This window comes from Arthrobacter sp. AK01, from assembly GCF_021109375.1.
In the GTDB taxonomy this organism is placed as follows: domain Bacteria; phylum Actinomycetota; class Actinomycetes; order Actinomycetales; family Micrococcaceae; genus Arthrobacter.
Window position 1 is genome coordinate 1 of record NZ_JAJOHP010000013.1, and the last position, 57671, is coordinate 57671.

The window sequence follows — 57671 nt, forward strand, 5'->3', positions numbered from 1 at the left end:
GACGTCAATGCCGGTGGAGACCTGGTCGGAGTAGTCGCCCTTGAGCAGCTGCGGGATGCCACAGGCGAACTCGATGACCTCCAGGCCACGGCCGATCTCACCCTTCGCGTCCGAAAGGACCTTGCCGTGCTCGGCGGTGATCAGCTCGGCGAGTTCGTCCACGTGCGCTGCGACGAGTTCACGGAACTTGAACAACACCGCGGTGCGCTTGGCCAGGGAAATATCGCCCCAGGAATCAGCTGCTGCGCGGGCCGCCGCGACAGTTGCGTTCAGGTCTGCCTCGTTGGCCAGGCGCAGCTCTGCCGAAACCCGCCCCGTCGCCGGGTTGTACACCGGTTGCGTACGGTCCCCCTCGCCCGTGGTCTCAGTGCCGTTAATGAAGTGGTGAATGGTGGCCAGTGTGGTCGTCGTCGTCATTGTGCGGACTTCCTTTTAGTCTTTGGGATTTCAGCCGAGCAGCTTGCGCTGGCGGTTCTTGTGGTCGGTGTACGTCTTGTAGGCCTGCTGGGTGGATTCGAGGTCTGAAACCTGCGAGACGGGAACGTCCCACCAGGACTCCGAGCTCGGGGCGTCCAACAGAGGATCGGACTCGACGTGAATGACAATCGGCCCACTCTCCGGGGCTGCCTTGGCTTCCTTGATGGCAGCGCCGAGTGCCTCGATGACGTTCTCCCCCGGTTCGATCCGGATGACCTTGGCGCCCAGGGATTCTGCATTGGTGGCGAGGTCGATGGGCAGGTTCTCACCGGCGTCGAAGCTGTGCTGTTCCTTGTCCAGGACGCGGTACTGCGTGCCGAAGCGCTGCGAGCCAAGGGACTCGGACAGCGAACCGATGGAGGCGTATCCGTGGTTCTGGATCAGGACCACGATCAGTTTGATGCGTTCGGCGACGGCGGTGACCAGTTCGGTGTGCATCATCAGGTAGGAGCCGTCTCCCACCATGACCACCACATCCCTGTCCGGGCCACCGGCGGCGGCTTCGGCCAGAGCGGCACGCTTGACGCCCAGGCCGCCGGGGATTTCGTAGCCCATGCAGGAGTACGCGTACTCCACGTGGTAGCCGAACGGGTCACGGACGCGCCACATCTTATGCAGGTCACCAGGCAGTGAACCTGCAGCGCAGATGACAACGTCGTGGTCATCCATGGCCTTGTTGGTGGCCCCGATGATTTCGTTCTGGGCCGGAAGCGGCGTGTAGCGGGTCTCGAAGGCCTCGTCCACAATTCCGTTCCAGCGCTTCTTCTCCGCTGCGACCTTCTGTTCCAAATCGCCGCCGACCCGGTAACCGCCCAAAGCCTGGTTCAATTTCACCAGTGCCTTGCGGGCATCAGCAACAATCGGCAGCGTGGAGCCGTGCTTGTATGCATCAATCGCGGCGACGTTGATGTTCACGAACTTCACGTCCGGGTTCTGGAACGCCGTCCGGGATGCGGTGGTGAAGTCCTCGTAGCGCGTGCCGATCCCGATGATGAGATCCGCTTCGGCAGCAATGGCGTTAGCCGCCGTCGTGCCGGTTGAACCAATGGCACCGAGGGAGAACTTATGGTCCCACGGCAGGACGCCGACGCCTGCCTGGGTGTTGCCCACCGGAATGCCGGTCACTTCAGCAAACTTCGCGAGTTCGTCGTTGGCATACGCGTAAAGGACGCCGCCGCCGGCGATGATCAGCGGGCGCTTGGCGGCGCGGATGGCCGCGACTGCGCGGCGAATGTCGTCATCCTCGGCCTCAGGACGGCGGATCCGCCATTCACGCTCGGCCAGGAACTCTTCCGGGACGTCGAAGGCCTCAGCCTGGACATCCTGCGGCAGCGAAATGGTCACCGCGCCGGTCTCGGCAGGGTCCGTCAGGACACGCAGTCCGTGGTGGAACGCGGAGAACAACTGCTCCGGACGGGAGACCCTGTCGAAGAACTTGGACAACGGACGGAAAGCATCATTGACCGTGATGTCGTAGGCGTAGGGCAACTCCAACTGCTGGAGCACAGGATCTGCGGCGCGGGTGGCGAACGTGTCACTGGGCAGCAGCAGCACCGGCAGGCGGTTGGTGGTGGCCAGGGCGGCACCGGTCAGCAAGTTGGAGGACCCCGGGCCGATAGAGGTGCTGATCGCGAACGTCTGGCGGCGACGCGTGTGCCGCGCGTAACCAACAGCCTGATGTACCTGCGCCTGCTCATTCCGGCCTTGGTAGTACGGCATGATCGACGGGTCCGCGGCTTGGTACTGCTTCAGGGCCTGCCCCACGCCGGCAACGTTGCCGTGCCCGAAAATACCAAACGTCCCCGGAATCAGGCGCTCACGGTAGTCGACGCCGTTGATCGCATCGACGGTGTACTGCTTGGATAGAAACTCGACCACGGCCTGCGCCACAGTCATCCGACGGGTTGCTGTTCCCATGGGTCTTTACTCCGATACTTTCACGGGGATGCGGTCTGACGCTGAGTGCTCTGAAACGCCCTGTTCAACGATTGCCGGCGCGGACGCCGTGTTGTTCAGCAGCGAGGCGGCCGTAGCAACGGCACCTGCCACGTCGTCGTCGTGCGGGTAAAGCAGCGTCCGCCCAACCGTGAGGCCGCGAACGCCCGGAAGCGCAAGAGCTGCCTGCCAGCTGGCGAATACTTCATCCTGGGTGCCGCTGGGGTCGCCGCCCAAGAGCACGGTAGGCAAAGTAGTGGAGGCCATAACGCGTTCCATCTCGTCCACTACCGGCAGTTTCATCCACGTGTAGGCGCTGGTGGAGCCAAGGCCCTCGGCGATACCGACGGATTTGATGACGGCGTCCGCACGGAGGTCGTTGCGGACCTTGCCGTGGGAATCGCGAACGGAGAGGAACGGCTCCACCATAGCGATGAGCTTGCGGGCAGCAAGCGAATCGATCGCCTTGGCAGTCGCTTCGAGCGTGGCCACCGTGTCCGGGTCACCAAGGCAGATGCGGGTGAGCATCTTGCCGCCATCGGCGCCAAGGGCCTCCAACGCAGCCGCCGTGTGTCCGGTGAACCGGTCGTCGAATTCGTTGACCAGACCGGCCAGCCCTCCGCGGTTCATGGAACCGAAGACAAGTTTTCCTTCCAGGGCGCCCAGGAGCAGGAGGTCGTCCATGATGTCCGGCGAAGCCAGGATGCCGTCCACTGCCGGGTTGGCCAAGGCGATCTGCAGGCGGTCCAGGAGGTCGCGGCGATCAGCCATGGCCATCGGCTGCGTACCCACGGAGAGGGCGCCGCGGGCAGGGTGGTCGGCAGCGACGATGAAATTCTGGACGCCGTGCTTCAGGCCGGGATGTTTGCGGCGGGTGGCCGCAGCGCGGGCAACAGCCTCGGGGTCCTCAAGCCTGATCCGGCTCAAGTGCTCGTAACGGCGGGGATCATCGTTGAGGCTCAACGCACTGCTCCTTCTGGAATGGTGGCGGAGGCTGCAAGTGTGGCACCGGGGATGGGCCGACCGCGTTCCGCGAGCAGCGAGGTGACCTCCTCCGGCGTCGGCATCGCGTCCGCGCACGACAGGCGGGAGGCTACGATCGCTCCGGAAGCGTTGGCGTAATCCAGGACCTCTGACAGAGGCCAGCCGGACAGCAGGCCGTGGCAGAACGCGCCACCGAAGGAGTCACCGGCGCCCAGGCCGTTGACGGTTTCCACCGGAACCGGTGCGGAGACGACGCGTTCGGTGCGGGTCTTGGCCATGACACCTTCGGGCCCGAGTTTCACGACGGCGATTTCGACGCCGGCGGCCAGCAGGCGATCCGCTTGTTCGTCGGGAGTTCCCTCGCCAACCGCTACGGCGCATTCCTTGTCGTTGCCGATGGCGACAGTCACGTGCGGGAGGACTTTGGCGACCTCGGCGCGGGCTTCCTCTTCCGAGGCCCAGAACATCGGGCGGTAGTCCAGGTCCAGGATGGTGAACTGGCCATCCTTCAAGCCCGTGCGCGGACGGGCCTCGTGCGCCGCGATGTGAGCGCTTCGGCTCGGCTCCTGGCAGAGGCCGGTGACGGTGGACCAGAAGATCCCGGTGTTCCTGATGGCTTCCAGGTCCAGTTCCTCTGCCTTGATCTGCAGGTCCGGGGCTGTCGGGAAGCGGCCATAAAAGTAGAGTGGGAAGTCTTCCGGTGGCTTGATGGCGCAGAAGGTCACAGCCGTGGGGTACTCCTTGACCGGGGAGACGAAGGTGTCGTCCACGTTGAACTTGTGGAGCTCCCGGTGGAGGTAGTTGCCGAAGGCGTCGTCGCCGGTGCGGGTTATGACTCCGGTGCGGCGGCCGTGGCGTGCCGCAGCAACGGCCACATTGGAGGGTGAGCCTCCGAGGTATTTGCCGAAGGACGTAACATCCTCCAGGTCAACTCCGATGTCATTCGGGTAGATATCAACGCTGATGCGCCCGATCGTGAGTAGTTCGTGGGTCACGGTGATCGTTGACCTTTCTCTTGTGAACTCTGAACCTTGAGCGCTGGGCCCCAATGCCTTGCCACCCCTGAGTGAGCGAGGCCACATGACTACTTTGCCTCAGATTTCATGTCCTGTCAAAGGTTTGTACTGACATATTTACAACATGACACCCGGAGGGTTACTTGCGCGGAACGGCCAATTCTCCCGTGACATACTGGCTCCGCCCGAAGCCGAAAGACCAGTCCCCGGGCGAGTTCTCCACATAGCCCACAAAGACGTCCTCTCCGACGATGCCAAGCTCGGCCAGGCCGCTCGCGATCGCTTCGAAAAGCGAGCTCTTGGCCATTTGGCTGCGGCCGCCTTGGGTAAAGATCTGGATCATCACAACGCCGGACGTGCGCTCAAAACCCAGCCCTGCATCCTGCGCCACAATCTGGCCCTGCGGATGCTCCGTGAGGATATGGAAGTAGTCCCGCTCGGGAATCCCATACTCGGCGAGGATTGCATCGTGGATTGCGCGGCTCAGCCCCGCCAGCTCTTCCGGCGAACGGCCCTGGTTGACGTCGATTCGAACAAGTGGCATGCTCAGCCCCCTCTGTAGTTTGTCCTTACATACTAACAAACTATTGCTACAGGAGTGCAACAAAAGGCCCCTCCGGATCTCCCGGGTGGGCCTTGGACTTTTCATGGAGGTACGCGTCAGCTACGTCCGCTTAAAGTACGACGACGGCCCGGTACCTTCCGTGGGGAAGGCGCCGGGCCGTCGTCGTACTTCTTGTGCCTTGCGGCCGAAAACCTAGAGCGTTGCGAAAACTTCGCGCAGCAGCTTCGCGGTCTCGGACGGCGTCTTGCCGACCTTCACGCCAGCGGCTTCGAGGGCTTCCTTCTTGGCCTGGGCCGTGCCCGCGGAGCCGGAAACGATGGCGCCTGCGTGGCCCATGGTCTTGCCCTCGGGAGCGGTGAAGCCGGCAACATAGCCGACAACCGGCTTGGTGACGTTGGCCTTGATGAAGTCGGCTGCGCGCTCTTCAGCGTCGCCACCGATTTCGCCGATCATGACGATCGCCTTGGTCTCGGGGTCAGCTTCGAACGCAGCCAGGGCGTCGATGTGCGTGGTGCCGATGACGGGGTCGCCACCGATGCCGATCGCGGTGGAGAAGCCGAGGTCGCGGACTTCGTACATCATCTGGTAGGTCAAGGTACCGGACTTCGACACCAGGCCGATGGGGCCCTTGCCCGTGATGTTCGCCGGGGTGATACCAACCAGTGCTTCGCCCGGGGTGATGATGCCTGGGCAGTTCGGCCCGATGATGCGGGTGACCTGCTTGCCGTCAGCGTCCACCTTGGACTGGGCGAGTGCCCAGAATTCGGCGGAGTCCTGGACCGGAACGCCTTCGGTGATGACGACTACGAGGCCGATGCCGGCTTCGATGGCTTCAACAACGGCGTCCTTGGTGAATGCCGGCGGGACGAAGACGATGGAGACGTCTGCGCCGGTTTCAGCGATGGCTTCCTTGACGGTGCCGAAGACGTTGATTTCCTTGTCGCCGTGCAGGACCGTGGTGCCGGCCTTGCGGGCGTTGACGCCACCAACAATGTTGGTGCCGGCCTTGAGCATCAGGGCGGTGTGCTTGGTGCCCTCGCCGCCGGTGATGCCCTGAACGATGACCTTGGAGTCTTTGTTGAGGTAGATAGACATTGTCGCGTCCCTTTACTTAGCTGCGTTGGCGAGCTCGGCGGCCTTGTCGGCGCCCTCGTCCATGGTGGCGGCCAGGGTAACCAGCGGGTGGTTGGCCTCGGTCAGGATGCGGCGGCCTTCCTCAACGTTGTTGCCGTCGAGGCGAACGACCAGCGGCTTGTTCGCGGAGGAACCAAGCTCAGCAAGTGCGCCCACGATGCCCTTTGCCACAGCGTCACACGCGGTGATGCCACCGAAAACGTTCACGAAGACGCTCTTGACCTGGGAGTCGCCCAGGATAACGTCCAGGCCGTTGGCCATGACCTCGGCGGAAGCTCCACCGCCGATGTCCAGGAAGTTGGCGGGCTTGACGTTGCCGTGGTTCTCGCCGGCGTAAGCGACGACGTCGAGGGTGGACATCACAAGACCGGCGCCGTTGCCGATGATGCCTACTTCGCCGTCCAGCTTGACGTAGTTGAGGTCCTGCGCCTTGGCCTTGGCCTCCAGCGGGTCAGCTGCATCCTTGTCTTCCAGCGTGGCGTGGTGCACGTGGCGGAAGTCAGCGTTCTCGTCCAGGGAAACCTTGCCATCGAGGGCAACGATCTCGCCTGCGCCGGTGCGAACCAGCGGGTTGACCTCAACAAGGGTGGCGTCTTCCTTCTTGAAGACATCCCAGAGCTTCAGAATGACGTCGGCCACTTTGCCGCGCAGTTCTTCAGCGAAACCTGCAGCTGCGACGATCTCGTCAGCCTTTGCCTGGTCGATTCCCACAGCGGGGTCGATGGCGATCTTGGCCAGGGCCTCGGGACGCTCGACAGCAAGCTGCTCGATCTCCATGCCGCCCTCAACCGAGCACATGGCCAGGTAGTTGCGGTTGGCGCGGTCCAGGAGGACCGAGAAGTAGAACTCTTCGGCGATGTCCGCGCCCTGGGCGATCATCACCTTGTTGACGGTGTGGCCCTTGATGTCCATGCCCAGGATGTTGGTGGAGTGCTCAAGCGCCTCTTCGGCGGTCTTGGCAACCTTGACGCCGCCAGCCTTGCCGCGGCCACCAACCTTAACCTGTGCCTTGACGACAGTTACGCCGCCGATCTTCTCGGCAGCTGCCTTTGCTTCTTCAGGAGTGTGCGCCACGATGCCGGCGAGCACGGGTACACCGTGCGCTTCGAACATATCGCGCGCCTGATATTCAAACAGGTCCACGGTTTAGTGTCCTTCTACGTCGAAGTAGTTTTCTGTTCAGCCGGGAACCGCGATGACCGCGATAGCCAGCTGCGGAAAGTACGCGGTAAACAACCAGGATTGAAGCCGGTCACATTGCGTAAGGTCCTCTCGGAACTTTAGCCCTTTGAGGAGTCCCGCCAGCTACACACTACCTGTTAAGTGAGTAACCTTACACTTCTATCGGCTGTAGAAAAACCGCAGAATGACGCGGTTTTTGGACCTTTCAACGGCTGCCCGTCGTCTGTCCGCCGGTGATCAGGACGCTTGTTTCAGCGTCCCGCTGACCGTTTTGCCGCCGTCGGAAATCAACTGGTAGCCCTCGGACGTCACGAAGAAAGCGACGCCACCGGAGACGTTTCCGCAGGCAACACCGCCGTTGTACGCCGAACACCGCAGGCCGTTGCGCTCGATGTTCTGCCCATCCGCCAACTCCCGCAGCTTGGAGATCGGACCGTTTCGGCTGCCTTTGGGCCCGAACTCCGACTCCATTTGTGTTACGCCGGAACGACACGAGCCATAGACAGCCGCGTCCGGGGACAGCAGCACTGTCCCGCCGAGGTAGCCGAGGCCCGTTCCGGCGCAGTCGTCGGCAATGTCAGCCAGCTCCGGTTTGGCATACTTGGCCAGTTCGCAGTGCGCCACCGGGATGACCGCAAACTTGTTGTTGGCGGCGTCCGAGTATGAATTGGCCTCGTAGGGCAGGTTGAGGTGGCCACCCCGTGAGGATGTCATGGCGCACACAATGTTCCGGTCCGCCGTGACGAAAGCGGTGACATCTTCACCGGCAGACAGGGTGCTCTGCTCCGTGACGGGAACCTGTTCCAGTTGCTCCAGCGGCGCCAAAGGAGCCGGAGGAACATAGTCCGGATCCTCGGTGGCGAAGGAGCAGCCCGTGGCCAACACCAAGAGCACGGCAGCAAGAATCCCCAGAACAGTCCGTCGCATGCCACCAATTATGCCGGTAACCTCACGCCGGACTGCCTCGGCGGCGCCGGAGGCTGTTGAAGACCATCAGCGCGGCGCCCGCGGCCAGCAGGCCCGCGGCAGCCCACAGAATGGTGTGCAGCCTTTCGGACTCCAGGCCGGTCGCCGCAAGTTCAGCGCTGGTAAGTTCAGTGCCCGACGCCGGGACCACTGCTCCTGCCGGAGTCACCGCCGCCGGAGGTGCTGGAACTGCCGAAGCAGGCGGCGGGTTCTCCGCGGGTGGCCGGGCGGCCAGGACCGTCACCGTTGTCCAGAAAATGCGCTGCTTCAGCTGATCAGAGTCGCGGACCCACACAGCAATGCTGAAACTGCCAACACGGGTTGCGGCGGTGGGGCAGCAAACAGACGTCGGCCCCAGTGCAACGCCCGGTCAGTCTAGGCCGGGAAGTGGGTCAGGACAACAGGTACGGAGGCCAGCTGCCGGCGAAGATCAAGCATCAAGCTTGGTCAGCGGTGCGTAACGCAACAGCAGGCGCTTCTCCCCGACGTCGAACTTCACCTTGGCCACTGTCTTGTCCCCCGCGCCTTCAACGCCCAGGACCACGCCGTTACCGAAGCTCGTGTGGTTGACCTTGTCCCCCACCACCACGGAAATGACTTCCTTCTGGGGCTGCACCCTGTTGCGTGCGACGGCGGCAGGAACGTCGGCGTCGAACCCCGCAGTGGGGCTGGCGGCAGCACCGCGCGAGGTGCCCGCTCCCCAGAACGAACCGCCATAGCGGTTGGAACCGATGGGGGCGCTGCCCCAACCGCCTGCTTGGCGGCTCATGCCTTCGCGCTTCCACTCCACCAGTTCGGAAGGTATTTCTTCGAGGAACTGGCTGGCGGGGTTGTACTGGCTTTGGCCCCACATGCTGCGGACTTCGGATCGCGTGACGTAGAGCCGCTTGCGGGCGCGGGTGAGGCCCACGTAGGCGAGCCTGCGTTCTTCCGCGAGTTCCTTGGGATCGGTGGCCGAGCGTTGGTGCGGGAAGATCCCGTGCTCCATGCCGGTCAGGAAGACCACCGGGAACTCAAGGCCCTTGGCGGTGTGCAGGGTCATGAGCGTGACCACACCCATGCGCTTGGCCTCGGCTACCGCGGCGTCGATGTCAGCGCCGGGTGCATCCGGAATCTGGTCGGCGTCCGCCACCAGGGAAACCTGCTCCAGGAACTCCCCCAGGGAACCTTCCGGGTTGTCGCGTTCGTACTCGCGGACTACGGCCACCAGTTCGGCGAGGTTTTCCACTCGGGACTCGTCCTGCGGATCCGTGCTGGCGCGCAGCCCGGCAAGGTAGCCGGTTTGCTCCAGGACGGCCTCCAGGGCCGCAGCGGCACCGGAACCGGACGCTACCTCGGAGAGGTCATCCATCAGCTTCACGAAGCCCAGGACCAGGTTGACGGAGCGGCTGGCCATTCCGGGCGCTTGATCCGCACGGCGGGCGGCGGCCATGAAGGAGGACCGCTCACGTTCAGCCAGGGCAGCAACGGCGCCTTCGGCCCGATCACCGATCCCGCGCTTTGGTTCGTTGAGGATACGGCGCAGGTTGACGTCGTCGTCAGGGTTCACCAGGACGCGCAGGTAGGCGAGGGCGTCCTTGATTTCCTTGCGCTCATAGAAGCGGGTTCCACCAACAACTTTGTAGGGCAAGCCGACCCGGACCAGCACGTCTTCGATGGAGCGCGACTGGGCATTGGTGCGGTAGAAGATGGCGACGTCGCCCGGACGCAGGCTTTCCTCGTCCTGCAGCCGGTCTATTTCCTTGGCGATGAACTGCGCTTCGTCGTGCTCGTTCTCACCGACGTAGCCAACGATCTTTTCGCCATCACCTTCAGCGGTCCACAGGCGCTTTTCCTGGCGGTTCGGGTTGCGTGAGATCACCGAGTTGGCGGCGCTGAGAATGTTCTGCGTGGAGCGGTAGTTCTGTTCGAGCTTGATGGTGCGGGCATTGGGGTAGTCGGCCTCGAATTCGACGATGTTGCGGATGTCCGCACCCCGGAAGGCATAAATGGACTGGTCCGAGTCGCCCACCACGGTGAGTTCGCTGGGTTGGACGCTGGTATCGGTCCCCAGGCCCACGATTTCCCTGACCAAGGCGTACTGGGCGTGGTTGGTGTCCTGGTATTCGTCCACCAGGACATGGCGGAAACGGCGCCGATAGGACTCGGCGAGCGCCGGGAAAGCCCGGAACATGTAGACGGTCTCGGCGATGAGGTCATCGAAATCCATGGCATTGGCTTGGCGAAGGCGCTGCGTGTAGCCCTTGAAGACCTCGGCCACGGCGGTTTCGAAGGGGTCGTTGTAATTCGCGGAGGACGCATAGGAGTCGGCGTCGACGAGTTCGTTCTTGAGGGCAGAGATCTTGTGCTGGATGGCCTTGGGTGCGAACTTCTTTGGATCAAGGTCCAGGTTCTTGGCCACAAGGGTGATCAGGCGCAGTGAGTCCGCGGAGTCGTAGATGGAGAAATTCGAGTTCAGCCCGACAGTGGTGGCTTCCCTGCGCAGGATGCGGACACAGGAGGAGTGGAACGTGGAGATCCACATGCTCTTGGCGCGGCCGCCCACCAGGGCTTCGATGCGTTCCCGCATTTCCGCCGCCGCCTTGTTGGTGAAGGTGATGGCCAGGATTTCCCCGTGGTGGGCACGCTTGGTGGCGATGAGGTAGGCGATCCTGTTACTGAGGACGCGGGTCTTGCCTGACCCGGCACCTGCCACGATCAACAAAGGGCTGCCGGCGTGTTTGACTGCCTCTTCCTGCTGCGGGTTCAGACCTTGGAGGAGTGCCTCAGCAGATGGCAGACCGGAGCCGCTTTGGTTGCCCCATCCACCTGAAGCTGGTCCTTGAGGAGCGTCCGATGACCCGCTGTTTCCCGGCTGGAGGCGGGCGCCGGCCGCACCGCCGCCTGAGTGGGAAAGCTCCGGGGCAGCCTTGACTGCGGCTTTGGTGCCTGCTTTGAAGGGTCCGTCTGCGTAGGGGTCAAACAACATATCCATGGTGCCTACCAGTCTAGGCGGTGGCTCCGACACTATAAGGCGGGCACTCCACGGCGGCCGGATCGAAGGCCGTGGAGGTCACTGTTTTGGGTCCTCCAGCAGCCAGCCGTCCGAGACCAACCGCTCCCTGAGTGCCAGCCGGGTCAACGGTTCGGGACCGTCCTGGAATTTTCGCCGCACCGCCGCCAGGTGCTTCTTCACCCCATCGATGGAAATTCCGAGGACATGCGCGGTCTCTGCAAGGGTGCCGGCAACGCCGCCCAGATACACGGAAACCACTTGATGCTCCCGCGCCGATAGTTGAGGCCCGGCCTGCTCGGCTTGCAGGGCAGCTGCGACTTCCTCCGTAATATATGAGATTCCCTGTGCCGCCTGGCGGAGCGCGGTTTCCACCACGCCGGCGGGCGCCGTCTTGGGGATGTAGGCCAGTGCTCCTGCAGCGATGGCCTGGCGCATCACGGCGGGGTCCACCACTGAACTGCAGACCACCACCTGTGGTCCGGTGGAGACGATTGCCTGGATTTTGGCGCGAAGCGGCACTTGGTCGCCGAGCAGTACGTCCAGGACCACGACGTCGGACAACCCCCGCAGGTTCGCGGCCGCTTCGGCCCACGAGCCGTACCGGCCCACCACCCGAATCCCGGGGGCATTGGCCTGGAGCCATTGAGCCAACCCTTCGAGAAGGACGGCGTGGTCTTCCACGATGTCGACTTCAATGGCGGGTCGGGACACCGGGTATCGCAACAACGCGCCCCTCCCCCCCATATGATTTGGAAATGTCGTCACCATTTTAGGTGACACGGGTTTCGGGGGAGACATTCATGGGGGCATGGATTAACCGGCCGGCAACAGAGCGGCCGGTGCAGTATGGTTCGGACGTGCTGGTCCGCAGCGGTGCCGTGGTCAGCTTCGTCTTTATCGCGGCTTCGTGGCTGTACTTGGCGCCAATCATGGGCGGGCCGGGATGGCACCGTGTGGTTGCCGCCGTGCTGATGGTCCTGGTTTTTGCTTGCCTTACCGCGATGTGGTGGACCGACGCCTGGCCGCTCAGGCTGGTGATCGTCCTGGCAATGATCACCCTTTCCGAACTCCTCGCCGGTGTCACCTACCGCCAGGATTCAGACTCATTACTCCTGGCGCACAGCCTGGTCCTCGCGGCAAGTTCACCCCTGGTCCTGTCCCTGCGTGATTCATGGAAATCCGCGGTCTTTACGGGAATTCTGGCAGTTCTGGTCTTGGGACACACCCTCATGTCGTCCATGGTTCATAACCTGGGGCCTACCACCATGCTGATGGTCACGGGGGCCTGGTACGTCATGTTCGTGGTGGGCCATTCAGCACCCAAAGCCCTTGCGGCCTATTGGCGCGATCAAGCCGTCAGGGCGGAATCGGCCGCTGCCCAGGCTGTAGCCTGCGCCAAAATCGACGCCACCGCAGCCGAGGCCAGGGTCCTGCATGACACCGTCCTGCGCTCACTGACGCTCCTGGCCAGGGGCGGTGCAGGAGCGGCCCCGGACGAGTTGCGGGAAATGCTCACCACTGGAACACCCGACGCCGGTGGGCTGGATCCGCGGACCTCGGCCGCCGAAGCCCACCTACGGGATGCGATGAGGCACCTGGACGGTCCTGTCGGCGCCCAAGGTGCGGTGGCCGGCGTCGAACCCTGCAACGAACTTGCCCTGCTGCTGACGGACCGCGCCCGCCACCACAGCCGTGATGGATTCGCCGTGGACGTCTTCGGCGAAGGGGGAACATTGCCGGTGCCGCTTCAGTTGGCGATTGCCGATGCCGCCGAGGAATGCATGGTCAATGCCGCCCGCCATGCCGGAACCGACCGTGTTGACGTGCTGGTATCGCGCTCCGGTTCACTGGTGTCGGTGTTGATCAGCGACTCCGGGGTAGGGTTCGACCCCGATGCCATCCCCGCGGAACGCTTCGGGGTGAAGAATTCCGTGGTGAACCGCATGGGCGGGGTCGGTGGCCGGGCCCAGGTCATGTCAGCCCCCGGCCGTGGGACCACCATTGTCCTCGAAGCGGACGCGCCATGAGCCTGGCGCACCTGAACACAGCTTCCAAGGACGGCCCGCTGTTCGTTTCCCGGACCGTCGTAGTGATCACCAGCGTGACCATTTGGATCATTTCCTGCATCCTGAACGCCGCCTCCCTCGATGGAAGCAGCCTTGACCGTTTGAAGCTTGGCGCATTGGCGTTCGACCTTTTGGGGCTTGCCGTGGCCAGCATGGCTTCGGCCCCGAAGACACCTCGCCGCCATTTGCCCTACGTGCGCCTCATCTGGCTGGCGTCGTCCATTGCTTCCGGAACCATGACCGCCCAATTCGTCACGCTCACATCGGGTTACCTGTCCCTGGCGTTGAACGTTCTCCTCGGGACTGCGTTGGTCTTCCTTGTCGCCATGCGCTGGGACCTGCTGGGCTTCCTGGTCCTTGTAGCCGCCAACTCGGTCCTGAGCGGCGCCTATTACGCCACCACCCCGCGGTTCGGTTCCGGGGAAGGGCTGCTCATCTTCTTCATCACCCTCCTCCCCGGCCTCCTGGGCGGGCTGTCTGTCTTTATCCTCCACAGCCACCTGCACGGCGCCATGGAGCGGAGGACCCTGGAGGCCCTGAACACACTGACCGAACAATCCGTGTCGCGCGATTCCGGGAGGGTCGAGGGCCTGGCCGAAACGCACCAACAGATCCAGTCGTTGTTCGCCAAGGTTGCCGAGGGGCGTGAACTCCCCCTCGACCCCCACTTCTCGGAACAGGCCCAGGAGTTGGCAAAGCAGCTACGCAACCAGTTGGTGCTTTCGCAATCCACCACGTGGCTCACTGAGTCCTTGGCGTTGGCCGACCTGGAATCCACCGTCATGGTCGTGGCGCAATCGGACCTGGTGGACCGGATGCCGCAGGCTTCACGGTCAGCTGTGTTGGCGGCAACCATGCTCCTGGCCACAGCGGCAGGAGAGCCCGACAACCGGTTGATTGACCGGCCCCGAAGGATCCACATCTTTGTGGAACCGGATATGGACTCCACGTTGCTCATTACATGGCGGGTGACCCAGCTGAACCCCAACCGATGCACTCCGGCATTGTGGAGCGAGCTCGAGTTGTTGGGTTCCCCCCGCGTCCACACAGATCCAGGAGGTGCCAGCATCATGGTCCGTACCAAGGCGCAGAAACCATGGTGACCCGTATGGTGGTTGTCGATCATCACCAGCTGATGATCGACACCTTGGATGCATGGTTGCGTTGCAACGCTCCGGACTTGGTGGTTGCCTCCGGGCTGAACGCCATTCCACCCCGCCTGGACAAGCCCGATTTTGGTGGGGACTCCATTTCAGTTGCCGTCCTGGGGACCTTGGACCACCAAGCAGAACTGATTCCTGCGGTCCACTGGCTTATCGACTCCGGCCTCCGGGTGGTGGTCCTGGCCACCGCCATGGACGGGTGGGAGGCAGGGGCAGCCCGCGCAGCCGGCGCCCTCGGGTACGTGCCGAAGTCCGCGGGTCCCACACACACCGAGACGGCCATCCGGGCTGCGGCTGACGGGCAGCCGTACGTGCACCCCGACGCGGCCGCCATCATGGTCGATACCGCACCGGTTCGGGTCAAGTTATCCCTGCGCGAACAGCGGCTGGCGGAGCTCTACCTCGGAAGCGAAGCTTTGTCCGTGCGCGGCGTTGCGGACGCCATGGGCATCAGTGAACAAACCGTCAAGGCCCACCTGCACAGGATCAGGCAGCGCTATGCCGCTGCCGGAATCAAGCTCGGCAACGTGATCAGCCTGCGCAAGCAGCTAAACGCTGACGGCTGGGTCACGTAGCTTCTCAGGGCGTACCTCCGGCGTCGCTTGGTCAGGCACCGCGGGTTCCGGTTGCTGAAGCACAGGCTTTTGCGGTTGGGACGCCAGGATGCTGATCAACGCCACCAGCAATGGCACGCACAGCGCAGCATGGAACCCGGAAAGGATCAGTTGGCGATACATCTCGGGCTGTCCCGATCCCAGCATGACCACCCAGAACTGCAACCATCCGCCCACCACGACAATTACCGCAAGGCGACCCACTGCTGCCTTCTTACGGAAGGCAACGGCAAAGCCCAGCAATAGAGTCAGCAACTGCATGGCCACCAAGGCCACAGGCACGGCTTTCATGGCGGTGAAAAGGCCCAGGATCACTGGGAAGCGGCGGTCCTTGTCGAAAGGTTCATGCCCCTGCCCCTCCATGTAGGAACCAATGTAGCCAAGTTCGGGTGCCAGCATGGCCGTGATCCCCCGTTCGCCAATACCGATCAGCCGTTCAGGGTGCGTCAGGTAGAACCCAACGAGCTTCGCCGGCCCGGCCTGCTCCTGGAACTCGTGGAACCTGGGGTTCAACGCAGCTGAACGCGGCGACGCAACTGTGGTTCCGCTGGCCGCGAGGAAACCCGGGTCCAGGCCCAGCCACTTGAGGTCATCTTCAGGAACCGGACTGTGCGGCAGGATTTCGGCGAAGACAGCGTTGTAGAGGTTCACGTCACTGGTGCGCTTGGGCTGAACGGCAAGGAATGCCACCGCGAAAGCTACGATTGCCAGAATCGCCGCGAACGGAACCATGCGCTGCCGCCACCAGTTTGCCGTCGGTGCCCTGCGGCCGGAACGTTGCGAACGAACATACGGCAGCCACAACAACGCCAACGCGAGCACAGGCAGCCACGAAACCATCTCCGGCTTGGCCGCGACCGTGAAAGTACCGGCCGCGGCAACCCACAGGATGGCCAACCAGCGGTTTCCACGGCCGTTCCAGTAGTTCAGCAACGCCACCAGCAATGCCAGCGTCCCCAGGAAAGCTGCAGCTTCGGGGTAGGGGGAAATGAAGAAATCAGCAAAGACACCGTCAGCCATCACTGCACCGACCAGTGCGGCCACCAGGAGCCGGAAACTGGTGCGTCCCGGCAGCACAGCAACCAGCGCGGCAATCAGCGAGCCGAAGACGAGGCAGCAGACAATCCCCACGGCCCGCATATCCAGGCCGGGACCCCAACCAAACAACGGGGTGAACACCTTGCCCAACCACAGGAAGGCCAGTTGGGACGAGTACACGGCTTCACCCGAGCCAACAGCCCCGCACGCCTCCCCGACGAAGTGGTGCGGGGACCAGCTTGGGTAAATGAACCTCGTGAAGTCGGCGTAGTCCCAGGGCCGGACATTGCTGACGCCAAGGGAGCAGACCAGCGCGTGGCCGTCTCCCTGGTCCGCCATGCCTACAGGCCCTGGAACGAAGAGCCTCACCATCATGGCGACGGCGGACACCACGCCGGCAAGGACAGCCGGGACGGGGACTCCTCCAAGCGCCAGCTCTCCGGGTCCGAAGAACCTGGCGAGAAATCCCGCTGCCCTGCGAACCGGGCCGGACGTGGGGCCCTTGCCGGACCGCACCGGCATCGGAGCGAACTCTCCCGCTTCGGGTGTGGATGGTTTCGGTTCTCCAGGCTTGGTCTCAACCATTGGCCGCTCCCCCATTCAGTGTGCCGGCCAGGGGCGCAAGCGTTCCTGTCCAGGGCTCCGGGCTGGCTTGCAGCGGTGCCACGCCGCAACGGACAGCCCTTGCACCGCCGTCGATCCTGACAATTGGCCGGACTTCCACGTCCGCCGGCAGGACGTCCACTTTCAGGAAGTCAAGAACGAACGGCAGGCAGCGTTCCTGCTGCGCGGCGAGGCCGACCAACGAGGCGTCCTGGCCGAACCAAGCACTGACGTCCTCGGTGGTGTGGGGCTCGGAACAGGTGGTATCCGAGCCTTCGGAGCTGAGCACGCCGTCCTTGATTTCCTGGGCATAGCAAAGGCGGATCTGCGCCGAATCCGGCCCCGCGAGCGCGTCTTTGAGGTCCATGGTGGTTTCCCGCGGAGCCTGGTCGGGCGATGTCAGCAGGACGTCGCAGCGTACAGTCCGGCTCCCGGCAGCCCACTCGGACCGGCTCGGATAGAAACCGGTGACGGCCATGCCCGCCGTAGCGTCGCGGTCGTTGCCGGCAAGGTACTTGCGCAGCTCGGCTGCCGGGCAAAGACGAGTGGTGAGGTTCTGCAATTGCTCGTGGAGCGGGCGCTCGGCCCGGCCGGCCAACGGTTCGGGGACACTGGAAACCAGGAATGTCTGAGTGGTGTGCGGCTCGGAACACGCAACGGCGGGACGCGAGTCACTGCTTGCACCGTATTCCTCCGGGGTGGTGATCACGTGGCACTGGCCCGCTGTGCTTTCCGAAGAAGCGCCGGTTACCTGGCCGTCAGTGGCCGATTCGGCATCTCCGGGCGCGCAGCCGGCCAACGCCATGGCGGCCGTGAGCGCAACAGCCGCGAAGACCAGTGGCAGCCTACGACGCACGCCGGCCCCTGCGAGCCGGAGCGGCACGGCCTTTACGGACGACGGCGGCCCGCACCAGGACGATGATGGCGGCCACGAAGCCGAGAATCACCACGAAGGAGCCGAAGAAGTGGTGCATGAGGTCGAAGCCTTGCTGTCCCCAGCTCTGCTGTGCCGCCGCGATCATGAAGTATCGGATGGCGTTGCTGACAGAGACGATGACCAGGGCAGTGATGGCAGCGGGCATGAGCCGCGCAACCGGGATGCGGCCCATGAGGAACAGGATTCCGGCGAGTGCGGCGATGGGTGTCAGGAGGACTGCGCTGGAGCAAAGGCCAGTGACCATGAGTGCGTAGGGCTGGCCGCCACCGACGTTGTGGAAGATGATGTCGTCCACACTGTAGGACGCCCCGCCGAGGATTCCGTCGAAGACGGTAGCCATGAGCCAGGCTTCCGCTGCCCGGATGCTTTCCTGTTGGAGCATCGCCACTACGGCCGCAGCGATGAAGACCAGCCCGATCACGCCCCCGCCGCGGCCCTTCCGAACGGGTATGGCGCGCGGTCCACGGGGGACGGAGACGTTGCTGATGTCGGCGCTCATTGCCACTAGGCTTCCTTCGCTAGGAGTTTGACGTCGGACTCGTGGTTACGGCGGGTTTTTGCCCAGCCCTGCCGGCCCGTGATGAGGCGGTACGTTGCCCGCAGCACCGTCACGTAGTTTTGGTACATATAGAGCCAATAGCCAAGGCCCCACACCACGCCCATCATGAAGTTCTTTTCCGGCGTCACCTGCCGCCGGTACACCAGTCCCCACAGGGCGAAGGGCAGCACGCCGGTGGCGAAGATCAACGGAATGATGAACCAGGCCGCGGAAATCCAGGCTGCGAAGCTGCCCATGGTCAGTGCGCCCTGGGCCACCATGGTGACGAACAGCGTCGGCCACAGGACCAGGCCAACAATCTGGATGAACGGCTGGATCAGGAAGTAGCTGGATTCGATCGCGCCAACATTGCTGAAGTACGGCGACTCGAAGATCCGCTTCAAATAGGTGCTGCATTGCATGCCGCCGTGACACCAGCGTGTTCTTTGGGTCAGGAGGCGGCGGAGGTCCGGAAGTGCCTCTTGCGCCACGTGGGTGTCGTGCATATACACGGTCTTGTAGCCGCCCAGCATGATGTGGATGGCGAGTTCATAGTCTTCAAGGAGCGCGCCGTGCCACGGTTGTCCCGACGTCCTGGCGATGGCGTCCAGGGCGGACAGCCGGGTGAACTGGCCGTTTCCGCCCAGCCCCACGGTCAGGGTGTGGCGCCGGAGGGACTGCATTGCTGCGATGGTCGTGCGGAATTCCATGTCCTGCATCAGGACCAGGTAGCGGCCGAAGGCCTTCTTGATGCGGTCGAGCCCCTGGCCACCCTTGAGTTCGGGGTCCTCCAGGTTGGACATAAACACGGCGGTTTGCGCGGCGCCGACCTCTGCGTCGCCGAACGCGAGGGGACCGGCCGCCTGCCGGAAGGCGTTGTCGGCAAGGTGACCATCGGCGTCGACCACCAGGACAATCACCGAGGAACGGTCGACGTCGGCGGGCAGCCATCCGTCCAGGGTCCGGTAGGCGGCGTTGAGGGCGTCCCCCTTGCCGGTGCGGGCCAGTGGCCGCCGGCGTCGGACCAGGTGGATCATGCTGTCGCGGTCCGAAGCCGCTTCAACAATGGCCGCCGTGGCATCGTCGCTGTCGTCATCGACTACCCAGACATGGGCTTCGGGAAACTTCGCACGGAGCAGCTCCAGCGTTTTCCCAATGACCACCTCCTCGTCACGGCATGGAATGAACACATGCCAGGAGAAAGAGCCGGGATCGCCCTCGGGATCGGGTTTGCGCCGCAGGAACGGCACCAGGATCACGAGGATATATGACAGAAAAACCACCAGGAGCACAAAAGCCAGCGCCTGCGCGGATTCGAGTACCGACATTTACTTCCCATGCTTGGGGCGTGGCCGGGGAGGCCTGTTCGAAAAAGAGTAAGGGTGGCGGGGGGGGGGGGGGGGGGGGGGGGGGGTGTTTAAAAAATTTGGGGGGGGGGGGCGGGCGCGGGGCGCCCCCCCCCCCCCCCCCGGTGGTGCTACGGGTTAGGGCCCGCATCCCGCTTCGCAGCCTTGAGCCTGCTGTTACGCAGGACCACGAAGCCGGTGATCAGCAAGGCAACACCCACCAGGATGACCCACCCAAGGGTGGGGGCTCCGGTGACAGCGAGGGCGGTACCGCCGGCTGCTGTGCCGCCTGCAGTCCAGTTATGGCCGTACATAAGGAGTTCTCCTTTCGCTGATGCTTGATGCGCTCAAGGCGATCAGGCAGCAGCTACCGCAGACCGGCGGCGCGAGCGAACGAACAGCCAGGTGAGCAGTGCCAGGAGGGCCACGCCACCGCTGATGGCCATGGTGTCGGCGTTGACCAGCGGGATCGCCGCTGCGTCAAGGTTGGGACCAACAGTTGCGTTGGCGAGGTTGACGGTGGCAATGGCGCCCCCGGCAATACCGACCTGCAGGGCGCGCTGGGTGAAGGCGCCCGACGGTGCGGTTTCCTGGACGTTGACCTTGGCCGAAACCAAAGCAGTCAGGGCTGAACCAAGCGGGGTGACGATGGTGGTTGCCACGCCTGCGACAACACCGTTAAGTGCCGCGGTCAGGACTGCCAGGGCAGGTCCGGCGGTGAGCTGGGCGATCGGGCCAAGGCCATTCACGGCAGCAGTGGCAGTTGCCAGGGTGCTGCTGACCAGGGTGGTCAGCTTGGTGGCGACGGCCTGGGGCAGGAAGGAAACCAAATCCGTTCCAGGCGCCAGGGAATTCAGGTCCGCAACGCCTGCCGCGGCCAGGAGGTCAGCTTCGGTGATGGCGATGGTGCCGCCGGCCACCGGGTTGGCAACCGTCACGCCGAGCGGGGTCAGGACGAGGTTGGCTGTGTTGATCGCGGTGCTGACGGTGCCTGCAACGCCTCCCACCACTGTGCCGCCGACCTCAGCCGAAACACCGGCAAGGGCGTAGGCGCCCTGGGGTGCTGCGCCCTGGTCCTTCTTGGCTGCTGCCGCGAGGGTGGTGATGTCGAGCTGGAGGTTGACCAGGTCGGTGCCACCAAGGATGTCTGCGGTGCCGGCCGAGATACGGGCTGCCGGAATGGCCGGGTCGCCCGAGGTCGGAAGGCCGCCGGGCAGGGTTACCAGACCCGGAGCGCCGGAGACAGTGCCCGAGAATGCTTCGGAGGAACCGTCGTTGACGGCCTTGCCGTACTGGCTGACCGCACCAACCTGGATGATGCCGTTGTCCTGAAGGAGCGGGATGTTGCCCGCACCGACGTTGACTACGCCGAAGACCGCGCTGAGATCCAGCGGGGTGGTGTTTTCGATGATGGCCGGGCCGGACGGCGGCGTGCCGATCTGCTCGGCCTTGGCTGCGCCGTTGGCTGCGAGGCCGGCGAAGTTCGGGATGGCCAGGACTGAGCCATCAATGATCTGTCCACTGCCGACCGAAATGACGTCAGTGGGTGCTGCGTTGGCTGCCGGTGCGGCCACGAGGCCGATGGCCAGAACCGAGACGGCGGTAACGCCGACGGCGGTGGGCCACAGCTTGCTCTTGCTGTTCAAGTACTTCCCCCTTGCGAACGCTGCAGGACAAGGCTTGCCTGCAGCTGAGACCGTGGGGGCAAACGCCCCCCGGTGCAAAATAACAAGGGCAAACAGTGGAGCTTCGCAGGGGTACCCGAAGGGGTTAACCCGGTTTCAGCACCTAGGCAAATTGGGGAACAGAGGTGAGCGCCGCGCTCAACTCGCGCACCGCCGTCGGGCCTCCAGCGACGAACCAGTTAAGTCCGTTGACCTTCACGACGGCGGTGTCCCCGCCTGCGGCACGGACAATCGCCTTACCGGGGAGCCAGTCCCATTCGGGGCAGCTGTGCTGGAACCAGCAGCCGAGTTCGCCGTCGGCAACCCGGCCAAGGTCGCAGGAGCCGGACCCGAACATACGAAGGGACGCGGCAGTGATCGCGGCAGCGTGCCACGGCATGGCTGTGCGGGGGTCCGCCAGCCACGTGGGGTGGATGTAGGTAGCTGCGCTGATTTCACTGACGGAGCGGTCGCCGGAGCCGGAGATCGGTTCTCCGTTCAGCGTCGCGGGGTGTTCCCCGCCGCCAAGCCAAAGCTTGTCTAATTCGGGCTGGTAGATGGCGCCAAGCAGCACGTCCGGATCAACAACCGCGGTGCCCCCGTGGTCTGAATCGTCCCGTTTGAGGGCAATGGCCGAGCACCAGTACGTGGAGCCGTGCAGGAAGTTGTAGGTGCCGTCCACGGGGTCGATCACCCAGGTCCGGCCGCTTGTTCCGGCCACCGACGCACCTTCTTCCCCGAGGATGCCATCCTCGGGGCGGCAGCGCCGCAACTGTTCCAGGACGTATGCCTCTGCAGCGTGATCGGCCGCCGTGACGACGTCGGACACCGAGGTCTTGCGTTCGCCCTGCAAGCCGCCCATCCGCATGAGCAGCGCCAGTTGGCCTGCCTCGCGGACAAGCGCGCTTGCCAGTTGGTAGTCGTCGAGTGAAGGATCGAGTTCAGTTGCGGTGTGCCTGCCGGTGGTCATGGTTCCAGCTTATGTGGCGGGATAATGGATGACATGGCCAAGACACCAGCGCAGCGCATCAAGAAGCACGGAGCAAAGGCTGTGGTTCCCGATCACACCTTGCCTCCCGTGATCAACACCACCACCCAGCGCACCCCGCAAAAGGCGCAGAGCAACTCCAAGCTCATTGTGATCGCGGGCGTCGTGGCCAGCCTGTTCCTGTTCTGGTACCTGCACCTGCTGACCCTGAACCAGATGACCCAGCTCTCCGGCGGGCTGGCGATGCCGGACTCGCTGATCGGCGGCTTCTCACAGGACTACGTCTCGCAGCTCCGCGATGCCATGGATGAGTCCGCGCGCGGCCAGCTCAACTACGTCCACAAGACTGCCGGCACGCTGTTTCCGCTGATCTTCGGCTTCAGCTGGCTGCTGCTGATCGGCACCAATGTGGCGCGGAAGTCATGGCGTTGGGCCATGTGGGCTGCTCCGCTGCTGTTCGCGGTGGCCCACCTGTGGTCCAATGTGGCCATCGATTCCATGCTGTCCACGGACACGCCCGACGCCGGTGCGGTGGCTTTGGCCTCTTCGCTCACCGTTGCGTCGTGGGTGCTGTTCCTCATCAGCCTCCTGTGCGGCGTGGCTGCGGTGTTCCTGGGACGGAAGAACGCACCACAGCCCTGACAGCTTTCCTTTGCTTCGTCACCCGTCGTGCCACTACCAGGCCCACCATGGATAACCCCATGATGATCGGATAGGCCATGGTCCGTTCGATCGCACCCGGTTCCTCCACGCGCAGCCCCACTGCAAGGATGTAGATGGTGGTTCCCAGGGACACCGCACCGCACACGAGGACAAACCAGGACATCTGCGTATGCCTCCTCCACACGACGCCCAGGATCGCCAAGGACAGTGGCCCGGCAATGAAGTACATGCCCGCGCCGACCAGGTGCAACGCCAGGTCCGTGTCTTCGGGAACAAGCCCAACCATTGCCTGGCCTATGCCCGCCACGAGGATCAGCGCCCGCACAACCCCGGCCGCGAGCCAGGGAATGGACTCCGCTGCCCTGCGGGACTCCGAGGCCATCCGGGGAGTGATGACCCGCGCGCCCGGCTCGGCCGCGATGGACAACACGGCCGTATTGACCAACACGGCGCCCAGAATCATGGCTGCGCCCTGAAGCACGAACGAGACATTCATCAACCAATTGAGCGGGGAACAGACTTCATACCCGTTGAAAGGTCCGCAGTGGGCCGCACCGAGATCGCTGATGACGTGTGCCCGCCGTTCATAGCCCGGGTTGCCCAGCCACGCAGCTATCGCCACGGCTTCCACAATGAAGTAGTGGATGGGCGCGATCGCTGCCCATCCCCCAACCAGCTCGCGTCTCCCGGCGAGGTCGGGCAGAAGCCCGCGGTCACTGCCGCGCGGACCGGCCGCCGTCGTCATAGCGCCAGAATAGACCCCGCCAAGGTCCGGCGCACCAGTTGTTCGCTTCTGCGTGCATCAGGGCCCCCCTCAGCCCAACCGTATTGCCTTCCGTTCCGTGTGCACCCGCTGGGCGATCACCAGCCCGGCTGCTGCCAACCCGATGGTCACCGGGTACCCCATCAGCCGCTCCACAAGGCCGGGCAGGGCAACTTCCATCCCGGTGACCCCACCAATGATGAGCCCAACGATACAAACCAGGCCGCACAGGGCAAGGAACCAGCTGACCGGAGTCTGCCGGAACCACAGGACGCCCAACAGCAGCAGGGCGAATCCACCGCCGATGAAGAACATCAGGGCACCTGCGAAATGCCATGGCGAGTCGAGGTCTTCAGGCACCAACCCAACAAGGACGGTTCCTACGCCGGCAACTCCGGTGAGGATCCGGATCGCGACGGCCAGGATCCACGGCACAGTCAGCACGCGGGCTGGAGCGGAATCGGCTGCAACGGACCGGAAACGCCGGGCAGCAACACCGGGTCGCGCTGCTACGCACAGGAGCCCGGCGGTCAGGAAGAGCGCCCCCAGGATCAGGCCCAGTCCTTGGACCACGAAGGAGGCGTTCATCAGCAAGTGCAAGGGCGAGCAGACGGCCCTGTCCTCGTACACGCCACAAGAGATGGCTCCCAGGTCGCTGATGTAGCCAGTGGCCCTGCTGTAGGGCTCCGGACCTGCCCAGGCCTGGATCACGGCGGCTTCGGCCACAAAGTACTGGACGACGCTCAGCTGCGCCCAGCCGCCGATGTTCGCCCTGACGCTGCGGAGGTTGGGGAGGAACGATCCGGCCGGTGCTGCTGCAGTCGAGTGCCCTTTCATGGTCGCCAGCCTAGCGGTGTTCGGGCAGCGCCCCGGCAGCTTGTATGCTTGTAGTCGTGTCCGGGCCCTCGAGCTCCAGCAGTGGGATTCAGAGCCATGGACACACAGGCCCTCGTAGCTCAGTGGATAGAGCACGGCTCTCCTAAAGCCGGTGTCGTTGGTTCGATTCCAATCGAGGGCACTTGAACCACCAGGAACCCATCCAGGACTTGCAGGCCTACTTGGCCGGCAGCTGGACTGTGGAGCGGACACTCCTGGACCGGGCCTCCGGCACCCGCGGTACTTTTACCGGCGTCGTGCGTTATGCACTGAACCCCGACGGCGGCCTGGACTACCGCGAAGACGGCACCATGCACTGGCCTACCCATTCCGGCCCGGCTTTCCGCGAGTATGTCCTCACACCAGGCGCCGCCACGGATTCGATGGACGTGTTCTTTCCCGACGGCAGGCCCTTCCACATCATGAGCTTCTCTGAGCAGCGCAACCAGGACAAGCACTGGTGCGATCCCGACGATTACCGCGTCAACTACGTCCTTGAGGGCCCGGATTCGTTCAGCTTTACGTGGGATGTCCATGGGCCCGCCAAGGATTTGCTCCTGGAATCGCACCTGGTCCGACTCAACGCCGGGAGGCAATGGTGACCACTACGGACCTCATCGTGGTCAGCGCCGTTTGCGTCTACAACGACGAAGGCCACCTGCTCACCGTTCGCAAGCGCGGGACGGATAAGTTCATGCATCCGGGCGGCAAGCCCGAGCCCGGCGAAACAGCGGTTGAAGCAGCTTCGCGGGAACTGTCTGAAGAAGTCGGCATCGAAGTAGCAGCGGACCGGCTCCAGCCCCTTGGTGTCTGGCTTGCCGTGGCCGCCAACGAAGCAGCAACGAACATTGAGGCCACAGTCTTCACCGCTCCCGGAACCTGGGAGGCGCACCCTTCGGCGGAGATCGCCGAGATTCGTTGGCTGGACCTGAACGGGCCGTTGCCCACGGACCTTGCGCCCCTGCTGACGGACCACGTCATCCCGCTGCTGACCACGCCCAAGTAGGTAGCAGATCAGCTACAGCTCCGGGACGGCTTCCTGGGCCACCGCTGTGGCTTCGGCGAATTGGGTTTGATACAGCTCGGCGTACCTTCCCTCTGCCGCAAGCAGTTCGGTGTGCGTGCCGCGTTCCACGATCCTGCCGTCCTCAACCACCAAAATGGCGTCCGCCGCGCGGATGGTGGACAGCCTGTGCGCAATCACGACGGCGGTACGCCCCTCGAGCGCCTCGCCCAAGGCCGCCTGCACGGCGGCTTCGTTGGTGGAATCCAAGGCCGCAGTGGCTTCGTCGAGGATCACAACCCGCGGCTGCTTGATCAGGAGGCGGGCAATGGTGAGGCGTTGGCGTTCACCGCCGGAGAGCCGGTAGCCGCGCTCCCCCACCACGGTTTCCAAGCCGTCAGGCAATGACCGGATCATCGGTTCCAGGCGTGCCCGGCGGAGCACATCCCACATGTCGTCTTCGGTGGCATCCGGACGGGCGAGGCGCAGGTTGGACGCGATGCTTTCGTGGAACAGGTGGCCGTCCTGGGTCACCATGCCCATCGTGTCCCGCAGGGAATCGAAACTTAGATCGCGGACATCCACACCGGTTCCGGGGTTCTGTCCGCCAAGGCGCACGGCGCCTGAATCGACGTCGTACAAACGCGAGAGCAGCTGGGCCACTGTGGACTTGCCCGCACCCGAGGAGCCCACCAAGGCCACAGTCTGGCCGGGTTCCACCCTGAAGCTGATCCCGTGCAGGACTTCCTCGCCGCCCCGGGTGTCCAGGGTTGCCACCTCTTCCAACGAGGCAAGGGACACTTTATCCGCGGAAGGGTAGGAGAAGCGGACGTCGTCGAACTCCACGGCCACCGGTCCGGCCGGAACTTCCACGGCGTCCGGTTTCTGGGTGATCAGGGGCTGCAGGTCCAGGATCTCAAACACCCGCTCGAAGCTGACCAGCGCGCTCATGATTTCCACACGGGCGTTGGACAGCGCAGTCAGCGGAGCGTAGAGGCGGGTCAGCAGGAGCGCCAGGACCACCACGTCACCGGGCGCCAGTTGCCCGCCGATGGCCAGCCAGCCGCCGAGTCCGTAGACCAGGGCAAGAGCCAACGCCGACACCAGGGTCAGTGCCGTGACGAAGGTGAACTGCAGCATCGCAGTCCGGATACCGATGTCCCGCACCCGTCCCGCGCGGGCAGCGAATTCCCGGGATTCCTCGTCGGGGCGGCCGAACAGCTTCACCAGGGTGGCACCCGGTGCGGAGAACCGCTCGGTCATCTGCGTACCCATGGCCGCGTTGTGCGCAGCAGCCTCACGGCGGAGGTCCGCCAACTTGGAGCCCATGCGCCGGGCAGGGATCAGGAAGATGGGCAGCAGGACCATGGCCAGCACGGTCACCAACCATGACGTGTTCAGCATGACCGCAAGTGTGAGGGCCAAAGCCACCACGTTGCTGACCACTCCGGACAGCGTGCCGGCGAAGGCGGACTGCGCTCCGATGACGTCATTGTTCAGTCGGCTGACCAGGGCACCGGTGCGGGTCCTGGTGAAGAAGGCAATGGGCATGCGCTGCACATGGTCAAAGACGCGGGTGCGGAGATCCACAATGACGCCCTCGCCAATGATGGATGACAGCCAGCGGGTCACCAGCCCCACACCGGCCTCGCCTACGGCGACGATGGCGATCAGGACGGCGAGCCAAATCACCGTTCCAACACCGGCGTTGGCGATGATGGCGTCAACTACCTGACCTGCCAGCACGGGCGTCGCAACAGCCAGGAAAGCACCTGCGATGGAAGCGATCACGAAGGCAATGAGCTTGGCCTTGTGCGGGGCAGCAAAAGCCATAACGCGCTTCAGCGTTTCCTTGGAGAACGGTTTCGATCCGCTCTTGGCAGTGGTGATGTTGTACAGCGAGCTCCAGGCCACGCGGTCCATGCTCATGGTTATTTCTCCTGGCTTGGGGTGTGGTGAAGTTCCTGGACTTGGCCGTTCTCGAGGTGCCAGCGGGAATCGAGCCGAACGTTTTCCAACAGCCGGCGGTCATGGGTGACCAGCAAGAGCGCGCCCTCGTAGCTTTCCAGCGCCTCTTCAAGCTGCTCGATCGCAGGGAGGTCCAAATGGTTGGTGGGCTCGTCCAGCACCAGAAGGTTGACGCCACGGGCCTGCAGCAGGGCCAGGGCAGCACGGGTCCGCTCCCCCGGGGACAACGAATCCACTGTCCGAGCGGTGTGGTCCGCCTTCAGGCCGAACTTGGCCAAAAGCGTCCGGACATCCGCACTGTTCCAGTCCACCAGCACGGCTTCCACTGCATCTCCGAGCGGCTGCCCGCCGTCGAGCAGTCCACGCGCCTGGTCGATTTCGCCGATGGCGACGGAGGCGCCCATGGAGGCATCGCCGTCGTCCGGTTCCTGCGTTCCCAGCAGCAGGCGCAGGAGCGTCGACTTGCCGGCCCCGTTCGGTCCTGTGATGCCGATGCGTTCGCCGCCGTTGAGTTGGAGGTTCACCGGTCCCAGCGTGAAGTCACCTTGGCGCGCGACGACGTCACGCAAGGTGGCGACGACGGCACTGGAGCGGGGTGCCTGGCCGATGCTGAACTGAAGCTGCCATTCCTTGCGAGGTTCTTCGACCTCGGTGAGCCTGGCAATCCGGGACTCCATCTGGCGGACCTTCTGGGCCTGCTTTTCCGAGGATTCGCTGCTCGCGGCGCGCCGGATCTTATCGTTGTCCGGGTTCTTCTTCATGGCGTTCCGGACGCCTTGGGAACTCCATTCCCGTTGGGTGCGCGCGCGGGACACCAGGTCTGCCTTGGTGTTGGCGAACTCTTCGTAGCGTTCACGGGCGTGGCGCCTGGCTACTGCACGCTCTTCGAGGAAGGCCTCGTATCCGCCGTCATAAACGGCCACGGAATTCTGGGCGAGGTCCAGTTCCACCACGGTAGTGACGCAGCGGGCCAGGAATTCACGGTCGTGGGACACCAGCACCACGCCGCCGCGCAGGCCCTGGACGAAAGCCTCCAGGCGGGCCAGGCCGTCGAGGTCAAGATCGTTGGTGGGTTCGTCAAGGAGGACGACGTCGAAGCGGCTGAGCAGCAATGCAGCCAATGCCACGCGCGCGGCCTGTCCGCCGGAAAGTCCGGTCATGAGGGCCTCTGCGCCAAGCTCCAGCCCGAGGTCCGCCAGCACGGCCGGGATACGGTCTTCCAGGTCTGCTGCCCCTGACGCCATCCAGCGGTCGAAGGCCAGGGAGTAGGCGTCATCGGCGCCGGGAGCCCCGGAGCCGAGGGCCTCTGCGGTGGATTCCATCTCTGTCGTTGCTTGGGCGCAGCCGGTGCGCCGGGCAATGTAGGCCCCGATTGTTTCGCCGGCAGTGCGCTCGTGCTCCTGCGGCAACCAGCCAACAAACGCGTCCGACGGCGCCAGGCTGACGCTGCCCGCTTGGGGCTGGTCCACGCCGGCAATGATGCGCAGCAGCGTGGATTTACCGGCACCGTTCGCGCCGACGACGCCGACAACGTCGCCGGGAGCCACCGTCAGGGAAAGTTCGGAAAAGAGTGTTCGATGGCCGTGGCCACCGGCAAGATTCTTGGCCACCAAGGTTGCTGTCATTTGTGTATCCTCCAGCAGGGAAAACGCAGGAATTCAGGCCGCGATTCCCGCAGGCATGGAAAAACCCGTTGGTCCGGACTTGGGGGGTGTACGGACCAACGGGTTCAAGCATCAAGCATAATTCAATGTGGCGTCCGCGTAAAATCGATTCGTACTCCCACTTACGGCCTACTCCTGTCCTGCCCCGCGACCCTTCCCGGAAAGTTCCACATGCCCTTACAGTCCAAGGCGTTCCAGCGCTGGCTTCACGGCGTTGCGCCCGATGCCAGCACAGCTGACGTCTGCAGGATCGCCGGCATCAAGCGGACAACACTGGCCCAGCAGTTGGTCCGCGGCAAGGTTGCCGAGTCCACTTTGGTGAGTATCAGCCGCGGCTTCCAGCTGAGCCCCGTGGAAGCACTGTCCACTTTCGATCTTTACTCCGAACTCCGCGGCGCGCCGGTCCCGCCCACGGGCTGCGAACTCGTGAGCCAGATCGCCACCATCGATTTGCTGCGCGCGGTAGTGGACCGAAGCGAACCAGGTTCCGCGCCCGCTGGCCACCTTTCCGAACCACCGCACCCTACGTCGGTGCGGAACTGGGTGGACGCAATCGACGACGGCGAGTTACGCCACCGGGTCAGCGACACCACGGGGATCGCCCCGCAAAATTTCTCGGCACATTTGACGGCCAACAGGCTTCCACCAGAACTCGCCATCGCCACCTCACGGGCAGCAGGAGTGGGACCGGCCGGAGGACTGGTGGCGGGCGGGCTCATCACCGAAGCCGAGGCCGGATGGCCACCCAATGCCCGGCAGGAGGCGCTGGACAAAATGTCCCAAAGCGAACTGGTAACCCTGGCCGGCGAACGGCTCCTGGCCCTCGGTAAGACACTGCGCCGCCAGGAACAAGACCACGAACGTACTGAACGAATATGGGAGAACCTCGGATGACGGCTGTCCTGCCTTGGGTGACGCTGGTTGTTTGCCTGGCAATTACGCTTGCGCGGATCCCAAGCCTGATCCGGGGCGAGAACCGGGTGGTTTTCTACATCTTCGCGTTGATCACCCTGGACATCCTCCTCAGCATCGAGGGGCCCTACCTTGCCATCGACGCACTCTTGGGCGGAATCAACGTCACTAACCTGGTCCTGCGGTTCCTGCTCTACGGAACGTTCCTGCTCATGGGCATCAAGATCGCCATGGGGTTCGGCTCGCAGTCAGCCGTCCGCGCCATACGCGGCCCCTGGGGGCTGACCGTCCTGGGATTCACCGTGGCGCTGACCATTTTCTTCTTCGTCATCACGGACACACGCGGTTCCACCGTGGGCATGACGGGGCTGACGTGGGGACCCTCGATGGAGGCCTACGCGGCGCTGGGGCGCTTTTATCCCGGCTATGTGTCGGCTTGTTTGTTGCCTGCGATCTGGCGGACCATCGTTGGCCGCTACCCTGCCTTGCTCAGGGGTGCCTCAGCCCTGCTCTTCCTCGGCCTGGCCCTGCTGTTGATCTCCCAGCTCTTCCCCCTGATCCCCTTGGTCCACCTGTGGTTGCGTTCGCTGATCAACTACTCCGCAGTGCTGGCCACGGCCATTGGGTTGGCCGGGATCTGGTTCTCGAAAGCCTATTCGCGCCGAAAACGACGTCTCTCGGCGTAAGACTTTCACAAAACCATTAGATCGTGGCACAATCATGAATGTGTGAACGCGGTTGCAGCCTGACACCGGAATCAGAGAACGGGTTTCCGGTGGATGTGGCGCCCACGTGAACACAATTGGGGGGATGAGTGGTGGCGGGCTGTTGGGGACCGCCCCCACTCAGCCTTTTTAACGCCCCTGTTGCCGGTCGCCGGCGGCCCCACACCCAGCAAGGTTCCTTACGGTGGCTAAGATGGCTCCATGAACAGCCTTCGCACCCGACGCTCTGTCCTCGCAGCTACGCTGGCCTCGGCCGCCCTTGCACTTTCTGCGTGCGGTGGCGGGTCCACGCCCGCACAGTCAGGCGGCGACACGTCCCTTTCAGATGTGAAGTCCAAAGGTGAATTGGTGATCGCCACCGAGGGTACCTACCGTCCCTTCAGCTTCCATGCTGACGGCGCAGGCGAACTGACCGGATTCGACGTCGAGATCGCCCAGGCCGTGGCCGGGAAACTCGGCGTGAAGGCCTCGTTCCAGGAAACGCAGTTCGATGGCATCTTCGCCGGGCTGGACTCCAAGCGCTTCGACACCATCGCCAACCAGATTTCCATCAATGACGAGCGCAAGGCCAAATACGACTTCTCCACGCCCTACACCGTCTCCACCGGAGTGGTGGTGACCAAGTCGGACAACACCAGCATTAACAGCTTCGCGGACCTCAAGGGCAAGACCACGGCACAATCGCTGACCAGCAACTTCTACAAGATGGCCGTTGAAGCCGGCGCCAATGTCCAGGCGGTTGAGGGCTGGGCGCAGTCCGCCACCCTGGTGCAGCAGGGACGCGTGGATGCCACCGTGAACGACAAACTCACCTACTTGGACTACGCCAAGAACACTCCCGACTCCGGACTGAAGGTCGCGGCGGAAGCGCCGGAGAAGACCGAGAGTGCGTTTGTCTTCCGCAAGGGGTCCACCGAGCTCACCGCAGCGGTGGACAAGGCGCTGGCCGATCTCCGGGCCGATGGCACCCTTGCGAAGATTTCGGATAAGTACTTCGGCGCAGATGTCACCAAATAAATGAACTGGGACCTCATCTGGAGTTCCTTCGGGCCGATCATTACCGGCGCCGTCACGGGCACCATACCCCTGACCCTTGCCTCGTTCGCCTTCGGGCTGGTTTTGGCGTTGGTGGTTGCACTGTTGCGGCTGAGCCCCAACTGGTTTCTCTCGGGCCTGGGGCGCTTCTACGTATCGGTCATCCGAGGCACGCCCCTGCTGGTGCAGCTCTTCGTGATTTTCTTCGGGCTACCCAGCATCGGGGTCAGGCTGGATCCCTGGCCCAGCGCCATCATCGCGTTCTCCCTGAACGTGGGCGGCTACGCGGCCGAGATCATCCGCGCCGCCATCCTGTCCGTGCCCAAGGGCCAGTGGGAAGCCGGCCACACCATCGGCATGTCGCGCCCGCAGACCCTGGTCCGCATCATCCTCCCCCAAGCCGCAAGGGTGTCAGTACCGCCGTTGTCCAACACCTTTATTTCACTGGTGAAGGACACGTCCCTCGCATCATTGATCCTGGTCACCGAACTCTTCCGCAACGCCCAGCAAATTGCGGCGTTCAGCAACGAGTTCCTGATCCTCTACTTGCAGGCAGCCCTGGTCTACTGGGTCATCTGCCTGGTCCTTTCCACCGCGCAGTCCGCCGTGGAAAAGAGATTGGACCGCTATGTCGCCCACTAACGAATCCATCCCGGAGCCGAGCGCTACGTCTGTCCTGAAAGCAAGGAACCTCGCCAAGGCGTTCGGAAGCAACGTGGTGCTGCGGGACATCGACATCGATATCCGCCGCGGCCAGGTGGTAGCCCTGATCGGTCCCTCAGGCTCAGGCAAGACCACCGTCCTGCGCTCGCTCAACGGCCTTGAAATTCCCGACGGCGGCACGGTCACCTTCGGGGACAGTGATGCCGCGGGCGGTCTGGCCATCGACTTCGATGCCAAAGTTGGCAAGAAGGAGATCGCCGCACTGCGGGACCGGAGCGCCATGGTCTTCCAGCACTACAACCTGTTCCCGCACATGACGGTCCTGAAGAACATTATCGAGGGCCCCGTCCAGGTCCAGAAGCGGCCGCGTGCCGAAGCCATCGCCGAAGCCGAACGCCTGCTGGAACGGGTTGGCCTTGCCGACAAGCGCGACGCATACCCTTTTGAGCTCTCCGGCGGACAGCAGCAGCGTGTGGGCATTGTCAGGGCCCTTGCCCTCAAGCCCCAGTTGCTCCTGTTCGACGAGCCTACGTCCGCGCTGGACCCCGAATTGGTGGGAGACGTCCTGGGCGTCATCAAGGAACTCGCTGAAGAGGGCTGGACCATGGTGATCGTGACCCATGAACTTGCTTTCGCCCAGCACGTGGCGGACGAGGTCATCTTCATGGATGGCGGCGTGGTGGTGGAACGGGGTCCCGCTGCCGAGGTGCTGCGCGCACCCCGGCAGGAACGGACCAAACTTTTTGTCAAACGGCTACAGCACGACGTCTAGGAGACTCAAGAAAATGGGGGAAGAGACTTTGGATGCAGCAGCCCAACCAGGCCGCAGAAAGTCCCGGCGTACTATCATCATCGTCGCAGTGGTTGTCATCGCTGTCCTGGCTGGAGGACTCGGCACGTGGTTTGCCCTCTCCCGCCCGGCAGGCGTCCAGCGCGCAGATGTGGTCCGTTTGGACAAGGAACGCCTCATACTGGACAACTCAATGAACCTCTACGATCCGCTGGTCACCCAGTTCTCGGTCCGGCTGACGAATGTGATGTCCGAAACCGCCGGGCAAGAGGCCAAGGACACGGTCCTCAACCAGGATGGTGACCGCTTGAAACGCGAGTCAGGGATAAACCGGGACCGTTTGGAACGGATGGGGTCATCACCGGCAGTGCAGGAACAGGAAATCCGCGACGCCTACAACCGGTTCAAAGAGCACTACGGAGCCGTGATCGCCTACAACGATCAACTGGTGGTCAACACGGCGAACATAACCCAATCCATTGGTGGTCCCTGCGCTCCCCTGCATTCGTCCTTGAATGTTGGCAGCGAGACGTACTCCGCAGATTACGTCAAGGCTGCGGAGTCCTGCCTGACGGCCATAGCCTCAGCCAAGGAGAACACCGACGCCGGGACAACCGAACTCCTGACCTCGGTTGAGGGCATCATCCGCGGACAGCGGGACAAACAACAGGAAGCCCTGGATGGCAAGGACGACTTCGAGCGCCTGGCCAAACGGATGCTGGCTGGCCTGGCGATGCTGGATATCAACGACGCACTCAAAACCGCCGAAACAAAGTATGAAAGCTCCGCGAAGGAGCAATACACCCAGCTCATCAATAACGCCAATGACTCCAACAAAGAGTTTGAAAGTGCCCTCAAGAAGCGCACGGACCAGTTTGATGCTGCAGGCAAGGACGGGGAATAGCCATGACGATTGAACCCGGACCCACAAGTCAACCGGACCTCCCGCAGCAACCGGACCCCGCAGGGCAACCGGCGCCCAAAAAGCCCAAACTGGCCCTCATCCTGATCTCCAGCGTTGTTGTCCTGTTGGTGATTGCCGCGGCGGCTGTTGTGACCATGACCCAAGTATCCGGACAGCAGCGCAAGGAAAGCCTGCAGCAGCTGAAGGATGGCCAGCTCACCGCGCTGGTGGATTCCCGGGCCAAGCTTCAGCCGGCAGCCAATGAATACCTCGCTGCCTACAAGAAAGCGCGGAACGCCCCCGCCTCACAGGAAGAGGCCGGGACGAACTCCCGCAAGGAACGGGACGAGTTCCAGAAAGCTGCAGATGAGGCCCGGTCCGCACTGCAGAAAGTACAGTCCGCCCACGAGTCCCGTGAAGATGGAATCGGCGTCGCCATCGGGCAACTCGAAGACTCGTATGAAGGCTACATCGACCATATGGAAGGCCTGGTGGAGTCATACCCACAGTTTGAAGGCCTCTTCAGGGCCGACGGTGCAGGCTGCAACGGCCTGTTTGTCGGTTCCAAGGCCGCCAACCTTCGGGAGCGCCAAACCTTGCTGAGCCAGGCCGCGGCCCCTTGCCGCGAAGCAGCCGGCCAACTCAAGCAATCCAAGAACGTGGCCTACGTCGAATTTGCCCGTACCTTTGACAACCGGGTAGGACAGCTCGAATCGAACGCCGGGATCACGGCAAAGTCTGAAGAGACTTACAACGAGTTTGTCCGGCTCAAGGACCAGTTGGTCCAGAAGACGGATGAAGCGACCGCACGCAACGCCTCTGATGAGGAATTGCTGAAAATTGCCGACGAAGCCAAGGCACTTAACACCCGCATCAAGAACAACAGGTCAGAGTTTGACTTCGCAGCCAAGCGCTACCTGTCGGGAGTGAAGGACATGCCTGTCCTGGTGGAGGAAGTGTTCTCCAAGAAGATCGCGGCCGAACTCAAGAGCTACGACGCGGTGATCCCCTTGCGCGTTCAAATCCTGAAAGACGCAGTGGACGTCGAACTGGTCGAATAGCCCCCCGTCTGGTCGAGTAACCCCCGGCGGCATCTGACGCCGGGGGTACCCGTCAGCGCGTGAAGCGCAGTGTCACCAGTTGGAACGGACGAAGCACCAGGTGGACTTCCGAGTCCTCCCCCGCGGTCACTCCTGGAGCCACTGCCACACGCTCCAGCAGGTCCGTGGCCGTCGCTCCAACAGCCTCAAAACCGGGCCTGACAGTGGCAGCTGAGCGCTCACCCAGCGATTCGTACAACCGGACGATGACATCGCCTGAACCGTCCTCGGCCAGCTTCACGGCTTCCACCACCACGGCGGGGTTGGACACCGAGACCAGCGGCTCCACAGCATGCCCGCCGGTGACGAACCTCGGCTTCAGGTTGGTCCGGTACCCCTCTTCCACGGCGTCGGCAATCGCTGCCCCTGGCCTGATGGACAGTTCCAGGGTGTGCTCTCCCCGGTCTGCTTCCGGGTCCGGGAACCGGGCGGACCTCAGCAGGGAGGTCCTGACCGTCGTCGTGGTTCCGCCGTCGGGGCGAACCGCCCTGGTGACATCGTGCCCGTAGCTCGACGAGTTGCTCACCGCGACTCCATAGCCGGGCTCGGCCACGTGGATCCAGCGGTGGGCGCAAATCTCGAACTTCGCCGCTTCCCAGGAGGTGTTGGTATGGGTGGGCCGGAAGACGTGGCCAAACTGCGTTTCCGACGCCGAGCGATCCGCCCTCACATCCAGCGGGAAGGCGATCTTCAGCATCTTTTCGCGTTCCTGCCAGTCCACGGTGGTGGCGATGCCCAATGACTTGGCGCCGGCGTCGAGCGTCACGCGCTGGGTGATGGTGGAGGCGCCCACCTTGCGCTGGACCACCACGACGGCGCCTGCTGGCGTGCGTTCAAGGTCGATGGTGTCCGCTTGGGTCAGTTGGGTGACGTTCCGACGGTAGAACTCCTCGATATCCCACGCATCCCACTCATTAGGGGTGTCGCGGAAGAGCTCCAACAGGTTGCCGGTTTGTCCCGGGGCGATCGCGTCACGGCCGCTGGCGTGATCCACCAATGACGTGAGCAGGCCGTTCCCGTCCAGGACTGCACGGATGACGCCGTTGTCCAGGATGAAGCTCTCTCCGGACTGGTCCACCTGGACGCCTGCGCCGGATCCGGCGCCTTCACCGATACCCAGGGCGGCCACGCCGTCGCGGCGATGCGGAGCCGCATTGAGCAGGTAGCTTGTGTCGCCGTCCCCCACCAGGGCCTGCGCGGCCTCGCTGATGATGGCCTCGAGGTCACGGGAAATGGCCTCATAGTTGCGCTCGGCGTCCTGGTGCACCCAGGCAATGGAACTGCCCGGCAGGATGTCGTGGAACTGCTGCAGGAGAACAAGCCGCCAGAGCCGCTTCAACTCGTCCCGGGGATATGCATAGTCCGCACCGAGTCGGACGGCAGCCGTGGAGCACCACAGCTCGGCCTCCCGCAGAAGGTGCTCGCTGCGGCGGTTGCCACGCTTGGTCTTGGCCTGGCTGGTATAGGTGCCGCGGTGCATTTCCAAGTACATTTCACCCACCCAGACCGGCAGGTTGGCGTACTCGGCTTCAGCTTGCGTGAAAAAGTCCTTGGCGGTGCCCATGCGGACCTTCGGCGAACCTTCCAGGTCTGCCGTGCGGTGCGCAGCAGCCACCATTTCGCGCGTGGGGCCGCCACCGCCGTCGCCATAACCGAAAGGCACCAAGGACATGGTCCCGCGGCCGTGGTCCCGGTAATTGCGCTCCGCGTGGGCCAGTTCGCGGCCGTGCAGTTCAGCGTTGTACGAGTCGACCGGCGGGAAGTGCGTAAACAACCGGGTTCCGTCGATGCCTTCCCACGTGAAGGTGTGGTGCGGCATCCGGTTGACCTTGTTCCAGGAAATCTTCTGTGTCAGGAACCAACGGGAACCGGCTTCCTTGACGATTTGCGGGATGGCGCCGGAGTAGCCGAAGGAGTCAGGCAGCCAGGCTTCCTGGCACTCGACGTCGAACTCCTTCAGGAAGAAGCTCTTGCCCTCCACGAACTGGCGGGCCATCGCCTCGCCGCCGGGCATGTTGGTGTCCGATTCCACCCACATGCCGCCTACGGGAATGAACTGACCGGCTTTGACCTTCTCCCGGATCCGGACAAAGAGCTCCGGGAAGTACTCCTTGATCCACGCCATCTGCTGGGCCGAGGAACAGGAGAACACAAAATCCGGATCCTCGTCCATGAGGGCCACCACGTTGGAGAACGTCCGGGCACACTTACGGATGGTTTCACGGACCGGCCACAGCCAAGCCGAGTCGATGTGCGCATGGCCGGTGGCCAGGAGCTGGTGCGCGGATGCATACGCGGGACGGTCCAGGACCGCTTTCAACTCCTCGCGACCTGCCGCCGCGGTCCCGGCGACATCGTCCGGGTCCATAACGTCCAGCATCCGTTCCAGCGCCCGCAGGATTTCATGGCGGCGGGGAAGCTCAGTAGGGAGTTCATGCATGAGGCCGCTGAGCGTCCAGATGTCCTGGTTCAGTTCCCAGACCGTTTCGTTCAGCTCTGCCATGGCGATGCGGCCCAGGCGGTACCGGGGATCGTCGCCGGAGGTGGCCTTATCCCCTAACGGTGTGGGTGCAAAGGACCAGCCTTGCGCAACGTCCGGGTTGGCGGCGGCCTCCACATAGAAGTCGACGGACAGTCCACCACCCAGAAGTTTGAGCGGGACGTGGAAGTTCCGGGGGGAAATCGCTTTGATGATGCTGCCATCGGCACGCCAGGCAGTGCCTTCGCACTGGAATCCGGGGGCGTCGCTGTTGAAGCCGAGGTCCACGATGATTTCCACCGACGTGGACTCGGCCATGCCCCAGTCCTGCGGAACTTCGCCCTGAAGGTGCAGCCACTTGGTGCTCCAGGCCTTTCCCCAGGGGGCGCCGTGTTCCTGGGGCGTGAAGAGCTGGCGGATGGCCTCCGCAGCCGGCACGGGCTCACCCGGAGCATCCCAGCTGCTGAGCTGCAGCGGTATGGCCCTGCCGTAAATGGCCGGAAGAATGCGTTCCCGAACAAATCGGTCAAGACGCTGTTCAGTGATCCGGCGGTCGTCGTGCAATTAATTCCCCTTTGGGCTTCAGCTGAATAACAAGGTTGGCAGCCCCGCCCCGGATGTGCCGGGCACGGGCGGCGATTCTGGGGTCGCCGCGCTTCCAATCGATGGATAAAATCTACGTTGTTCCAGCTTAATAGCCAAGTGATTGCCTGCTATCCCCCGACGACCTGCCGCTCCGATTCGACTGTTTCCCCGACGATCCTGTCCCGTCCGGCGTAGACGTTCAGACTGTGTCCGCGGCTGAACCCCGCCAGCGTAATTCCGGTTTCCTCCGCCAGATCCGCCGCGAGGCTGGACGGCGCACTGACGGCGGCCAGAACAGGAATGCCGGCCATGGCAGCTTTCTGGACGAGTTCAAAGGATGCCCTGCCGGATACCTGGAGCACTGTGCCCCTCAACGGCAGCATTCCTGCACGCAAGGCCCAGCCCACCACTTTGTCCACCGCGTTGTGCCTACCCACATCTTCGCGGAGGCACAGCAGCTCGGTGGTGCCGTCGTCGTGGATCCTGAAGAGGCCGGCAGCATGGACGCCGCCGGTCTTGTCGAAGACCGCCTGCGCCTCCCGGAGGCGGTCCGGCAGGGCTGCAAGCGCCCTGACCGGGATGGTGACGTCGTCTTCCTTGGGACTGTGATGGGAGGACTTGCGGACGGCGTCGATGGAATCAGTGCCGCAAATCCCGCACGAGCTGGACGTGTAGACGTTGCGCCCGGTGTCAGGTTTCACCACGTCAGGCCTGAGCTGGGCGTCCACCACGTTGAAGGTCTGCACACCGTCTTCGTTCTCCCCCGCGCAGAACCGTTCGGAGATCAGCTGCGAAGGTTCCCACACGATGCCTTCCGAGACAAGGAATCCCGCCACGAGGTCGAAGTCGTCCCCGGGGGTGCGCATGGTGACGGAGAAGGACATGTCCCCCAACCGGATTTCCAGGGGCTCCTCCACTGCCAGCACGTCCTCCTTGAAGCGGACGGGATGCTCCAGTGCCTGTGGCGAGCCGTCCAGGACAAACTTGTGCACCTTGCGGCGCTGCGTCACTCGTCCCATGTCAGGATCCGTTCTCTTCATTCTTGACGAAACGCACGGTCATGGCCTTGTAGCCAGGGGTGTTGGATTCCCGGGCCACCAGCTCGCGGTGCACCAATGCGTTGGCTTCGGGGAAGTACGCTGCGGCACACCCCTTGGCCGTGGGGTACCCGATGAGCCTGAACTTGTTGGCACGCCGTTCCGTCCCTGCGAACGTGGAAATGACATCCACCAGGTCACGGTCCTTGAATCCCAAATCCTCGATGTCTCCGGGGTGCACCAGGATGACCCGGCGTCCATCGGAAACGCCCCTGTACCGGTCATCCAAGCCGTAGAAGGTGGTGTTGTACTGATCGTGGCTGCGGACCGTCTGCAGGATCAAGTGACCGGCAGGGGCTTCCAGGTACTCAAGTGGCCGCACCGAGAACCGCCCCTTGCCGATGTCCGTGGCGAAGGTGCGGGTATCCCTGGGCGGGTTGGGAAGGACAAAACCGTTCTTGGTCCGGACTCTGGCGTTGAAGTCCTCAAAGCCCGGAATGACCCTGGCAATGTGGTCGCGGATCACGTCGTAATCCTCTGCCATGGCCCGCCAGTCGACGCTGTGGTTCTCACCCAGTGTCGCCTGTGCCATGCGGGCCACGATCACCGGCTCGCTCAGCAGGTGATCCGAGACCGGCTCCAGCCGGCCCTGCGTTTTATGGATGACGGACATGGAGTCTTCCACCGACAGGAACTGCTTTCCCTTGGGGTGTTTGTCATCCGTGTCCGTCCGCCCCAGCGTGGGAAGGATCAGGGATGTCTTGCCGTGCACCACGTGGGCGCGGTTGGGCTTGGTGGAAATGTGGACGGTGAGCCCGGCGTTCCTCAGCCCCTGTTCCAGGGCCGCCGTGTCCGATCCCGCGGCTGCGAAGTTTCCGCCCATGGACACGAAGACCTCCACGTCTCCCTTTTCCAAGGCGTGCTGGGTTTCCACGGAGTCATAGCCGTGGTCGCGCGGCATGTGGAAGCCGAATTCGGCGTCCAACGCGGCCAGGAACGGTTCCTTGGGTTTCTCCCAAATGCCCATGGTCCGGTCACCCTGGACGTTCGAGTGTCCACGGACGGGGCACGCACCGGCCCCGCGCTTGCCGAAGTTTCCCTGGAGCAGCAGGAGGTTGATGATTTCCCGCAGGGTATCCACCGAGTGCGGCTGCTGGGTCAGTCCAAGGGCCCAGCAAATAATGGTCGCCTTGGACGCGGCCATCATGCCGGCAGCCTTGGTGATTTCTTCCCTGGTCAGCCCTGTTGCCCGTTCTGTTTCGTCCCAGTCCAGCACCGAACGCGCTTCCCTGTAGGCCGCGAACCCTTCGGTCTGCTGCTCAATGAAGGAATGGTCGACGACGGTGCCCGGGTTTCGCTTCTCTTCCTCCAGGAGCAAGTGGCCCAGCGCCTGGAACAGCGCGAGGTCGCCACCGACCTTGATCTGCAGGAACTCATCCGCGATGGTGGTGCCGCCGCCGATGACGCCGTTGAGGGATTGCGGATCCTTGAAGTTCAGGAGGCCGGCCTCGGGGAGCGGGTTGACGGCTACAATCTTTCCGCCGTTGTTCTTGCAGTCGCGGAGGGCGGACAACATGCGGGGATGGTTGGTTCCCGGGTTCTGGCCTACTACCAGTACCAGCTCAGCGTGGTGGATGTCCTCCAGGGAAACAGTGCCCTTGCCGATGCCGATGGTTGGGTTGAGCGCGCTCCCGGAGGATTCATGGCACATGTTGGAGCAGTCCGGCAGGTTATTGGTGCCGAGGCTTCGTGCAAACAGTTGATACATGAAGGCCGTCTCATTGGCCGTCCTGCCGGAGGTGTAGAAGACGCACTTGTCCGGCGTGGTGGCGTTGACGTGCTCGCCGATCAGGGCGAATGCCTCGGTCCAGCTGATGGGCGAATAGTGAGTGTCGCCCGGTTTGATGACCACGGGTTCCGACAATCTTCCCTGGCTCCCCAGCCAGTACTCCGTCTTATCCTCAAGGTCGGCCAGGGAATGTTTCGCCCAGAATTCGGCACCGACGGTCCGGGTGGTGCTTTCCTCGGCGATCGCCTTGGCCCCGTTCTCGCAAAATTCAGCGGGACTGCGCCTTCCGGTTATGGATTCCGGCCATGCACACCCGGGGCAGTCAAAGCCATCATGCTGGTTGACCCTGAGCATGGACCGGACCGTGCGGGCCACCCCGGCCTGGGCGTATCCCCGTTCAAGGGCAACGGTGACGGCTTTAAGGCCTGCCGCAGCTTGTTTGGGCGGATGGATCTGCAGGTCATCTTCGTTGATGTCCTGTTCGGGAGCATGCCTGTTCATGAGTCCATCATTGCACTTTGTGGGCACCGACCAGGAGGCTGGCCCCGGCCCTCATGCGTCTAGGGCACTCCAGTCCACCGGACCTGGCGGGGTCTTCTTTTGGCTCCGCGGCGGCGCCTTGCGGGGCTTGTCTTCAGGTGTCTTCGGCGCGGGCAACGGTTTGCCCCACGGCAAGGCAAAGGCCGGGACCAGCTCGCCCAGTTGGACTCCGTGCGGCGGTACCACCATGACCCCGTCCGCACCGGCCAGGCCACGCATCATTCCCGGGCCAGCATGCTGTGCCGGCGACGCCAAGCCATACACCAGTTTGAAAGGCATCAGGCGGGTCCGTCCGGGCTCCGCGTCGATCATCGCTCCACAAGGAACTTCGCCCACTTCCTGGAGGCTTCCGTGGCCCAACGCAGCCAGCAAGGGCGCCCCCAGGGTAAACAAGGCCATCATCGCGGCAAGCGGATTTCCAGGCAGACCCAGGACGAACCGGCCATCGGGCAACTCCGCCAACACGGCCGGATGTCCAGGCCGCATGGCAATACCGTCGATCAGCAACCGGCCACCAAGTTCTGCCACCGCCCGCCTGAAGTGGTCAGTCCCCGAACGCCCTGTCCCGCCGGTCGTAATGACGACGTCGGCAGGCGGTTCAGTTTCTGCGTACGGTTCGTCTGCGCTGAGTTCCTCGGGGGACGGCTCGGTGTCCTGAAGTGCGGCGAGCCACTCCCCATAACTGTCGCCCACCCTGAGTTGCTCCCCGGCGATACCGCCCAGGAGTTCCACCACGGCGCCGAGTTGCGGGCCGAAGGTGTCCCGGACCTGTCCAGGCCGCGGGATACCTTGGGCCACCACCTCCGAACCCGTCAAAAGGAACCTGACCAGTGGTTTGCCCATGACTTCCACGTGATCCAGGCCTGCCAACGCTGCCAGCGCGATGTGCGCCGGGTTGAGCACTGTCCCGGCTTTGAGCAGGACATCACCCTCGGCTGCCTCTTCTGCAGCCCTGCGGATGTGTTGGCCGTTGCGCGGCTCCCCCGGTTTGGCGGTGCCGCCCAACGCAAGGACCGGAAGGCCGTCGTCGTCCGTAGTGATGACGCCACTCTCGCTGCGCAGCACGGCCTTGGCCCCGGGAGGTATCAGCCCACCGGTAACAATGGGACTGGCTTGGTGAGGCGCAAGCCTCTGGCCCGGCTCACTGAGTATCCACGGGCCGCTACCATTGACGGCCCAGCCATCCATGGCGGAAGAAGCATAGTGGGGCATGTCCTGCACTGCCAGGGCATCCGATGCCAAGGTGCGGCCAAGGGCAGACCCCAGCGGGACCGGGCCTGGCGGGATGGGAGCAGCGCCATCGAACGCGCGCTGCCGAGCCTCATGCCACGTGTGTGCCGCGTGATGGCCCTCGTTGGGGGCCTGGGTCATTCGGCGCCAGCCCCGGACTCCGAGTACTCTTGGGCAACTTTGCGGGCCAGGTCCAAGGCAGCGTTCATGGACGCGTCGTCGCTGGCCTGGCCAATGCCGCGGGCCATGCCGGCGGCGTATCCGGCGATGAACGTGGTCAAGGGTGCGGCGGGGCGCACCACTGAATGCGCAGCAACGCCAGCCACTGCCAGGACCTCGTTAACGTCCACTTCAACGCCTTCAAGCTCAAACGCCTGCAGCAATGTGCGGCACCATTCCTCGAGCGTCTCTTCCTGGCTCTTCACGTGCGCCTCCAACTCGTAGTCAATGCCCAAGGCCGCTGCGTCCTCCCACGTGTCCACGTCATCCGTAGAGCCTGCGGGGACGGCAACGTCCAGCACATTCAGCCTAGCAAGCAGCCGGAACACTGAAGAGTTCGTTAACCCGGAACCTTGCGAAGCTACGCCTACCTCCCGTTCCATGGCTGCGGTGCTGTAGGCGCCCAGCAGCGGTTGCTTCCGGCCGTCCGCGGAGACCGCCATGGCCCCCTCCACCCCGGGCTGTGAGGCAAGTGCTTCCCACAGGAGTGCAACGCCACGGGAGGCATGCGGCATATCGCAAGCCAGGACAAGCGTCCACGGAGCGCCCATGCCGTGGTTCTTCAACGCGGCCAAGCCCGCTGCAATCGCAGCGGCCGGACCCGCGTACGCCGGTTCCTCCCGCGCCCTCAGCACATTGTCCGCTAGCAGCACACCGCCGGATCCTGAAGCATCGGGCCCTACGACTACCACGGCTGCGGCACCCCGGACTGCCTGCAGGGCATGCGAAAGGAGCGACGCGCCGTCGTACGTCAGCGACGGCTTGGGCACGCCTCCGAGGCGGGTGGCCCTGCCTCCCGCCAAAATCACGGCGTTGAACTCCATCCGCCCAGATTACCCGGACGTCCGGAGGTCAGCAGAAATCGATCAGGCAGCGGATTCCGGCAACAGGAACGGGTCCCAGTCCGGCGCAGGTTTCTCGAGTTCTTTGATCTGCCACATGGTTCCCTGGGGCACGCCGGGCTTGAAACGGAGTTTCCAACCCATTTCGGCCAGCGTGTGGTCGCTCTTGGCGTTGTTGCATTTCAAGCACGCCGCAACCAGGTTTTCCCAGGAATCCGCGCCGCCCCTGGACTTGGGGTGGACGTGGTCTATGGTGTGGGCTGTTTTCCCGCAGTAGGCGCAGTGGTGACCGTCGCGGCGAAGGACCCCGCGGCGACTCACGGCAGTAATCCTGTTGTACCGGGGACGGATGTAGCGGTTGAGGAGGATCACGGATGGTCGTCCGAGAATCTCCTGTGGCCCGACGACAGGCTCGTCGCCTTCGGCCACAACGCTAGCTTTCCCAGTGAGCACAAGGACCAGCGCCCGGCGGAATGTTATTACCGCCAGCGGTTCATATCCAGCATTCAGAACGAGTGTGCGCATGCACGTACCTCTTCACGGCCGCACCCGTCAGGGGCACGAGGGCCGGCTGCCCTCTGCTTGTACGGGCTGTGGATCGACAACATAAGGGTAAGCACTTATATGCCGTATCCACGAATCTTTCTGCCGTTTCGCCTGCGGTGTCGGCAAGAGTTCATGCGCGGTTAAAGCAGAACACCCCGCCGGCCGGAGCCTGCGGGGTGTTCATGATGATGTGGGATCAGCCGTTGACGCGGATGAAAACCGGGCCGGAGCCGACGTTGACGCTGAACAGTGCCGTGGTGGATCCGTTCCATCCACCATGGACTGCCATGCCGTTGCCAACGTAGACGGCGATGTGGGCCTGTCCAGCCAAACCACCGTTGGCGTAGTAGGCGAGGTCGCCGGGCTGCGCTTCTGCTGCACTGACCGTGCGGCCCAGGGACAGGTAACCAGCGGGCCAGTCGTGGAAGTTGATGCCAACGGCGGCCAGGGAGTTGGTCACCAACATGGTGCAGTCCTGGGTGACGCCAAGCTGTGCGTAGGCGGCAGCAGCGATTGCTGCACCAAGGCCGCTGGCAGCTGCCGGAGCCTTTGCCGCCGGAGCCGCAGTGTTGACGGCGACCGTAGCGTTGCCGGACGTTGCTGTGCTCTCCGTGGCCGCCTTGGTTTCAACCTTGGCCGGAGCCTTCTTCACTACCGGAGCCGGAGCTTCCACCGTGGTGACCACGGGGCGCTCGTAGGAGATGGCAACCGTGGAGTCCGCAGCGATGGTCGCCTGAACTACCGACTGGACGTCAAGGGTGGACGTCGAGGTGGACTCGCGGTCCACCTTGGTCTCGGCAGCGTTGGCAGCAACACTACCGGTCAGGACCAGGCCTGAAGCTGCGGCAATGACTGCTGCCTGGCGGCCAACGCCACCGGCGTTGTCGCTGACGGCCTTGGCGATGACGGCAAGCGAGCTGGTCTTGGGGGCCTCAGCGCGATGCCGTGCAACTTTGTTTGCACTGGTCATGGTTTTCTCTTTTCATATCCGCATGCAGTTGGGGTACACGCGGCTAATCGGCGCGCCAGCACTTGGGGGGCATGCTGGCGAACCTCGAACCGGATTGTTTCTAGCGGAGGGTGAAGAAGGAGGACGTGCCGGTGGAGGCAGCCGAGTGCAGGAGCGTGCCCTGGCCCGGGTTCAAAGCGCTGATCATCATGCCGTTGCCAACGTAGATGCCTACGTGGGCTCCGCCGTTCTGCATGACCAGGTCACCGGGGGCCGGAGTACTGGTGGGCTTCATGGCCGTCCAGGCGTTGACGCGCGGGATGCTGATGCCAGCCTGTGCGTAGACCCACTGGGTGAAGCCGGAGCAGTCCCATCCGTTGGGCGTTGTGCCGCCCCAAACGTACGGGTGGCCAATGCCGGTGTAGGCGATGGCAGCGAGGCCGGAGGCCGCGGCGCTGGAAGCAGCGTCCTTGGCTTCGGACGACTTGGCGGTGACAGCACCTGCTGCGTCCTGCGTGCCGTTTGCAGTGGCCCGCTGGGTGGTCTGCGAAGCGCGCTGGATCTTGGGGGCTTCCTTGGTGGCCACAACGGGGCTTTCAAAGGAAACGGTAGCTGTGGGCTCCGCGGTGACGACGGCGGTGGCAACCATCTGCTGGGTGCTGGAGGCTTCCGACTTGGAAACGTCGGTGTCAGCTGCCTGTGCCGGCAAGCCGACGCTGAGGACGAGGCCTGATGCTGCTGCCAGAACGACGGCCTGGCGGCCAACGGTACCGGCATTCGATGAAACAGCCTTGGAAAGCGTGTTCAAGGGGTTCGTACGAACCGATTCGGCGCGGTGGCGCGCAGGGGTAGTGCGTGATGACACGTAGGTAGCCTCTCCCAATGCCTGCGAGGTGAGCTGTCGGATTCGGATGGGAGTCATCCGGCCGCGCTGCTTCAAGGAAGCTTTGCGACTTAACCCCAAGGCCTTCTTTCGAAGACCAGAAGTGGTTCCCCCGCCCCTGCCAGACGATTTATGCGAACGGACCTCGAGTGGTGGCAGAGCTAGGCAATCCACTCAAGTGCACCGGCCCCCTAAAAAGCCGATGCGCTTTGTACGGTACAACAGTTGAACGCGAATGTCACATTCAGGTCACGGGGTGTGTCACGAATGCGAGAGACAACCATCAACTGGCCTTAGAGCCAGCCCATGGGGTCGACAACTTCACCATTGACCTGGACCTCAAAGTGGAGGTGGCAGCCGGTGGAAGCGCCTGTGGTGCCGCTCAGTGCGACCGTATCGCCGCGGCTGACCGTCTGGCCCACCTTGACGGTGAAGGATGACAGGTGGTTGTACGTGGTTTCGAGGCCATTCCCGTGGTCTACCACCACGCGGTTGCCTCCGCCGTACTCGTGCCATCCAGCAAAGGTGACCTTGCCGCTGGCTGCCGCATGTACGGCGGTGCCGCACTGAGCCACGAAGTCCTGGCCGCGGTGGAAGTCGCCGGCGCCGCCCGTGAGGGGGCTGACGCGGTAGCCAAACGGGGAAGCTGTGGTCAGCGTGTCCAAGGGGCTGGCCATGGTGCCCGCCGACGAGGCCCGCTGGATGCTGCCCGCGGACTGCGCACTGAGCAGTTGCTTCAGCTTTCCGTCGGGGTCGGCTGCAGTGGCAACGGCAGCGCGGCTGAAGTCGATCTTGGCGGATGCGGCTGCGGAAACCTCGGGCTGGCTGCCACCGGTGACGGCAAGGGCCGACTCGGTTTGGCCTGATTCCGAGGTGGCCATGACGGGGCTCGTGGCCGGCAGACCGACAGTCAGGGCGAGTCCGGTGGCGGCAAGCGCAACTCCGGCCTTCTGCCCGACGCCACTGGCTGCGGCAAAGTCGGCTACCTGGCGCAACGGGCTCTTACGGCGACGCACCTGGCGCTCGGTGTCGCGTGGCCGGATCTCCGATACGACGCGGGCTGGCCGCAGCTCAGCAGCGGGGCCGGACGCGCGGCGGCGGCCCCTGACGTTCTGCGTTGTCAAACTCTGTTCCTCTCTAAAAAGCCTGCGAAGTTAGCTGTCGGATTCGGGTCAGAGAGTTCAAAGACCCGGTCCGCACGAGGCGCTCACGGCACACAGGTATCCAAGGAAGGACTTGCGTCAGTGGGCACTTCTGCTGCGGACTTCACCCCAAGGCTGCTTCTTTAGACAGCCGCTTGTGGTTCCCCCGCCTCTGCCAGTGGTGGATGACACACCTGTTCCGCTGGCAGAGCTCGGCTCCGGAACAGGTAACGCTTTGGTATCAGCGCTAGTAGATAACTATAGGGGATTAAGCCCCGCAGTAATAAATTCGTTATCAACAGAAACGCACGTGGCGCGGCAGGCCCTTATCATCAATCCTGAAAAACCGCAGGTCACACGCGCGCCAAAGCCGCGAAAGTGAGATATGACACGGGTTGGGTACAGGCCAGCCCTCAGCTGACGGATACGAAGACGTGTGCCGCAACTTCCGGCGGAAGCTCCAGCGCGCCCTCGATGCCGGGAACCCGGACGGAGATGTACTCGCCGACGCGCGCCAGCGAGACTGTTGCGCCTGGACGGATTCCACCTTCGTCCAGCTGCGTGAGGAGTTCAGGTTCCACCTGGATGGGCTCCGCGAGGCGGGTTACCGCCACCCGGGAATCTGTGGCATAGCCGTCCATAGCCTGCAGGAGGTTGACGTCAATCCGGGACAAGGGCTGGCTCGCAAGGCCGCCAAGCGCTTCAAGTCCGGGGATGGGGTTGCCATACGGGGATTCGGTGGGGTGTTCCAGGAGCTCGTACAACCGGCGCTCCACCCGCTCGCTCATCACATGCTCCCACCGGCACGCTTCATCATGGACGTAGGCCCAGTCCAGGCCGATAACGTCCGCCAGGAGCCGCTCGGCAAGGCGGTGCTTGCGCATGACCTCTGTGGCACGCTTCCGTCCAACCTCGGTAAGTTCCAGGTGGCGGTCGTTGGACACAACCACCAGGCCGTCGCGCTCCATGCGTCCGATGGTCTGGGAAACCGTAGGTCCGGAGTGCCGCAGGCGCTCGGCGATGCGGGCCCGCAACGCCACGATGTTTTCTTCCTCAAGCTCCAAAATGGTCCGAAGATACATCTCAGTGGTATCGATCAGATCCGTCATCCAGCTCAGCTCTCCTCGAACGCAGTTCCTTGCGTAATCTCCACCGTACCGCGTCCCTTGCCGGTGCGGACGGTGTGCACCGCCGCCCCATGAACGCCAACCCCCAGCCTAGCTTATTTGGAATTACTCTGGATAATTCCGGTCGCATATGGTTCGTCCATATTCCACGTGGCGGACTATGACGGCCACAGGTTCCTGCCCCCGGGCCACGTCAGGCAGAATTGGGGTGTCGAAGGGGCAGTTGATGCCACCTGCCACGACCCATCTCTAGCCGATACCCATTGGAGCCACACGTGAGCGACAACAGCATCACCATTCCCGCCGATCTGCTGCCCAAGGACGGACGCTTCGGCGCAGGACCGTCCAAGGTCCGCCCGGAGCAGATCGAGGCCCTGTCTGCCGCGTCGTCCACCATCCTCGGCACGTCACACCGCCAGGCACCGGTGAAAAACCTGGTGGGGTCCGTCCGGGAAGGGCTCAGCCAGTTCTTCCGCGCACCCGAGGGCTATGAGGTTGTCCTCGGCGTTGGCGGCTCCACGGCATTCTGGGACGTCGCTGCCTTCGGACTGGTGGAGAAGAAGGCCCAGCACCTTTCCTTCGGCGAATTCGGATCGAAGTTTGCCGCCGCTACCAACAAGGCACCGTTCCTTGATGCATCGTCCATCATTAAATCCGAGCCCGGCACCCGCCCGGTGGCACAGGCCGAAACGGGCGTCGACGTCTATGCCTGGCCCCAGAACGAGACCTCCACGGGTGTAGCTGCTCCCGTAAAGCGCGTGCAGGGGGCCGACGAAGGCTCCCTCGTCCTGGTGGATGCCACCTCGGCTGCCGGCGGCCTCGACGTTGACGTTGCCGAGTCGGATGTCTACTACTTCGCCCCGCAGAAGAACTTCGCCTCCGATGGTGGACTGTGGCTGGGCCTCTTCTCCCCCGCCGCCCTGGAACGCGCCGCGCGGGTCAAGGCCAGCGGCCGCTGGATCCCGGACTTCCTGGACCTTCAGACGGCCATCGACAACTCCAAGCTGAACCAGACGTACAACACACCGTCGTTGTCCACCCTGGTGACGCTGGACGCCCAGGTGCAGTGGCTCAACAGCAACGGCGGCCTGGACTTCGCCAGCAAGCGCACTGCGGACTCGGCCAACCGCATCTACTCGTGGGCAGAGGCTTCGGACTACGCGACGCCGTTTGTCACCAACCCCGAAGACCGCTCCAATGTCATCGCCACGATCGACTTCGACGATTCCATTGATGCCGCAGCCATCGCCAAGGTCCTGCGCGCCAACGGCGTGGTGGACACCGAGCCTTACCGCAAGCTCGGCCGCAACCAGCTGCGCATTGCCACGTTCGTCGCCATCGAACCGGACGACGTTTCCGCACTGCTCGCCAGCATCGACTACGTAGTGGGCGAACTGAAGAAGTAGCAACACCGGCTGTGGTCGGCGTCGTTCGGTAAGTCCGGACGGCGCCGCCGCTGTTTAAGGCGCAGTTCGGTGTCCAAGGCGCAGTTCGGTGTCCAAGGCGCATCCAGTGGTTAAACAGCTGAAGGTGGACATCAGTGTCCACCTTCAGCTCCGTTCACCCCGGGATTACCGCAACGCTTATTCGGCACCGGTTTCGTCGTCGTCATCTTCACTGCCTGCGCCGGGTTCGTCGGAATCGGCGTCCGCGTCAGCCGGTTCCGTGGCCTCGTCTTCGTCCGCTTGAACGGACTCCTCCGTGACGTCCTCCACGGTTTCCTCCACCAAGGGCGTCTCATCCTCGGGACGGACACGCTTGGCCCATGGCACCCATTCAGGGGCCAGGATGGAATCCTCTGAGGGCAGCAGGCCCAGTTCGCTCACGGTCACGATCTTGGATCGTGAATTGCGGGTCACCACGGCATACCACTGCCAACCGCCATATCCGGCAAGCCTGGACTCAAACAGGTGGGTGACAACGCGGTCGCCCTCCGATTTGGCACCGAGGTGCGGCCCGACCTCACCGGGATTGGCAATGCCCTCCACGGCCTCGCGCGCAGTGTCGACGGCGGCAGCAAGGAACGCGTCCGGCTTCCCGGTGCGCCACACGGGCAAGCCGGCCCGTGACTTGTCCGCAACGGGCTTCCGCGCGGGGGCTTCCCCGTTGCCAGGAGCCTGGGCAGCGTCAGGACCGGCCGCAGGGCTTGCCTCGGCGTTCCTTCCGGCCTTTGTATCCTGTGCGGATTCCGATGTCATGGCCGGTCCTAGGCTTCCAGCTCGTCGGCAACCTTGCGCAGCGCCATGCTGATGGCTTTTGCCTTGTTGCCGTCAGGGTACTTGCCGGACGACAAAGAACCCGAGAGGTTGTCCAGTACCGTCACCAGGTCCTGCACCATTGGCGCGAGGTCCCGGGCGTTCATGCGCTTGGCCTTGGCGATGGACGGGGTCTTTTCCAGGACACGCAGCCCCAGCGCCTGCGCGCCGCGGCGGCCATCGGCCACGCCGAACTCCACGCGGGTTCCGGCCTTGAGCTCCGTTACGCCCGCGGGCAGGGACGTCTTGGGCAGGAATACTTCCTGGCCGTCTTCAGCCGCGAGGAATCCGAAGCCTTTTTCCTTGTCATACCACTTGACCTTGCCGGTAGGCACGTAATCAACCTTCTTCGTTCTTGCTTTTGGGAGACACGTCGGGCCAAACACCGCATCCGCAGGGTTCTGCGGGATCGAGGGTGACAGCCCGGTCCGTGTTGGTCTGTTCCTTCAAGGTTATCCTGCCTGGCCCGCTATTCCCGCTTTGCCGCGATCAGGGAGGACAGCAGCCGTACCCGAACAGCATCGAGGCAGCCGTAATGCATCCTGTTCCGGTGCTGCTGCTAGCGTTGGGGGCATGACTTCCCAGGGTTACCGCCGCCCCCTCATGATCATCGCCGCCGTGATCGCGGTAGCCTCCCTGGCCGCCGTCGGGGCCGTCATGGCGATCGCCTACAACGGTGGTGCGGCACCGGTTTGGGTCACCTACACAGCCCTTTATGGCTTGCCCGTGGCCTTCATGCTGGCGGTGGTCCTGGTATTGGACGCGGTTCGCCAGCGCCGCCGTCAGTAACCAGGTGAGCTGCCGGCAGGCACCAGCGGCCGCGGGGCGGTAACGTTGGATTGATGTCCCTTATACGCGCGCTCAGCAAGGAACTGGAAGCGCGCAGCGACAATTCGCTGCGGGCCTTGTTTGCTGCGCGACCGGACCTGATCTCCCCCATGGCGCCGGACTTTGCCGCCTTGGCTGCGAGGGCGAGTGCCCGTGTCAGTGTTCAGCGGGCCTTGGAACGCCTGAACAAGCCCGAAATGCAGGTCTTGGAGACACTGCACCTGTGTACCAACGCCGATACCGGGCACAGCATTTCCGCAGCAGGACTCAAGAAGGTCATTGCCGGCTCCACCCTGTCGGCGCTGGACCCCATCCTTGCCAAACTGCAGGAGCTGGCCCTCATCCACCGTGCCGATCCGCCGGCCGGTTCGCCTGCCACCTCGTCCCGCCAGCGCTTCTACCTTCCAGTAGGCAGCCTCAAGGACGTCATCGGAATCTATCCGGCAGGTTTGGGCAGGAGTTATACGGAACTGGTCCGTCTGCAGCCCGCCTTTGCCCAGCGCGTGGTGCAATTGGTGGCCGAACTCCAGCAAAGCGGCGCTGGCATCCACCCTGCCAGCACTCCCATGGATGCAGCCCTCGCGCTCCAGCGTTGGACCTCCACACCGGATAACCTGCGCGCGATCCTGGCGACGGCACCGGAGCGGACCGTGGGCCTGCTGGACAAGTTTGGCAGTTGGGCCATGGGCGCAGTACCCCAAGCACAGCGGCGGGCGTCCGTCACCCACGAAAGCCACGACGTCGGGCCCATCGACTGGCTGTTGGCCCGCGGCCTGCTTGTTCCCCTGGATGCCGGCCATGTTGAACTGCCCCACAGCGTGGGACTTGCCCTCCGTGGGGGTGCGATCGTGGATGACTTCACGCTCTCGCCGCCCGTTCCGGAGCTGGGCCACACCAGCGCTGCCTTGCGGCGGAACGCTGCGATGGGTGCCATTGCGGAGATCCTGCGACTGACCAGCGAGCTGCTGTTCGCTGTGCGGGAGCAGCCCCTGTCCACCCTCAGGAGCGGCGGTGTGGGCGTGCGCGAACTGCGGCGACTGGCCGAATCCGTCCGCATGGGCGTGCATGAAACAGCGGTCATCCTTGAACTGTGCGCAATGGCCGGGCTGCTGCGCCTGGACGTCGACAGCTCCACGTGGGTGCAGCCACCGTCGCTTGAATGGCTCAACCTTCCCCGGCAGGAGCAATGGCTCTGGCTGGTCAATGCCTGGCTGGCCAGCGAGCGTGCACCTTCACTGGTGGGACAACCACTCACGGGTCCGTCGTCGGCCGCGCATCAAGGAGCCGCCGGCACCACCATCAATGCGCTGTCCGCGGAAGCGCAGCGGCCTGACGCTCCTGTCGTCCGACGCCGGGTCCTTGAGATCCTGAACGAACTCACCGTAGAAGCCGCCGCACCGGACGGCAAAGCGCCCGTCCTGGATGCCAGGGCCGTCCTGCAACGGGCTGAATGGTCCCAGCCGCGAATGTCCCGCCGGTTCAGTTCCCTGGTCCGCGGCATCCTCGAGGAAGCCACGCTCCTTGGCTTGATGGGTTCCGGTGCCCTGACCCAATTGGGTTCGGCCATTGCCGAGGCCCAGCCCGAACACGCACTGACCATCCTCGGCGAGCATTTGCCGGCCGCGGTGAACCACATCCTCCTGCAGGCCGACCTGACAGCCGTCGCACCCGGATACCTTGCGCCGGAGCTGAGCGAGACGCTCCTGTTGATGGCCGACGCCGAGGGGCAGGGGCCGGCGTCGATCTACCGGTTTTCTGCCACCACCATCCGCAGGGCGCTCGACGCCGGACAGGATGCGGAATCGCTGTTGGCGTTCCTCCGGGAGCACTCGGCCACGGACGTGCCGCAACCACTGGCGTACCTCGTGCAGGACACGGCGTCGCGGCATGGACGCCTCCGGATCGGCACGAGCGCCAGCTTCATCCAAAGCGATGACGAAACGGCCATCACCGATCTCTTGAATGAGGCCCGTACGTCGGCTTTGAGCCTGGTGCGCATAGCTCCCACCGTCCTGACGTCGTCCGCGAGCCCCCGTGAAACGGCGCGCGTTCTGCGCGAGCTGGGACTTTCGCCCGCCGTGCAAGAGGCCGAGCCCGCCGTCGTGCGTTTCAAACGGACAACAGCGGTGCCCGGCAGCGCCCGCCCTGTGTACACGGCGCCACGGACGGCACCCCCGGACGACGACGTCGAGGCACAGTTGTCGGTCCTTCGCCAGCACCGCGGAGTGCGGTCCGAAGCGGCGGGCGAAGCGTCCACGCAGCTGGGCCTGGAGACCTTGCAAACGGCCATCCGGCTCAAACAGGCGGTCACCATGAACGTGGTGGACAGCCTGGGGAATGCCAACACGGAAACCGTTGTTCCTGTATCCGTATCCGGTGGACGAGTCAGGGTGTTCGATCCCGCCAAGGACACCGAACGGGTTTTGTCCATCCACCGGATCATCGATGTGGAGCCCGCAGGCGAACTGCGGTCATGAAAACCGCGCCGTTCCCAAGACCGCCGTTCCAAAAAAGCGCAGTGAGGATTCAACAGTGACCGACGGTCCGCTGATCGTACAAAGTGACAAGACCATCCTGCTGGAAGTCGACCACGAGCTCGCTACCGAGGCACGACACGCCATTGCGGCCTTCGCAGAGTTGGAACGCGCCCCCGAACACATGCACAGCTACCGGCTGACCCCGCTGGGACTCTGGAATGCCCGGGCTGCCGGGCTGGATGCGGAGCAGGTACTGGACACCTTGCTGAAGTACTCCCGCTTCCCGGTTCCGCATGCCTTGCTCATCGATATTGAAGAGACCATGTCCCGCTACGGCCGTCTGCGGCTGGAGAAAGACCCTCAACACGGGCTGGTGATGCGTACCGATGACTACCCCGTGCTGGAGGAAGTCATCCGTGCCAAGAAGATCGCTCCCCTGCTGGGTCCGCGGATCGATGGCGAAACCGTGGTGGTGCACTCCTCGCAGCGCGGCCAGCTGAAGCAGCTGCTCCTCAAATTGGGCTGGCCGGCGGAGGACCTGGCCGGCTACGTGGACGGGCAACCACACCTCATCATGCTGGACGAAAGCGGCTGGCAGCTGCGTCCTTACCAGAAGCTGGCCACGGAGAACTTCTGGGCCGGTGGCAGCGGCGTCGTTGTACTCCCCTGTGGTGCCGGCAAGACGCTGGTAGGTGCGGCAGCGATGGCGACATCCTCCACCACCACGCTGATCCTGGTCACCAACACCGTCTCTGCACGGCAATGGAAGGACGAGCTCCTCAAGCGCACTTCCCTGACCGAGGACGAGATCGGTGAATACTCCGGAGCAGTCAAGGAAGTCCGCCCCGTGACCATCGCTACTTACCAGGTCCTCACCACAAAGCGTGGAGGCCTGTATCCCCACTTGGAACTCGTGGACGGCCACGATTGGGGACTCATCATCTACGACGAAGTCCACCTGCTGCCCGCCCCGATCTTCCGCATGACCGCCGACCTGCAAGCCCGGCGTCGCCTTGGCCTCACGGCAACCCTGGTCAGGGAGGACGGACGCGAAGGCGAGGTCTTCAGCCTGATCGGGCCCAAACGGTACGACGCACCGTGGAAGGACATCGAGGCCCAGGGCTACATCGCACCCGCCGACTGCGTGGAAGTCCGTGTGGACCTGCCCCGGGACGAACGCGTTGCCTATGCCATGGCCGACGACGCGGACAAGTACCGGCTCTGCGCTACCTCGGAAACAAAGACCAAGCTGGTGGAAGAGCTCGTTGCGGTCCACAAGGGTGAACAGTTACTGGTGATCGGCCAGTACATCGATCAGCTGGACGAGATCGCCGAGCGCTTGGATGCTCCCCTGATCAAAGGCGAAACCACCGTCAAAGCCCGCCAGAGGCTCTTCGATGCTTTCCGCAAGGGTGAGATCCACACGCTGGTGGTCTCCAAGGTGGCCAACTTCTCCATCGACCTTCCGGAAGCATCTGTAGCCATCCAGGTATCCGGCTCCTTCGGCTCACGCCAGGAAGAGGCCCAGCGGCTGGGACGGCTCCTGCGTCCGAAGCAGGACGGCCGTGCCGCCCGCTTCTACTCCCTGGTGGCCCGTGACACCCTTGACCAGGATTTCGCAGCCAAACGCCAACGCTTCCTGGCCGAACAGGGCTACGCCTACCGGATCATGGATGCCAAGGACGTGGGCAAGGACGTGGGGCACGAACAGTAAAGCCGGCTGGGAAGCAATAAACCCTTGCTATTCATCTCCAGCGAATTTACGATTCCAAGTGAAGCTCTCCGCCCTTAATGGTTGCCCTTGGTCCAGGCATCCTGGCGGCCAGCCGTCGGCGGTGGGGGAAGCCCGCAGCCAGGGAGCCGGCGGTTTGAAGGCCTAGAAGAATCTGCGAATTTCCACCAGAGGATTCCCCCATGCGCAAAGCCCTCCTGGTCCTCTCCGCGATCGTCCTGCTGTCAGCACTCGCGCAGTTGTTCTTCGCGGGATATTTCCACTTCCAAAACACCATCGAAGCCCAGCGTGAAGCGGGCGTCTTCCACGCGGCGAACGGACAGTACGTCCTCCGCTATTCAGCGCTTCTGGCCGCCATCGTCGCTGCCATTGCCCGGGTTGGATCCCGGACAATCTGGCTGGCGGCAGGCATTTTCCTGCTGACGTGGCTCCAATTGTTCATCTTCATCATCGGCGGCATGCTGACTGGTTCCTCACCGGAATTCATCACACCGGCAGGCTCATGGGTTGTCTCGATCCACCCCATCGTCGGCGTATTGATGATTTTCATGTCCTACTGGCTCTTTAACCGCGCCAGGGCGGCAGCCCTCAACCCGCAGCCGCTGCCTCCCAAGGCCGCGTCCTCGGATGCTTCCACCTCGCCCACAACGGCCTGACTGCCGGCAGCTGTGAGCACCTCGCAGCTGCTCGCGGTGGACCTTGTGCTTGCCGTCCTCGCGGCCGGCGCATGGATCACCGCGGTCTGGTTGGCCGTCGCCTCAACGACGTCCAGTGCCGACCGCAATCCAGCCACGACCCGGGTAACCGGCCTGGCGCTGCTGTTGGTATGTGCCGCCGTCGTGCTGACGGCGGCGCGTTACGCCCTGCTTCCAGCTTTGGTGGCCGGCAGTTGGTGGTTTGCCAGCGAACGCACAACCATCAACCTGCCTCTGACCGCCATCCCCGCGGCTTGGGCCGCGATGGCCGGTGTTCCGTTCTTGCTGAGGAGACGGAACACCGGCTTCAAACCTGGCAGGCCGGGAGATTCGGCACGGTCCAGGGAGTGGGCAATACTGGCCATGGTCGCAGCCGCGGCGTCGGCCGTAGCGTCGCTGGCATTGACGTTCATCCTGGGCCCGTTCCCGGCTCCGTGGAGCATCGCGGTGCTCCTGTCCATGGTGGTGTTGGCGGTGCTCTTGGCCAAACTGGCGCTGTTCACGCCCGGACGCGCTGCCCGGACAGGACGCGGTGCTGTCCCGTCAGGAAGGCGTCCGACGGCGGTTGCCGCAGTCGCCGGACTCATGGCGTGTACCGCTTTGGGCTCCGGAGTCTTTGCCTGGCTTGGGAGCCGGTCCGCCGACGGCGCGGTGATCGCGGCCGCCGTCGGACATCACGACGGCGGCGAGGCCGCTGCTGTTGCGGACCCGACACCGGTAACCAGCCTGCTGGGTGAATCCCCTGCCGATGCCGTGGTCCGGCACTACGAACTGACGGCCCGGGTGGAACAGGTGACGTTGCCGTCCGGCCAGGGCACCGAGGCTTGGACGTTTGGCAGCCTTCCCGGCCCAGCCTTGGAAGCCCAGCTGGGTGAGGTGATGGAGGTGGTACTCAAGAACCGCGATGTGGCGGCCGGTGTCACCCTGCACTGGCACGGGTACGACGTCCCCAATGCCATGGACGGAGTGGCCGGAGCAACCCAGGACGCCGTGATGCCCGGGCAGTCCATGACTTATCGCTTTACTGCAGCACAGTCGG

The 57671-nt window shown here is 63.7% G+C and carries 53 protein-coding genes, 1 tRNA gene and 2 riboswitches (1 of these 56 running past the window's edge); of the genes, 20 read left to right on the forward strand and 34 right to left on the reverse strand.

What is annotated here, in order from left to right:
• The 11 genes from LN996_RS06225 to LN996_RS06275 all read right to left on the reverse strand — a co-directional run.
• Nucleotides 1-417 (reverse strand): aldehyde dehydrogenase family protein (locus LN996_RS06225; protein ID WP_231339565.1); only part of this gene is annotated, 417 nt, incomplete at its 3' end.
• Nucleotides 418-447: 30 nt separating this feature from the next.
• On the reverse strand, nt 448-2394 hold the full coding sequence (gene iolD / locus LN996_RS06230; RefSeq protein ID WP_231339566.1) for a 3D-(3,5/4)-trihydroxycyclohexane-1,2-dione acylhydrolase (decyclizing): 1947 nt from the start codon (nt 2392-2394) through the stop codon (nt 448-450).
• Nucleotides 2395-2400: 6 nt separating this feature from the next.
• On the reverse strand, nt 2401-3375 hold the full coding sequence (locus LN996_RS06235) for a deoxyribose-phosphate aldolase (RefSeq protein ID WP_231339567.1): 975 nt from the start codon (nt 3373-3375) through the stop codon (nt 2401-2403).
• Nucleotides 3372-4391 (reverse strand): 5-dehydro-2-deoxygluconokinase, encoded by a 1020-nt coding sequence (gene iolC / locus LN996_RS06240; RefSeq protein WP_231339568.1) that lies wholly within the window; start codon nt 4389-4391, stop codon nt 3372-3374. The genes LN996_RS06235 and iolC overlap by 4 nt, the downstream gene beginning before the upstream one ends.
• Before the next feature lie 160 nt (nt 4392-4551).
• Nucleotides 4552-4956: a tautomerase family protein gene (locus LN996_RS06245; protein ID WP_231339569.1), complete on the reverse strand. Its 405-nt coding sequence runs from the start codon at nt 4954-4956 to the stop codon at nt 4552-4554.
• Between the two features lie 213 nt (nt 4957-5169).
• Nucleotides 5170-6072 carry a succinate--CoA ligase subunit alpha gene (gene sucD, locus LN996_RS06250; RefSeq protein ID WP_231339570.1) on the reverse strand — a complete coding sequence of 301 codons (903 nt, stop codon included), beginning with the start codon at nt 6070-6072 and terminating at the stop codon, nt 5170-5172.
• A gap of 12 nt (nt 6073-6084) precedes the next feature.
• Entirely contained in the window at nt 6085-7254 is a 1170-nt protein-coding gene (gene sucC / locus LN996_RS06255) for an ADP-forming succinate--CoA ligase subunit beta (RefSeq protein WP_089593935.1), read from the reverse strand.
• A gap of 276 nt (nt 7255-7530) precedes the next feature.
• Nucleotides 7531-8220 (reverse strand): hypothetical protein, encoded by a 690-nt coding sequence (locus LN996_RS06260; protein WP_231339571.1) that lies wholly within the window; start codon nt 8218-8220, stop codon nt 7531-7533.
• A gap of 22 nt (nt 8221-8242) precedes the next feature.
• Nucleotides 8243-8554, reverse strand: coding sequence for a hypothetical protein (locus tag LN996_RS06265; protein ID WP_231339572.1), 312 nt, complete (start codon nt 8552-8554; stop codon nt 8243-8245).
• A 135-nt stretch (nt 8555-8689) separates the two neighbouring features.
• Nucleotides 8690-11233, reverse strand: a complete 2544-nt coding sequence (pcrA, locus tag LN996_RS06270; protein WP_231339573.1) for a DNA helicase PcrA — start codon at nt 11231-11233, stop codon at nt 8690-8692.
• A 78-nt stretch (nt 11234-11311) separates the two neighbouring features.
• The gene (locus LN996_RS06275; protein ID WP_231339574.1) at nt 11312-11965 is read right to left on the reverse strand and encodes a response regulator transcription factor; all 654 of its coding nucleotides are present in this window, start codon (nt 11963-11965) and stop codon (nt 11312-11314) included.
• Between the two features lie 89 nt (nt 11966-12054).
• On the opposite strand from LN996_RS06275, the gene LN996_RS06280 reads away from it, so the two are divergent.
• Genes LN996_RS06280 through LN996_RS06290 form a run of 3 tightly spaced genes read left to right on the forward strand, consistent with a single transcriptional unit; the run spans nt 12055 to nt 15058 of the window.
• The gene (locus LN996_RS06280) at nt 12055-13281 is read left to right on the forward strand and encodes a sensor histidine kinase (protein WP_231339575.1); all 1227 of its coding nucleotides are present in this window, start codon (nt 12055-12057) and stop codon (nt 13279-13281) included.
• Entirely contained in the window at nt 13278-14423 is a 1146-nt protein-coding gene (locus tag LN996_RS06285) for a hypothetical protein (protein WP_231339576.1), read from the forward strand. The genes LN996_RS06280 and LN996_RS06285 overlap by 4 nt, the downstream gene beginning before the upstream one ends.
• Nucleotides 14417-15058 (forward strand): hypothetical protein, encoded by a 642-nt coding sequence (locus LN996_RS06290; RefSeq protein ID WP_231339577.1) that lies wholly within the window; start codon nt 14417-14419, stop codon nt 15056-15058. The genes LN996_RS06285 and LN996_RS06290 overlap by 7 nt, the downstream gene beginning before the upstream one ends.
• Here the strand turns inward: LN996_RS06290 and LN996_RS06295 are convergent.
• The 7 genes from LN996_RS06295 to LN996_RS06325 form a co-directional block, all read right to left on the reverse strand.
• A complete protein-coding gene (locus LN996_RS06295) occupies nt 15032-16720 on the reverse strand; it encodes a hypothetical protein (RefSeq protein ID WP_231339578.1) in 1689 nt (562 codons plus the stop codon). The two genes, LN996_RS06290 and LN996_RS06295, sit on opposite strands and share 27 nt — an antisense overlap.
• Nucleotides 16713-17594 carry a septum formation family protein gene (locus tag LN996_RS06300; RefSeq protein WP_231339579.1) on the reverse strand — a complete coding sequence of 294 codons (882 nt, stop codon included), beginning with the start codon at nt 17592-17594 and terminating at the stop codon, nt 16713-16715. The genes LN996_RS06295 and LN996_RS06300 overlap by 8 nt, the downstream gene beginning before the upstream one ends.
• Nucleotides 17584-18174 carry an exosortase S gene (xrtS, locus tag LN996_RS06305; protein ID WP_231339580.1) on the reverse strand — a complete coding sequence of 197 codons (591 nt, stop codon included), beginning with the start codon at nt 18172-18174 and terminating at the stop codon, nt 17584-17586. The genes LN996_RS06300 and xrtS overlap by 11 nt, the downstream gene beginning before the upstream one ends.
• A gap of 5 nt (nt 18175-18179) precedes the next feature.
• A complete protein-coding gene (locus tag LN996_RS06310) occupies nt 18180-19541 on the reverse strand; it encodes a glycosyltransferase family 2 protein (protein ID WP_231339581.1) in 1362 nt (453 codons plus the stop codon).
• A gap of 149 nt (nt 19542-19690) precedes the next feature.
• Nucleotides 19691-19873 carry a hypothetical protein gene (locus tag LN996_RS06315; protein WP_231339582.1) on the reverse strand — a complete coding sequence of 61 codons (183 nt, stop codon included), beginning with the start codon at nt 19871-19873 and terminating at the stop codon, nt 19691-19693.
• A gap of 42 nt (nt 19874-19915) precedes the next feature.
• Entirely contained in the window at nt 19916-21205 is a 1290-nt protein-coding gene (locus tag LN996_RS06320; RefSeq protein ID WP_231339583.1) for a choice-of-anchor G family protein, read from the reverse strand.
• A gap of 142 nt (nt 21206-21347) precedes the next feature.
• The gene (locus LN996_RS06325) at nt 21348-22193 is read right to left on the reverse strand and encodes an inositol monophosphatase family protein (protein WP_231339584.1); all 846 of its coding nucleotides are present in this window, start codon (nt 22191-22193) and stop codon (nt 21348-21350) included.
• A gap of 33 nt (nt 22194-22226) precedes the next feature.
• Here LN996_RS06325 and LN996_RS06330 point away from each other — a divergent pair, with 33 nt between their 5' ends.
• Nucleotides 22227-22853, forward strand: coding sequence for a hypothetical protein (locus LN996_RS06330; protein ID WP_231339585.1), 627 nt, complete (start codon nt 22227-22229; stop codon nt 22851-22853).
• Here the strand turns inward: LN996_RS06330 and LN996_RS06335 are convergent.
• On the reverse strand, nt 22792-23619 hold the full coding sequence (locus tag LN996_RS06335; RefSeq protein WP_231339586.1) for a DUF998 domain-containing protein: 828 nt from the start codon (nt 23617-23619) through the stop codon (nt 22792-22794). The genes LN996_RS06330 and LN996_RS06335 overlap by 62 nt on opposite strands.
• A 69-nt stretch (nt 23620-23688) precedes the next feature.
• Entirely contained in the window at nt 23689-24474 is a 786-nt protein-coding gene (locus LN996_RS06340; RefSeq protein ID WP_231339587.1) for a DUF998 domain-containing protein, read from the reverse strand.
• Between the two features lie 108 nt (nt 24475-24582).
• On the opposite strand from LN996_RS06340, the gene LN996_RS06345 reads away from it, so the two are divergent.
• The 3 genes from LN996_RS06345 (at nt 24583) to LN996_RS06355 (ending at nt 25519) form a co-directional block, all read left to right on the forward strand.
• A tRNA-Arg gene (locus LN996_RS06345) sits at nt 24583-24655 on the forward strand.
• A gap of 1 nt (nt 24656) precedes the next feature.
• Nucleotides 24657-25115: a DUF6314 family protein gene (locus tag LN996_RS06350; RefSeq protein ID WP_231339588.1), complete on the forward strand. Its 459-nt coding sequence runs from the start codon at nt 24657-24659 to the stop codon at nt 25113-25115.
• Nucleotides 25109-25519 (forward strand): NUDIX domain-containing protein, encoded by a 411-nt coding sequence (locus tag LN996_RS06355; protein WP_231339589.1) that lies wholly within the window; start codon nt 25109-25111, stop codon nt 25517-25519. Before LN996_RS06350 ends, LN996_RS06355 begins: the two co-directional genes overlap by 7 nt.
• A 12-nt stretch (nt 25520-25531) precedes the next feature.
• Here the strand turns inward: LN996_RS06355 and LN996_RS06360 are convergent, their stop codons facing one another.
• Complete coding sequence (locus tag LN996_RS06360; protein ID WP_231339590.1) at nt 25532-27445, reverse strand: ABC transporter ATP-binding protein; 1914 nt, start codon at nt 27443-27445, stop codon at nt 25532-25534.
• A 2-nt stretch (nt 27446-27447) separates the two neighbouring features.
• Complete coding sequence (locus LN996_RS06365; protein ID WP_231339591.1) at nt 27448-29109, reverse strand: ABC-F family ATP-binding cassette domain-containing protein; 1662 nt, start codon at nt 29107-29109, stop codon at nt 27448-27450.
• 210 nt (nt 29110-29319) lie between these two features.
• Here LN996_RS06365 and LN996_RS06370 point away from each other — a divergent pair, with 210 nt between their 5' ends.
• From LN996_RS06370 to LN996_RS06400, 7 genes are all read left to right on the forward strand, one after another.
• Nucleotides 29320-30042 carry a hypothetical protein gene (locus LN996_RS06370; RefSeq protein WP_231339592.1) on the forward strand — a complete coding sequence of 241 codons (723 nt, stop codon included), beginning with the start codon at nt 29320-29322 and terminating at the stop codon, nt 30040-30042.
• Nucleotides 30039-30746: a hypothetical protein gene (locus tag LN996_RS06375; RefSeq protein WP_231339593.1), complete on the forward strand. Its 708-nt coding sequence runs from the start codon at nt 30039-30041 to the stop codon at nt 30744-30746. Before LN996_RS06370 ends, LN996_RS06375 begins: the two co-directional genes overlap by 4 nt.
• A 240-nt stretch (nt 30747-30986) precedes the next feature.
• Entirely contained in the window at nt 30987-31802 is an 816-nt protein-coding gene (locus LN996_RS06380; protein ID WP_231339594.1) for an amino acid ABC transporter substrate-binding protein, read from the forward strand.
• The gene (locus LN996_RS06385; protein ID WP_231339595.1) at nt 31803-32462 is read left to right on the forward strand and encodes an amino acid ABC transporter permease; all 660 of its coding nucleotides are present in this window, start codon (nt 31803-31805) and stop codon (nt 32460-32462) included.
• On the forward strand, nt 32449-33255 hold the full coding sequence (locus LN996_RS06390) for an amino acid ABC transporter ATP-binding protein (RefSeq protein ID WP_231339596.1): 807 nt from the start codon (nt 32449-32451) through the stop codon (nt 33253-33255). The genes LN996_RS06385 and LN996_RS06390 overlap by 14 nt, the downstream gene beginning before the upstream one ends.
• Nucleotides 33256-33268: 13 nt before the next feature.
• Nucleotides 33269-34177, forward strand: a complete 909-nt coding sequence (locus LN996_RS06395; protein ID WP_231339597.1) for a hypothetical protein — start codon at nt 33269-33271, stop codon at nt 34175-34177.
• A gap of 2 nt (nt 34178-34179) precedes the next feature.
• Entirely contained in the window at nt 34180-35238 is a 1059-nt protein-coding gene (locus LN996_RS06400; protein WP_231339598.1) for a hypothetical protein, read from the forward strand.
• Nucleotides 35239-35290: 52 nt separating this feature from the next.
• On the opposite strand, the gene LN996_RS06405 is transcribed toward LN996_RS06400, so the two are convergent.
• From LN996_RS06405 to LN996_RS06450, 10 genes are all read right to left on the reverse strand, one after another.
• Nucleotides 35291-38320: a glycoside hydrolase family 38 C-terminal domain-containing protein gene (locus tag LN996_RS06405; protein WP_231339599.1), complete on the reverse strand. Its 3030-nt coding sequence runs from the start codon at nt 38318-38320 to the stop codon at nt 35291-35293.
• A gap of 149 nt (nt 38321-38469) precedes the next feature.
• Nucleotides 38470-39360, reverse strand: a complete 891-nt coding sequence (fdhD, locus tag LN996_RS06410; protein ID WP_231339600.1) for a formate dehydrogenase accessory sulfurtransferase FdhD — start codon at nt 39358-39360, stop codon at nt 38470-38472.
• Between the two features lies 1 nt (nt 39361).
• On the reverse strand, nt 39362-41668 hold the full coding sequence (locus LN996_RS06415; RefSeq protein WP_231339601.1) for an FdhF/YdeP family oxidoreductase: 2307 nt from the start codon (nt 41666-41668) through the stop codon (nt 39362-39364).
• A gap of 51 nt (nt 41669-41719) precedes the next feature.
• The gene (locus tag LN996_RS06420; protein WP_231339602.1) at nt 41720-43078 is read right to left on the reverse strand and encodes a molybdopterin molybdotransferase MoeA; all 1359 of its coding nucleotides are present in this window, start codon (nt 43076-43078) and stop codon (nt 41720-41722) included.
• Nucleotides 43075-43980, reverse strand: a complete 906-nt coding sequence (locus tag LN996_RS06425) for an NTP transferase domain-containing protein (RefSeq protein ID WP_231339603.1) — start codon at nt 43978-43980, stop codon at nt 43075-43077. Before LN996_RS06425 ends, LN996_RS06420 begins: the two co-directional genes overlap by 4 nt.
• A gap of 42 nt (nt 43981-44022) precedes the next feature.
• Nucleotides 44023-44523 carry an HNH endonuclease gene (locus LN996_RS06430; RefSeq protein ID WP_159703451.1) on the reverse strand — a complete coding sequence of 167 codons (501 nt, stop codon included), beginning with the start codon at nt 44521-44523 and terminating at the stop codon, nt 44023-44025.
• Between the two features lie 217 nt (nt 44524-44740).
• The gene (locus LN996_RS06435; protein ID WP_231339604.1) at nt 44741-45514 is read right to left on the reverse strand and encodes an NlpC/P60 family protein; all 774 of its coding nucleotides are present in this window, start codon (nt 45512-45514) and stop codon (nt 44741-44743) included.
• A 100-nt stretch (nt 45515-45614) separates the two neighbouring features.
• Nucleotides 45615-46358, reverse strand: coding sequence for a C40 family peptidase (locus LN996_RS06440; protein WP_268825373.1), 744 nt, complete (start codon nt 46356-46358; stop codon nt 45615-45617).
• A 4-nt stretch (nt 46359-46362) separates the two neighbouring features.
• Nucleotides 46363-46544: riboswitch (cyclic di-AMP (ydaO/yuaA leader) on the reverse strand.
• A gap of 125 nt (nt 46545-46669) precedes the next feature.
• The gene (locus LN996_RS06445; RefSeq protein WP_231339605.1) at nt 46670-47500 is read right to left on the reverse strand and encodes a M23 family metallopeptidase; all 831 of its coding nucleotides are present in this window, start codon (nt 47498-47500) and stop codon (nt 46670-46672) included.
• A gap of 4 nt (nt 47501-47504) precedes the next feature.
• A riboswitch (cyclic di-AMP (ydaO/yuaA leader) is annotated at nt 47505-47746 on the reverse strand.
• Nucleotides 47747-47931: 185 nt separating this feature from the next.
• Entirely contained in the window at nt 47932-48627 is a 696-nt protein-coding gene (locus tag LN996_RS06450; protein WP_231339606.1) for a metal-dependent transcriptional regulator, read from the reverse strand.
• 293 nt (nt 48628-48920) lie between these two features.
• Between LN996_RS06450 and serC the strand changes: the two genes are divergently transcribed.
• Entirely contained in the window at nt 48921-50051 is a 1131-nt protein-coding gene (gene serC, locus LN996_RS06455) for a phosphoserine transaminase (protein WP_231339607.1), read from the forward strand.
• Nucleotides 50052-50228: 177 nt separating this feature from the next.
• Here the strand turns inward: serC and LN996_RS06460 are convergent, their stop codons facing one another.
• The gene (locus LN996_RS06460; RefSeq protein WP_231339608.1) at nt 50229-50843 is read right to left on the reverse strand and encodes a DUF3027 domain-containing protein; all 615 of its coding nucleotides are present in this window, start codon (nt 50841-50843) and stop codon (nt 50229-50231) included.
• Between the two features lie 8 nt (nt 50844-50851).
• Nucleotides 50852-51235 (reverse strand): cold-shock protein, encoded by a 384-nt coding sequence (locus LN996_RS06465; protein ID WP_011773749.1) that lies wholly within the window; start codon nt 51233-51235, stop codon nt 50852-50854.
• A 238-nt stretch (nt 51236-51473) separates the two neighbouring features.
• Between LN996_RS06465 and LN996_RS06470 the strand changes: the two genes are divergently transcribed.
• The 5 genes from LN996_RS06470 to LN996_RS06490 form a co-directional block, all read left to right on the forward strand.
• Complete coding sequence (locus LN996_RS06470) at nt 51474-51689, forward strand: hypothetical protein (protein WP_231339609.1); 216 nt, start codon at nt 51474-51476, stop codon at nt 51687-51689.
• Nucleotides 51690-51742: 53 nt separating this feature from the next.
• Nucleotides 51743-54205, forward strand: coding sequence for a helicase-associated domain-containing protein (locus LN996_RS06475; protein WP_231339610.1), 2463 nt, complete (start codon nt 51743-51745; stop codon nt 54203-54205).
• Between the two features lie 55 nt (nt 54206-54260).
• A complete protein-coding gene (locus tag LN996_RS06480) occupies nt 54261-55919 on the forward strand; it encodes a DNA repair helicase XPB (protein WP_231339611.1) in 1659 nt (552 codons plus the stop codon).
• A gap of 200 nt (nt 55920-56119) precedes the next feature.
• Nucleotides 56120-56593: a hypothetical protein gene (locus tag LN996_RS06485; protein ID WP_231339612.1), complete on the forward strand. Its 474-nt coding sequence runs from the start codon at nt 56120-56122 to the stop codon at nt 56591-56593.
• Nucleotides 56594-56605: 12 nt separating this feature from the next.
• Nucleotides 56606-57671: the 5' portion of a multicopper oxidase family protein gene (locus tag LN996_RS06490; RefSeq protein ID WP_231339613.1), read on the forward strand. The gene runs 1016 nt beyond the window's last position; the window shows 1066 of its 2082 coding nt (coding positions 1-1066); its start codon is at nt 56606-56608; its stop codon lies beyond the right edge, outside the window.

Excerpts from the sequence above, each read along its gene's own strand:
- iolD (WP_231339566.1), bottom strand. The coding sequence starts at position 2,394 with ATGGGAACAGCAACCCGTCGGATGACTGTGGCGCAGGCCGTGGTCGAG.
- LN996_RS06245 (WP_231339569.1), bottom strand. The coding sequence starts at position 4,956 with ATGCCACTTGTTCGAATCGACGTCAACCAGGGCCGTTCGCCGGAAGAG.
- sucD (WP_231339570.1), bottom strand. The coding sequence starts at position 6,072 with ATGTCTATCTACCTCAACAAAGACTCCAAGGTCATCGTTCAGGGCATC.
- LN996_RS06260 (WP_231339571.1), bottom strand. The coding sequence starts at position 8,220 with ATGCGACGGACTGTTCTGGGGATTCTTGCTGCCGTGCTCTTGGTGTTG.
- pcrA (WP_231339573.1), bottom strand. The coding sequence starts at position 11,233 with ATGGATATGTTGTTTGACCCCTACGCAGACGGACCCTTCAAAGCAGGC.
- LN996_RS06280 (WP_231339575.1), top strand. The coding sequence starts at position 12,055 with ATGGGGGCATGGATTAACCGGCCGGCAACAGAGCGGCCGGTGCAGTAT.
- LN996_RS06285 (WP_231339576.1), top strand. The coding sequence starts at position 13,278 with ATGAGCCTGGCGCACCTGAACACAGCTTCCAAGGACGGCCCGCTGTTC.
- LN996_RS06290 (WP_231339577.1), top strand. The coding sequence starts at position 14,417 with ATGGTGACCCGTATGGTGGTTGTCGATCATCACCAGCTGATGATCGAC.
- LN996_RS06295 (WP_231339578.1), bottom strand. The coding sequence starts at position 16,720 with ATGGTTGAGACCAAGCCTGGAGAACCGAAACCATCCACACCCGAAGCG.
- xrtS (WP_231339580.1), bottom strand. The coding sequence starts at position 18,174 with ATGAGCGCCGACATCAGCAACGTCTCCGTCCCCCGTGGACCGCGCGCC.
- LN996_RS06310 (WP_231339581.1), bottom strand. The coding sequence starts at position 19,541 with ATGTCGGTACTCGAATCCGCGCAGGCGCTGGCTTTTGTGCTCCTGGTG.
- LN996_RS06315 (WP_231339582.1), bottom strand. The coding sequence starts at position 19,873 with ATGTACGGCCATAACTGGACTGCAGGCGGCACAGCAGCCGGCGGTACC.
- LN996_RS06325 (WP_231339584.1), bottom strand. The coding sequence starts at position 22,193 with ATGACCACCGGCAGGCACACCGCAACTGAACTCGATCCTTCACTCGAC.
- LN996_RS06330 (WP_231339585.1), top strand. The coding sequence starts at position 22,227 with ATGGCCAAGACACCAGCGCAGCGCATCAAGAAGCACGGAGCAAAGGCT.
- LN996_RS06335 (WP_231339586.1), bottom strand. The coding sequence starts at position 23,619 with ATGACGACGGCGGCCGGTCCGCGCGGCAGTGACCGCGGGCTTCTGCCC.
- LN996_RS06340 (WP_231339587.1), bottom strand. The coding sequence starts at position 24,474 with ATGAAAGGGCACTCGACTGCAGCAGCACCGGCCGGATCGTTCCTCCCC.
- LN996_RS06355 (WP_231339589.1), top strand. The coding sequence starts at position 25,109 with ATGGTGACCACTACGGACCTCATCGTGGTCAGCGCCGTTTGCGTCTAC.
- LN996_RS06360 (WP_231339590.1), bottom strand. The coding sequence starts at position 27,445 with ATGAGCATGGACCGCGTGGCCTGGAGCTCGCTGTACAACATCACCACT.
- LN996_RS06365 (WP_231339591.1), bottom strand. The coding sequence starts at position 29,109 with ATGACAGCAACCTTGGTGGCCAAGAATCTTGCCGGTGGCCACGGCCAT.
- LN996_RS06370 (WP_231339592.1), top strand. The coding sequence starts at position 29,320 with ATGCCCTTACAGTCCAAGGCGTTCCAGCGCTGGCTTCACGGCGTTGCG.
- LN996_RS06375 (WP_231339593.1), top strand. The coding sequence starts at position 30,039 with ATGACGGCTGTCCTGCCTTGGGTGACGCTGGTTGTTTGCCTGGCAATT.
- LN996_RS06380 (WP_231339594.1), top strand. The coding sequence starts at position 30,987 with ATGAACAGCCTTCGCACCCGACGCTCTGTCCTCGCAGCTACGCTGGCC.
- LN996_RS06385 (WP_231339595.1), top strand. The coding sequence starts at position 31,803 with ATGAACTGGGACCTCATCTGGAGTTCCTTCGGGCCGATCATTACCGGC.
- LN996_RS06390 (WP_231339596.1), top strand. The coding sequence starts at position 32,449 with ATGTCGCCCACTAACGAATCCATCCCGGAGCCGAGCGCTACGTCTGTC.
- LN996_RS06395 (WP_231339597.1), top strand. The coding sequence starts at position 33,269 with ATGGGGGAAGAGACTTTGGATGCAGCAGCCCAACCAGGCCGCAGAAAG.
- LN996_RS06400 (WP_231339598.1), top strand. The coding sequence starts at position 34,180 with ATGACGATTGAACCCGGACCCACAAGTCAACCGGACCTCCCGCAGCAA.
- fdhD (WP_231339600.1), bottom strand. The coding sequence starts at position 39,360 with ATGGGACGAGTGACGCAGCGCCGCAAGGTGCACAAGTTTGTCCTGGAC.
- LN996_RS06415 (WP_231339601.1), bottom strand. The coding sequence starts at position 41,668 with ATGAACAGGCATGCTCCCGAACAGGACATCAACGAAGATGACCTGCAG.
- LN996_RS06420 (WP_231339602.1), bottom strand. The coding sequence starts at position 43,078 with ATGACCCAGGCCCCCAACGAGGGCCATCACGCGGCACACACGTGGCAT.
- LN996_RS06425 (WP_231339603.1), bottom strand. The coding sequence starts at position 43,980 with ATGGAGTTCAACGCCGTGATTTTGGCGGGAGGCAGGGCCACCCGCCTC.
- LN996_RS06430 (WP_159703451.1), bottom strand. The coding sequence starts at position 44,523 with ATGCGCACACTCGTTCTGAATGCTGGATATGAACCGCTGGCGGTAATA.
- LN996_RS06435 (WP_231339604.1), bottom strand. The coding sequence starts at position 45,514 with ATGACCAGTGCAAACAAAGTTGCACGGCATCGCGCTGAGGCCCCCAAG.
- LN996_RS06450 (WP_231339606.1), bottom strand. The coding sequence starts at position 48,627 with ATGACGGATCTGATCGATACCACTGAGATGTATCTTCGGACCATTTTG.
- LN996_RS06460 (WP_231339608.1), bottom strand. The coding sequence starts at position 50,843 with ATGACATCGGAATCCGCACAGGATACAAAGGCCGGAAGGAACGCCGAG.
- LN996_RS06470 (WP_231339609.1), top strand. The coding sequence starts at position 51,474 with ATGACTTCCCAGGGTTACCGCCGCCCCCTCATGATCATCGCCGCCGTG.
- LN996_RS06475 (WP_231339610.1), top strand. The coding sequence starts at position 51,743 with ATGTCCCTTATACGCGCGCTCAGCAAGGAACTGGAAGCGCGCAGCGAC.
- LN996_RS06485 (WP_231339612.1), top strand. The coding sequence starts at position 56,120 with ATGCGCAAAGCCCTCCTGGTCCTCTCCGCGATCGTCCTGCTGTCAGCA.